The organism is Pseudomonas sp. GW821-FHT05H12, assembly GCF_059419385.1.
The window spans coordinates 19,788-75,342 of sequence record NZ_JBWKRS010000015.1 but is presented as its reverse complement, the minus strand read 5'-3'; the positions used below and the strand labels follow the sequence as shown (position 1 = coordinate 75,342).

Below are 55,555 nucleotides of genomic sequence, written 5' to 3'. Positions count from 1 at the left end.
GGCGGTGAGTCAGCTGCAAATATGCCAACTGACACCCCGCCATCGCAGGCAAGCCAGCTCCCACATTGGATTTGTATCGTTTCCGCAGGCCCCACCCGGCAGCGGGCACTAGGCAAGCGCCCCGTCAGCCGCTACATTGGCCGACTTGCGCCCGCCTTTGCGGCCCACCTGCCACCCCTTATTGAACACACGGAACCTGCAAAACCCCATCATGGACCCTTCCCCTGGTATCACCCTCGCCACACTCTTCGCCGACTTCGGCATGATTCTTTTTGCACTGATCCTGGTACTGCTCAACGGTTTCTTCGTTGCGGCGGAATTTGCCATGGTCAAACTGCGTGCCACCCGGGTCGAGGCCATTGCCCATAAGAACGGTTGGCGCGGGCAGATCCTGCGCACCGTGCACAGCCAGCTCGACGCTTACCTGTCGGCCTGCCAGTTGGGTATCACCCTCGCCTCCCTGGGCCTGGGCTGGGTCGGTGAGCCGGCCTTCGCGCACATCCTCGAGCCGCTGCTGGGCGCCGTGGGCGTGCAATCGCCGGAAGTGATCAAGGGCGTGTCGTTCTTTGCCGCCTTCTTCGTGATTTCCTACCTGCACATCGTGGTCGGCGAGCTGGCGCCCAAATCCTGGGCCATCCGCAAACCCGAGCTGTTGTCGCTGTGGACGGCGGTGCCGCTGTACCTGTTCTACTGGGCCATGTACCCGGCGATCTACCTGCTCAATGCCAGCGCCAACGCGATCCTGCGCATTGCCGGCCAGGGTGAGCCTGGCCCGCACCATGAACACCATTACAGCCGCGAAGAACTCAAGCTGATCCTGCACTCCAGCCGTGGCCAGGACCCGAGCGACCAAGGTATGCGCGTGCTGGCCTCGGCCGTGGAAATGGGCGAGCTGGAAGTGGTGGACTGGGCCAACTCCCGGGAAGACCTGGTGACCCTGGACTTCAATGCCCCGCTCAAGGAAATCCTCGCGCTGTTCCGTCGCCACAAATTCAGCCGCTATCCGGTGTACGACGCCGACCGCAATGAGTTCGTGGGCCTGTTGCACATCAAGGACCTGCTGCTGGAACTGGCCGCCCTGGACCACATCCCGGAATCGTTCAACCTGGCCGAGCTGACCCGCCCGCTGGAGCGCGTATCGCGGCATATGCCGCTGTCCCAGTTGCTGGAGCAGTTCCGCAAAGGCGGCGCTCACTTCGCCCTGGTGGAAGAGGCCGACGGCAAGATCATCGGCTACCTCACCATGGAAGACGTGCTGGAAGTGCTGGTAGGCGATATCCAGGACGAACATCGCAAGGCCGAACGCGGCATCCTGGCGTACCAGCCGGGCAAGTTGCTGGTGCGCGGTGACACGCCGCTGTTCAAGGTGGAGCGCCTGCTGGGCGTGGACCTGGACCACATCGAAGCCGAAACCCTGGCCGGCCTGATCTACGACACGCTCAAGCGCGTGCCGGAAGAGGAAGAAGTGCTGGAAGTGGAAGGCCTGCGCATCATCATCAAGAAGATGAAAGGCCCGAAAATCGTGCTGGCCAAGGTCCTGCTGCTCGACTAAACACCCCCTGTAGGAGCCCGGCTTGCCGGCGATGTGGCCCGTGAGAACATCACAGTTCCCAAGGTCACTATCGCCGGCAAGCCGGGCTCCTACAGGCCTGCTGCAAAGTTGGGCAGCGTGCCCACCGGCTGGTTGAACTCATACGGGATCGATACCAGCCCCGCTTCCGTGGCGCGCTGCACCACAAAATGCAGATGCGGCCCGCTGCTGTTGCCAGTATTGCCCGACAGCGCCAGTGGGCTTCCCACACTCACACGCTGCCCCGTCCTGACACTCACTGAGCCTTGCTTGAGGTGCAGGTACACTGCCTCGCTGCCGTCGTCATGGCGCACCCGCACAAAATTCCCTGACGCATCATTGCCACGCCCGACTTGCTCGTTCTCGGTTTTCACCACCATGCCACTGCGCGCCGCAATGATCGGCGTGCCTTCGGGCATGGCGATGTCCATGGCGTAGCGGCTTTTGGCGTCGGTATGGCTGAAGTTGCCGTTGGGGCCTTGGGTGAGGCGAAACGGTCCACCACGCCAGGGCAGCGGGTAGCGGTAGGCTTGTGGTGAATAAGTCGGCTTGGGCACTCCAGGCATCGGGGGTTTCACGCGTTCAACCCTGCGCTCCTGGATCACAAACGCTTGGGCGCCCGGGGTATGCCGGTCACTGAAGAACACCACGCCATTGGCATCGGTGGATTTGTAGAGGGTCATGGCTTGGGCCGACAAAGCGACCGTCGCCAGCCCACTGCACAGCAATAAGCGCACGAGCATAGCGTGAACCTGCCCAGATGACTGAGCGGCAGGTTAGCGCGGTTTGATGACAACTTTTGTTTAGGCTGGCAGCCCGTTGAAACAGATATCCACGTTCATTTGCGCAGCCGCCGATAGATTGACCAAGGCGTCCAGAGAGAGCTTGTCGATCTTGCCAGTGAGGACGTCGTTAAGTCGGGGCTGGCTGATGCCCAGTCTGTGTGCCGCATCTTTTTGAGAAAGCTCCCAGCTGCGAATGGCCTGGCACAGCTCCAACAACAATTTTGAACGCAGCCGCATATTGGCGGCTTGCTGGGGCGTATCTTCCAGCGCGTCCCAAACACAGCTGAAACGCTCACCGTAAACTTTTTGATTGTTCATGGCTCAACCTAACTCCTGCAACCTGGCGCGAGCCAGCTCGATATCTCGCCCTTCGGTTTTCTGTGTGGTCTTGCGCAGCGCATGCAGCAGATAGATGGCCTCTGGCCAGTTGACCACATAAAACACTCGAAAAGCTCCTGATTCCTCAGTGATCCGAATTTCACTGACGCCCCTCCCGATAGTCTTCATCGGTTTGCAATCAAAAGGCTGTTCACCCTGCTGCAATAGATCCAACTGAAAGCCGGCAGCCCTTCGGGCGTCGAGAGGGAATTCCTTGAGATCCTTGAGCGAGCTGCCTAGAGACACCACATCCTTATGCCTTGGCATTGAATTCTCCTTTCCTGGAAAGAAGAAGCCTAATCAACGATTCAGCCAGAGGCGGTGCGGGTGTGTTTCAAGGCATAGCAAAGGCTCGATAACACTGACGCGTTATCGAGAGGCTATATCGAAACAGATATAAATCAAGCGGCCCAACGGGAATCAGACGGTCGGTCGATTCCCTTGATCCAGGCGATCAAGCACCCGGCACGAAGTGCTTTTGCGCCGTGCCGCGTGCGATCAGGCGGGAGATGTAGTCGAGCTTCTGCGCGTCCTGGTCGATGAAGCGGAAGGTCAGTTGCAGCCAGTCGCTGTCAGGCTTGGGCTCGTAGGCGACGATGGCGTGCAGGTAGCCGTTGAGGCGCGCCACTTCGGCGTTTTCACCTTGCTCAAGGTCGAGCACCGCGCTTTCCAGTACCTGAGGCAGGACTTCACCACGGCGTACCACCAGCAGCGCTTCCTTGATGCTCAGCGCCTTGATCACGCATTGCTGGTTGCCGCTGGACAAGCGCAGTTGGCCTTGGCCACGACCGCCCGCCGGCGCGGCAGCAGGTGCCTGGACCGGTGGGCTGTTGAGCAGGCCTTTGCTCGGTGCGGGTGCCGCTGCGGCCACCGGTGCCGGGCGTACTGCTTCGGGCTTACCGCCGGTCAGGGCGCTCAAGGAGTCGTTACCGAAAGCCGAGCTCATCTTGGTCGGGGCACTGGCGATCAGGGCGTCGAGGCGGCCGATCTTGTGCAGGGCCTGCTTGACCTTGTTCAGCAACTGCTCGTTGGTGAACGGCTTGCTGACGTAACCGGAGACGCCGGCCTGGATCGCCTGGACCACGTTTTCCTTGTCGCCACGGCTGGTCACCATCACGAAAGGCATGGCCTTCAGATGGGCTTGCTCACGGCACCAGGTCAGCAGCTCCAGGCCCGACATTTCCGGCATTTCCCAGTCGCACAGCACCAGGTCGAAGGTCTCGCGCATCAGGATGGCCTGGGCCTTTTTGCCGTTTACCGCATCTTCAATCTTGATCCCGGGGAAGTAGTTGCGCAGGCACTTCTTCACCAGGTCGCGGATAAACGAGGCGTCATCCACCACCAATACACTGACTTTACTCATCGACCCTTCACCCTATAAACGGCACGCAAGACGCCTGACTGATGGCATTTTGCCAAAACTCGGTAGTCACAGTCGGACTTTATTGCCCCGGCTGCGCAAAAAATTCATGTGCCACAAACAAAAACGCCCGGCCTGAGGCCGGGCGTTAATTTCTCGGGCAACCTTACTTATCGTCAGGTTCGCCCGGAACATTAGGGATTTGGTCGGCTGTGCCTTCAACTTCGGCTTTCATGCGTTTGAGGCCCATGTGCCGCACGTCGGTGCCGCGCACCAGGTAGATCACCAGCTCAGAGATGTTGCGCGCGTGGTCGCCGATACGCTCCAGGGAACGCAGCACCCAGATAATGTTCAAGACCCGCGAGATAGAGCGTGGGTCTTCCATCATGTAGGTGGCCAGCTCACGCAACGCCGTCTTGTATTCGCGGTCGATGATCTTGTCGTACTGCGCCACCGACAACGCCAGTTCGGCGTCGAAGCGGGCAAACGCGTCCAGAGCATCGCGCACCATGTTGCGCACCTGGTCGCCGATATGACGCACTTCCACATAACCGCGCGGGGCTTCGCCTTCTTCGCACAGCTGGATGGCACGACGGGCGATCTTGGTGGCTTCGTCGCCGATGCGCTCCAGGTCGATCACCGACTTGGAGATGCTGATGATCAAACGCAGGTCGGAGGCCGCTGGCTGGCGACGGGCCAGAATGCGCAGGCATTCTTCGTCGATGTTGCGCTCCATCTGGTTGATCTGGTCATCGATCTCGCGCACTTGCTGGGCCAGGCCCGAGTCGGCCTCGATCAGCGCGGTGACGGCGTCGTTGACTTGCTTCTCCACCAGCCCGCCCATCGCCAGGAGGTGGCTGCGCACTTCCTCAAGCTCGGCGTTGAACTGCGCGGAGATGTGATGGGTAAGGCCTTCTTTGCTAATCATGTGGGTGTCCTTGGAGCGTCCGGTAAGGTGCGGAGAACCGCAGCATTCAGTGCAATCAGAACCAGCGTGCTCTAGCCGTAGCGACCGGTGATGTAGTCTTCGGTCTGCTTCTTGGCCGGGTTGGTGAACAGGGTATCGGTGTCGCCGAATTCCACCAGCTTGCCCATGTACATGAACGCGGTGTAGTCGGAAACCCGTGCCGCCTGTTGCATGTTGTGGGTCACGATCACGATGGTGAACTTGGACTTGAGCTCGTAGATCAGTTCTTCGACTTTCAGCGTAGAGATCGGGTCGAGTGCCGAGCACGGTTCGTCGAGCAGCAATACTTCCGGCTCCACGGCGATGGTACGGGCGATCACCAGACGTTGCTGCTGGCCACCGGACAGACCGAGTGCCGAGTCGTGCAGACGGTCCTTGACCTCGTCCCACAGCGCCGCACCTTTCAACGCCCACTCAACGGCTTCGTCGAGGATGCGTTTCTTGTTGATGCCCTGGATGCGCAGGCCGTAGACCACGTTTTCGTAGATGGTCTTGGGGAACGGGTTTGGCTTCTGGAACACCATGCCCACGCGGCGACGCAGCTCGGCCACGTCTTCGCCCTTACGGTAGATGTTGCTGCCGTAGAGGTTGATGGCGCCTTCCACACGGCAACCGTCCACCAAGTCGTTCATGCGGTTGAAGGTACGCAGCAGCGTGGACTTGCCGCAGCCCGACGGGCCGATGAAGGCGGTCACGCGCTGCTTGGGGATGTTCATGCTGACGTCGAACAGCGCCTGCTTTTCACCGTAGAACAGGCTCAGGCCCGGGACTTCGATGGCCACGGTTTCCTGGGCCAGGCTCAGGCTCTGCTTGTCGCGACCCAGGGCAGACATGTTGATGCCGTGGGTAGGGGTTTCGTGTTGCATGGGATGCTCCCTGTGCTGTTGTGTGGGAGGGGGCTTGCCCCCGATGGCAGTGTGTCAGTCAGCACATCTGTTTCTGATCCGCCGCTATCGGGGGCAAGCCCCCTCCCACATTTATTCTGCGTTGACTTATAAATCAGCTATCCAGCGCTTTGTATTTCTCGCGCAGGTGGTTACGAATCCACACTGCCGACAGGTTTAGCGTGGCGATCACCAACACCAGCAGCAAGGCGGTGGCGTACACCAGTGGCCGTGCGGCTTCGACGTTCGGGCTCTGGAAGCCGACGTCATAAATATGGAAGCCCAAGTGCATGATCTTCTGGTCCAGGTGCAGGTACGGGTAGTTGCCATCCAGCGGCAGCGACGGCGCCAGCTTCACCACACCGACCAGCATCAGCGGCGCCACTTCACCGGCGGCGCGGGCCACGGCGAGGATCATGCCGGTCATCATTGCCGGGCTGGCCATCGGCAGCACGATTTTCCACAGCGTTTCCGCCTTGGTCGCGCCCAGTGCCAGGGAGCCTTCACGCACAGTGCGAGGAATTCGCGCCAGGCCTTCTTCAGTGGCCACGATCACCACCGGCACCGCCAGCAGCGCCAGGGTCAGCGAAGCCCACAACAGGCCCGGGGTACCGAAGGTCGGTGCCGGCAAGGCTTCGGCGAAGAACAGGCGGTCAACCGAACCACCCAGTACATACACGAAGAAGCCCAGGCCGAACACGCCGTAGACGATGGCCGGTACGCCCGCCAGGTTGTTCACCGCAATGCGGATAACCCGCGTCAGGGTGTTCTGCTTGGCGTATTCACGCAGGTACACCGCCGCCAGTACGCCGAACGGGGTCACGATCATCGCCATGATCAAGGTCATCATCACGGTACCGAAGATGGCCGGGAAGATCCCGCCTTCGGTGTTGGCTTCCCGCGGGTCGTCGCTGAGGAACTCCCAGACCTTGCTGAAGTAGAAGCCGATCTTGGTCATGGTGCCCATGGCGTTCGGCTGGTAAGCGTGCACCACTTTGCCGATGCCGATTTCCACTTCCTTGCCGTTGCCATCGCGGGCCGTCAGCGAGTCGCGGTTGAACTGGGTGTGTAGGTCAGCCAGGCGCGCTTCGATTTCTTTATAGCGGTTGTTCAGCTCGGCACGACCCGTGTCCATGTCGGCCTGGGCGGTGGCGTCGAGCTTGCCTTCCAGCTCCAGCTTGCGACCGTGCAGGCGGATGCGCTCCAGCCCGGCGTTGATCGCGCCGATATCGGTTTTTTCCAGGCTTTTGAGCTGGGCCGCCAGCTTGTTCACACGGTCGACACGCGCCTGCAGCTCAGGCCATGCGGCCTCGCCTTCAGCAATGACCTTGCCGTCCTGCTTGACGTTGACCAGGGTGCCGTAGAAGTTGCCCCACTCGCGACGCTCGATGGCCATCAACTCGACCGGCTTGGTCTGGTCCTTCAACCATTCGCCGACGATCCAGGTGAAGTCGTTGCCGTTCAGGTCCCGGTTACCGACCTTGATCAGCTCGCGGGTCATGAATTCCGGGCCTTGCTCCGGCACAGGCAGGCCAGCGCTTTTCAGGCGCTCGCGCGGCACTTCTTCCTTCTGCACCACTTCGCCGATGACGATATGGTTTTCCAGACCCGGCACGCTGTAGTTGGCCTGGATCAGGTCGGCCGGCCAGAAGTGGCCGAGGCCACGCACGGCAATCACCGCCAGCAAACCAATGGTCATGATGACCGCGATGGACACCGCGCCACCGCTGATCCAGACGCCGGGGGCGCCGCTCTTGAACCATCCATTCAGGGAGTTCTGTTTCACAGACTTCTACCTTTCTTAAAGCGACGAGTATTTCTTGCGCAGACGCTGACGGATCAGCTCGGCGAGGGTGTTCATGATGAAGGTGAACAGCAGCAGTACCAGTGCCGAGAGGAACAGCACACGGTAGTGACTACCGCCCACTTCCGATTCCGGCATCTCGACCGCCACGTTGGCCGCCAGGGTGCGCAGGCCTTCGAACAGGTTCATCTCCATCACCGGGGTGTTACCGGTGGCCATCAGCACGATCATGGTTTCGCCGACCGCACGGCCCATGCCGATCATCAGCGCCGAGAAGATACCCGGGCTGGCGGTCAGGATGACCACGCGGGTCATGGTCTGCCATGGCGTGGCGCCGAGGGCCAGGGAGCCCAGGGTCAGGCCGCGTGGCACGCTGAACACGGCGTCTTCGGCGATGGAGTAGATGTTCGGGATCACCGCAAAACCCATGGCCAAGCCGACCACCAGTGCGTTGCGCTGGTCGTAGGTGATGCCCAGATCGTGGGAGATCCACATGCGCATGTCGCCGCCGAAGAACCAGGTTTCCAGGTACGGGCTCATGTACAGCGAGAGCCAGCCCACAAACAGGATCACCGGGATCAGGATCGCGCTTTCCCAGCCATCAGGAACGCGCAGGCGCAACGACTCGGGCAAACGGCTGAAGATAAAACCAGCCACCAGGATGCCAATCGGCAACAGCATCAGCAGACTGAAGATGCCCGGCAGGTGCCCTTCCACATACGGCGCCAGGAACAGGCCGGCGAAGAAGCCGAGGATCACCGTCGGCATCGCTTCCATCAACTCGATCACCGGCTTGACCTTGCGGCGCAGGCTCGGGGCCATGAAGTAAGCGGTGTAGATCGCAGCGGCAACGGCCAGCGGTGCAGCCAGCAGCATGGCGTAGAACGCAGCCTTCAACGTACCGAACGTCAGCGGAGCCAGGCTCATCTTCGGTTCGAAGTCGGTGTTGGCGGCGGTCGATTGCCAGACGTATTTAGGCTCGTCGTAGTTTTCGTACCAGACCTTGCTCCACAGCGCGCTCCAGGACACTTCCGGGTGCGGGTTGTCCAGCACCAGCGGTTGCAGCTTCCCGCCGGCTTCCACGATCACGCGGTTGGCGCGCGGCGACAGGCCGAACAGGCCTTGGCCATCAACCACCGGATCGACCAGCAGAGTGCGGTGGGCGGTGCTGTGGAACACGCCGAACTTGCCGGACGCATCCAGGGCGGTGAAGCCTTTGCGACGTTCTTCAGCGGTGATTTCCACGATCGGCGCAGTGCCCATCTGGAAGGTGCGGATCTGTTTCAGGCGTTGCTCGCCATCCGGGTCGCGGGCCATGAACCACTGGGCCAGGCCACCCTTGGAGTTACCGACGATCAGCGAGATACCGCCCACCAGTTGAGTGCTGGCAGTGATGTCGGCAGCGCCGTCTTCGAGCAGTTTGTAGCGGCCGTTGAGGCTCTTGTCACGCAGGCTGAACACATCGGCCAGGGCGCGACCGTTGATCACGTACAGCCACTGCTGGCGTGGGTCGATGAAGATCGCCTTCACCGGCTCGGTCATTTGCGGCAGCTCGATACGCTTCTGCTCGCTGGTGACTTCACCGGTCATCATGTTTTCTTCGCGGCTCAGCGACAGCACGTTCAAGTGCGAGCCCGACGAACCGGCGACCACCAGGGAGGAGTCAGTGGCGTTCAGTGCAACGTGTTCCAGCGGGCGACCGCCATCGTCCAGCACGATTGGCGTTTCACCGTAAGGGTATTCGACTGCTGGGTTGATGGTTTTCTTGCCGTCCGGGTACGACACTTTATAGGTGTGGCGGAACACCAGGGATTGGCCATTGGACAAACCGAGGATCACCAACGGGCTGCCCGGCTGATCTTTACCAATGGACACCACTTGGCTGCCAGCCGGCAACGGCAAGTCGACGCGCTTGATCTCAGCGCCGCTGTCCACATCAAAGAACAGCGCCTGGCCCTTGTCGGAAACCCGCATGGCAACCTGGTTCTGCTCTTCCAGAGAGATCATCAGCGGCTTGCCGGCGTCCTGGATCCACGCAGGCGTGAGGGCGTCTTCCTTGGTCAACGAGGCACCCTGGAACAACGGCGCGACGACATAGGCGAGGAAGAAGAAGATCAGGGTGATGGCGCCGAGGACGGCGAGGCCGCCGATCAAGACGTACCAACGGGTCAGGCGATCTTTGAGCGCGCGAATGCGGCGCTTGCGTTGCAGCTCAGGCGTATTGAAATCAATGCGCTTGGGGGGAGAAGTCGTCGTCATGGTGGAATTGGCCAGATCATTCATGCGCACACCCTAGCGATCCTGTATGACAGAAAGATGACAATGCAGTGACGCAAGAAATCCACCGCGGAGCAGGGCTGGCAGCGGACTAAAAAATAGTGGTGTAGGTAGGCTTGTGTGGGAGCGGGCTTGCCCGCGATGGCATCAACACGATTTCAATCTTGAACCGCGTCGCCAGCATCGCGGGCAAGCCCGCTCCCACAGAAAAGCCTGCCCCTACACAGGGTATTGCAGGCTTAGTTGCCTTCTTTCAGACCCAGGTCAGCCAGGGCCTTGGCGGCGACTTTGGCTGGCAGTGGGATGTAGCCGTCTTTCACTACAACTTCCTGGCCCTGTTTGGACAGAACCAGCTTCACGAACTCAGCTTCCAGCGGGGCCAGAGGCTTGTTCGGGGCTTTGTTGACGTACACGTACAGGAAGCGGGACAGCGGGTATTTGCCGTTCAGGGCGTTTTCTTCGCTGTCTTCGATGAAGTCAGTGCTGCCTTTCTTGGCCAGAGCAACGGTCTTCACGCTTGCAGTCTTGTAGCCGATGCCCGAGTAACCGATGCCGTTCAGCGAGGAGCTGATCGACTGCACGACCGAAGCCGAGCCTGGTTGTTCGTTGACGTTTGGCTTGTAGTCGCCTTTGCACAGGGCTTCTTCTTTGAAGTAGCCGTAGGTGCCGGATACCGAGTTACGACCGAACAGTTGCACTGGCTTGTTGGCCAAGTCGCCGGTCACGCCCAGGTCACCCCAGGTTTTCACGTCGGCTTTGGCGCCGCACAGACGAGTCGAGGAGAAGATCGCGTCGACTTGTTCCATGGTCAGGTGCTGGATCGGGTTGTCCTTGTGCACAAACACAGCCAGGGCGTCTACGGCAACCGGGATAGCGGTTGGCTTGTAGCCGTACTTCTGCTCGAAGGCAGCCAGTTCGGTGTCCTTCATCTTGCGGCTCATCGGGCCCAGGTTGGAGGTGCCTTCAGTCAGCGCAGGTGGTGCAGTGGCAGAGCCGGCAGCCTGAATCTGGATGTTGACGTTCGGGTATTCCTTTTTGTAGGACTCAGCCCACAGGGTCATCAGGTTAGCCAGGGTGTCGGAACCAACGCTGGACAGGTTGCCCGATACACCGGTGGTCTTGGCGTAAGCCGGAATTGCCGGGTCAACACCAGCGGCCACCGCGTGGGCGGTCGCAACGCCAGCAGCGACAAAAGTCATTGCCGCCATCAAACGCTTCAGTTTCATGCCTTGCTCCTAGCAGATAGGGATAGTTGGATCGGGGCCAAGTATCGGTAGGCCGTGTGAACACTCTATGTCTGGAATATGACAATTAGATGAAAGGCCAGCATTTGTGAAAATCCTGACAGGAAGGGCAAAGATCAATAAAACCGGGGCTTGCGGGGGAAAAGCGGGGATTTAGGCGATGTTTCAGAAACACTCTGCAAACGTTGGCATAAACGAAACGTGTAGCGAGGCAGCTTGCGCCCTCGCTACACGGTTATCAGCGAGTCAGCGCCCGCGCTTCCACAGGTAGCCACCCACCAGCGTCCCCATCACACACAGCACGGCGACATAGTAGGCAGGGCCCATCGGGCTTTCCTTCATCAGCAGCGACACCGCCAGCGGCGTCAGGCCGCCGAACACGGCGTAGGCAACGTTGTACGAGAACGACAACCCGCTGAAACGCACCACAGGCGGAAAGGCTTTCACCATCACGTAGGGCACCACACCAATCACGCCCACAAACAGGCCGGTCAGGGCGTACAGCGGGAAGAGCCAGTTCGGGTGCTCGATGAGGCTGTGATACAGCGTCCACGAGGTCGCCAGCAGCAGCAGGCAACCGATCACCAGCACACGGCCTGCGCCGAAGCGGTCGGCCAGGGCACCGGAGGCAATACAACCCAGGCTGAGGGTGACGATGGCCAGGCTGTTGGCTTGCAACGAAACCGTCGGGCTGAAGTGGTAGACAGTCTGCAACACGGTCGGGGTCATCAGGATGACCACCACCACACCGGCTGACAGCAGCCAGGTCAGCAGCATCGACAGCACGATGGCGCCACGGTGGTCACGCAACACCGCACGCAACGGCAGCTCGGCCGCCAGGGCTTTGCGTTGCTGCATTTCGGCGAAGATCGGTGTTTCATGCAGCCAGCGGCGCAGGTACACCGAGAGCAAACCGAACACGCCGCCGAGCAGGAACGGGATACGCCATGCGTAGTCCGAAACCTGTTCCGGGCTATAGACGGTATTGATGCCAGTGGCCACCAGCGAGCCCAGCAGGATGCCCGCAGTCAGGCCGCTGGTCAGGGTGCCGCAGGCGTAGCCGATGTGACGGGGTGGCACGTGTTCGGACACGAACACCCAGGCGCCCGGCACTTCGCCGCCGATCGCCGCGCCCTGGATGACGCGCATCAGCAGCAACAGCAGCGGCGCCCACAAACCGATCTGCGCGTAGGTGGGCAACAGGCCCATGATCAGGGTTGGCACGGCCATCATGAAGATGCTCAAGGTGAACATCTTCTTGCGCCCCAGCAGGTCACCGAAGTGCGCCATGATGATACCGCCCAGAGGGCGAGCCAGGTAGCCCGCAGCGAAGATACCGAAGGTCTGCATCATGCGCAGCCACTCGGGCATATCGACGGGGAAGAACAGTTTTCCGACCACGGTGGCGAAAAACACGAAAATGATGAAGTCGTAGAATTCCAGCGCCCCGCCTAAGGCAGACAGCGACAGGGTTTTGTAGTCGTTGCGGGTCAGCGGGCGCGAAGGTTGCGCACTGCTTGCGGGCACGGAGGACATGGCAAGGCTTCTCTTATTGTCAGGACGGCGAACGCGAGACCCCGGCAAGCGCCGGGGTCGGTTCGGCACGATAACAAATCGCCCGCAAAAGCACAGCGTTGCTTAACGCCCGCGCTTGCAGAGGTATCCACCCACCAACATGCCCATGACGCACACCAGCGCCACATAGTAGGCCGGGCCCATCGGGCTCTCCTTGAGCAGCAGCGACACGAATACCGGGCTCAGCCCGCCAAGCACGGCATAGGCCAGGTTGTAGGAAAACGACAGGCCACTGAAACGCACGGCCGCCGGGAAGCCCGTGACCATGACGAAGGGGGCCGCGGTCACGGTGCCGACAAACAGCCCGGTCAGCATGTACAACGGGAAGAGCCATTCAGGATGACCAGCCAGGCTGGCGTACAGCGCCCAGCACGTCACCATCAAGCCGAAACAGCCAAACACCAACACGCGGCCAGCCCCCAGGCGGTCGCACAACTTGCCGGCAATCACCAAGCCCAGCGCCATGCTGATGATCGCCAGGCTATTGGCCTGCAACGCCACTTTAGGGGCGACATGGTAGACACCTTGCAGCAGGGCGGGCGTCATCAGGATCACCACCACCACACCGGCCGACAAGAACCAGGTCATCAACATCGACAACACAATCGATTCACGACTCTCGCGCAGTACCGTGCGCAGCGGCACTTCCCGGGACAACGCCTTGCGCTGCTGCAACTCGGCGAACACCGGCGTTTCATGCAGCCAACGGCGCAGGTACACCGACATCAAGCCGAATACCCCGCCCAGCAGAAACGGAATGCGCCACGCATAATCGGCCACCTGCTCGGGGCTGTACGCACCATTGATACCCGTGGCGACCAGCGAGCCGAGCAGAATCCCCAGGTTCAGGCCCACCGACAACACACCGACGGCATAGCCAATTCGCTTGGCCGGCACGTGTTCGGCCACAAAAATCCACGCGCCCGGTACCTCACCGCCAATCGCCGCGCCCTGGATGATGCGCATCAACAGCAACAGCACCGGCGCCAGCAGGCCGACCTGTGCATACGTCGGCAGCAAGCCGATGGCCAGGGTCGGCAACGCCATCAGGAAGATACTGAGGGTGAACATCTTCTTGCGCCCCAGCAGGTCACCGAAGTGCGCCATGACGATGCCGCCCAAGGGCCGGATCAGGTAGCCGGCCGCAAAAATGCCGAAGGTCTGCACCAGGCGCATCCATTCGGGCATGTCCGGCGGGAAAAACAGCTTGCCCACCAAGGCCGCGAAAAACACAAAGATGATGAAGTCATAGAACTCCAGCGCACTGCCCAGGGCGGAAAGCGACAGGGTTTTGTAGTCGCTGCGGGTCAGCGAGCGCGCAAGGGGCGCAGCAGTCGGCATGGCAAGGCTTCTCTATAAAGACGGGTACTTGCCGGAACAACACTCCACGCCCGGTAAATATTCCGTGCAACGAGCACAGTTTCCGGAAAAAGCCCCATTACAGCTGGGATTTGGCGACCAAATGAACGCTGGGAGGTCGTCGCGACGCCAGCGTCTCGATATACTCGGCCCTTGCAAGCGCCAAACCCGCTGTCTTGAGGGGCTGCTGTGCCAAAACGTCGTTGGGTGCCATCCAGCCGATTTGGCAGAGTTTCCCTTTAGTACGCCTTACGAGAAACGCATCACGCGGTGTATGTTGGTGCTGAAACGTTTTTTTCGAAGACGGCTATCCACTTGAAATACCCATGAAGCGTTACGGGTCAGAGGCACCCTTGGCATGATCGAACTCGAACAAGAAGATCCTATCCCGCAAGGCGATCTCGCCCTGCAAATCACCGCGCTCCCGCGTGAAACCAATGGTTTTGGCGATATCTTCGGCGGCTGGCTGGTCGCGCAGATGGACCTGGCCGGCACCGCCATGGCCAGCAAGGTCGCAGGCGGCCGCGTGGCCACCGTGGCCATTGACCGCATGGCGTTCCTGGTACCGGTCGCTGTGGGCGCGCAGTTGTCCTTCTATACCCAGGCCCTGGAAATCGGCCGCAGCTCGATCCAGATGATGGTCGAAGTGTGGAGCGATGACCCGCTGTCCAGCGAATGGCGCAAGGTCACCGAGGCCGTGTTCGTGTTCGTCGCCATCGATGGCAGCGGTCGCACGCGCTCGGTTCCGTCGCGCGCACGTTAAACCTCATCGGGTTTTGACGGTCAATTGCCCCATTGCCTGCCATAAAGAGTGCTTTGTATGCCTGTGCCCCACGTTGAAACCGTGAAAATCGACGAGCTGGACTGCTGGCGCATTCGCCACAACGGCGCTGAATTGATGATCGCCCAACAAGGCGCGCATATCTTCAGTTACGGCCGCGAGGGCGAACAGCCGCTGATCTGGCCCAACCCTGAGGCAGTGTTCAAGCAGGGCAAAGGCATCCGTACTGGCGTACCGGTGTGCTGGCCGTGGTTCGGCGTGTTCGACCGCAACCCGCCCAGCGTGAAGGCCATGCGCCAAAGCGAACAGCCTGCCGGTGCCCACGGTTTTGTGCGCACGGCGCTCTGGGAATTGGCCGGAACCACACTCGAAGGCGAAGCACTGCGCGTGGACCTGGTGCTTCCAGTACCTGCAGGCGGCTTCCCGGGCTGGCCCCACAAGGTCGACCTGAACCTGAGCCTGCTGCTGGACGACCAACTGCACATCCGCCTGACCAGCCATAACCGTGGCACCGACACCGTGACCCTCAGCCAGGCACTGCACACCTACTTCGCCGTGAGCGACGTGCGCAATGTGCACGTCGAGGGGTTGGACGGTGGAACCTACATCGACACCGCCGACGGCTGGGCCACCAAGCAACAGGCTGGGCCCCTGCACTTCACCGCCGAGACTGATCGCATCTACCTCGACACCCCGGCGCAACTGAACATCGTCGACAAAGACTGGCAGCGCCGCATCCAGCTCACTGCCGAGGGGTCGACGTCCACCGTAATCTGGAACCCATGGACCGAGCGCGCCAAGGCGTTCGACGACATGGCCGATGATGGCTGGACGGGCATGCTGTGTATCGAGACGGCGAATGTGCTGGATGATGTGGTGACCTTGGCACCAGGCCAACACCACACCTTGGGCTTGAGCATCACCAGTATCGCGCTGTAAACCCGATCCAAATGTGGGAGCTGGCTTGCCTGCGATAGCATCGCCTCGGCGACACTGATACACCGAGGTGCCTGCATCGCAGGCAAGCCAGCTCCCACATTGATAGGTGTTGGGTTTTAGAGATCCGACTCCTTCACCACCCTCACCTTCCCCGCATCCAGCGCATACGCCGCGTCCGCCAGGTCGTTATTGACCTTCTCCACCTTCAGTGTGCCCGTGACCCACAAAGGCGTGTAGATATCATCCAGCCTCAACCCTTTGGGGTAGCGCACCAGCACCAGCTGATTAGGCGGCGGTGGCGGCACATGGATGCAGGCGCCTGGGTACGGCACAAGGAAGAACAAAGTGCTGCGGCCCTTGGCGTCGGTTTCCAACGGCACCGGGTAACCGCCGATGCGGATGTTCTTGCCGTTCATGGCAGCCACGGTCTTGGTGGAGTACATCACCGCCGGCAAGCCTTTGCTTTGCTTCAAGCCACCCTTGTCGGTGAACGTGCCTTGGGCTTCAGGGGAGTTGTGGTCGATCTCGGGCATGGCCTCGAGGGCTTTCTGATCCGACAGTGGCATCAGGTCGAGCCAGTCGGTTTCCGGCAGTTCGCCGGCGTGCGCCAGGCCAGAGCCCAGCAGGAGGAGAGTCAACAGAAGACGGCGCATGGAGAGGCTCGACAAATACAGGTGGCGAGCATTCTAGCCCTCTGCGCCTGCGCAGCGCAGAGGGCTTTGTCGCTTAGATCATTTCTTTTTGATCAGGCCGTAGATCACCAGCAGCACGATGGCGCCGATCAGTGCGCCGATGAAGCCTGCACCCTGGCCCGCCTGGTAGATACCCAACGCCTGGCCACCGTAGGTGGCGACCAGGGAACCGGCGATACCCAGCAGGATGGTCATGATCCAGCCCATGCTGTCGTCGCCTGGCTTGAGGAAACGCGCCAGCAGGCCGACGATCAGGCCGATAAAGATGGTTCCGATGATACCCATGGCATTTCCCTCTGAATGAAGTGAGCTACACGAAAGCCTAGTCAGACTTTGGCGTCCTGCAATCAGAGAGACGACGGTCACCAATGGTTCCCGTCGGACTTGGCTTATTGCTCGGCGATCAGCGCTTCAACCTTGAGGATCTGCGCCTGCAACGTCGCACGGTCCTTGCAACGCAGGTTGGCGTGACCCACCTTGCGCCCGGCCTTGAAGGCCTTGCCGTAGTGATGCAGGTGGCAGTCGTCGATGGCGATGACTTTTTCCACCGCAGGCACGGTACCGATGAAGTTGAGCATGGCGCTTTCACCGACCTTGGCCGTGGAACCCAGTGGCAAGCCCGCTACCGCCCGCAGGTGGTTTTCGAACTGGCTGCACTCGGCGCCTTCGGTGGTCCAGTGCCCGGAGTTGTGCACACGCGGGGCGATTTCGTTGGCCTTGAGGCCACCGTCGACTTCAAAGAACTCGAACGCCATCACACCGACATAATCCAGCTGCTTGAGCACACGACTGGAGTAGTCTTCGGCCAGGGCCTGCAGCGGGTGGTCGGTGCTGGCCACGGACAGCTTGAGGATGCCGCTGTCGTGGGTGTTGTGCACCAACGGGTAGAAGCGGGTTTCGCCATCCCGGGCACGCACGGCGATCAGCGAGACTTCACCGGTGAACGGCACGAAGCCTTCCAGCAGGCAGGCAACGCTGCCCAACTCGGCGAAGGTACCGACCACATCAGCCGCGGTGCGCAGGACTTTCTGGCCCTTGCCGTCGTAACCCAGGGTGCGGGTTTTCAGCACGGCCGGCAGGCCGATACTGGCAACGGCCGCGTCCAGGTCTGCCTGGGACTGGATATCGGCGAAGGCCGGGGTCGGAATGCCCAGGTCCTTGAACATGCTTTTCTCGAACCAGCGGTCGCGGGCAATGCGCAAGGCTTCGGCGCTCGGGTACACCGGCACGAACTGCGACAGGAAGGCTACGGTTTCAGCCGGGACGCTTTCGAACTCAAAGGTCACCAGGTCGACTTCGTCGGCCAGCTGGCGCAGGTGGTCCGGGTCGCTGTAGTCAGCCCGCAGGTGTTCACCCAATGCCGCCGCGCACGCGTCCGGCGCCGGGTCCAGGAAAGCGAAGTTCATCCCCAGCGGGGTTCCCGCCAGGGCCAGCATACGACCCAGTTGGCCGCCACCGATTACACCGATTTTCATCGTCAACAACCTCAGGCGATGCGTGGGTCTGGATTGTCCAGCACGCTGTCTGTCTGCTCAGCACGGAATTTTTTCAGCACCGCGTGGAACTGCGGGTGCTTGGCGCCCAGGATGCTGGCGGACAACAACGCGGCATTGATCGCGCCCGCTTTGCCGATTGCCAGGGTGGCCACCGGGATACCGGCCGGCATCTGCACGATGGACAACAGCGAGTCCACGCCCGAGAGCATTGCCGACTGCACCGGCACGCCGAGTACCGGCAGATGGGTCTTGGCCGCACACATGCCCGGCAGGTGCGCCGCACCACCGGCACCGGCGATGATCACCTCGATGCCACGGGATTCTGCTTCATCGGCATACTGGAACAGCAGATCCGGGGTGCGGTGGGCAGAGACCACTTTCACTTCATACGGAATGCCGAGTTTTTCCAGCATATCGGCGGTGTGGCTAAGGGTGGACCAATCGGACTTGGAGCCCATGATCACGCCAACCAATGCACTCATCGTCGTGCCTCTTCTCTCTGGGCGCCCGCAGGCGCGTCAAAAAACAACAAGCCACGCGGGAAATCCGGCGTGGCTTGTTGTACGAAATTTGGCCGGTTGGACCGGCCGAAGGCCGCGCAGTATACCGTAATAATCAAGATAAACAGCCCCTGGCATGACCATCTGTCTAGCGGGGCAAAGTGGCGGTTTTATTGACTCAAGAGTCAGTCAAAACACCCTAAAACCTGTAGGAGCCGGCTTGCCGGCGATAGCGGTGGATCAGTGACACAAATGCTGCCGGACAAACCGCGATCGCCGGCAAGCCGGCTCCTACCGTTAACTGCGTTCGGCGGCCGCCCCACCTTCCAACTTGCGCCACAACAACCGCACATTCGCCTTGCGCACCAGCGCACAGCGATACAGGCGAATCTCCAGCGGCACGTGCCATTGCGGGCCGCCGCACACCACCAATTCACCACGCGCCAATTCAGCCCGCACACTCAACTGCGGCACCCAGGCGATGCCCAGGCCTTCCAGCGCCATGCTCTTGAGGCTGTCGGCCATGGCGGTTTCGTACACGGTGGTGAAGCGCAGGGCGCGCTGGCGCAGCAGCAAGTGCACCGAACGGCCAAGGAACGCGCCTGCGCTGTACGCCAGCAACGGCACACTGCCTTCGCCTTCCAGATCGAACAACGGCTTGCCCTCGGCATCGGCGGCACACACCGGAAGCATTTCAGTATTGCCCAAGTGCAGCGAAGGGAAAATCTCGGCATCCATCTGCATGGCTGCATCAGGGTCGTAGAACGCCAGCATCAGGTCGCAACCGCCTTCACGCAGGGCGTGTACCGCGTCGCCCACGTTAGTCGCCACCAGCCGTGTGGCGATGTTCAAGCCTTCGTTGCGCAGTTGTGCAATCCAGCGCGGGAAGAAGCCCAACGCAAGGGAGTGAGCAGCAGCCACTTGCATGACCTCGCCCTGCCCGCCTTCCAGATGGTGCAAATGGCGCAGCACTTCACCCAGCTGTTCGACCACGGTACGCGCTGTCACCAGGAACAATTGCCCCGCCGCCGTCAGCTCGACCGGTGTGCGCGAGCGGTTGACCAGCGTCAGGCCCAACGCCGCCTCCAGGCTACGGATACGGCGACTGAACGCCGGCTGAGTTACAAAACGCCGTTCCGCCGCCTGGGAAAAACTGCGCGTCGCCGCCAAGGCGCTGAAGTCTTCCAGCCATTTGCTCTCAAGGTTCATCACTTCCTCCCGCAGGTACGCACCATTTTGGCACACACGCCCGCCATGATAACCGGGTCACACGCACATTATGCCGTTTGTGCATAGGTTAGTGCTTAACAGCATTGGCCCAAAAACTTCTACAAGCCTAGCATTCGCAGCGTTCCGGCCAGTTCCGGGTCCATATCGAGATGATTTCCGTCATGTCCTCCGCTGCATCTTTCCGCACAGAAAAAGACCTGCTTGGCGTACTCGAAGTACCGGCTCAAGCGTATTACGGCATCCAGACCCTGCGAGCGGTGAACAACTTCCGCCTCTCGGGCGTTCCGATTTCGCATTACCCGAAATTGGTGGTCGGCCTGGCAATGGTCAAGCAAGCGGCGGCTGACGCCAACCGCGAGCTGGGTCAGCTCAGCGAGGCCAAGCACGCTGCCATCAGCGAAGCCTGTGCCCGTCTGATCCGCGGCGATTTCCACGAAGAGTTCGTGGTGGACATGATTCAAGGCGGCGCTGGCACTTCAACCAACATGAATGCCAACGAAGTCATCGCCAACATCGCGTTGGAGGCCATGGGCCACAACAAGGGCGAATACCAGTACCTGCACCCCAACAACGACGTGAACATGGCGCAGTCGACCAACGACGCCTACCCGACCGCGATCCGCCTGGGTCTGCTGCTGGGCCATGACGCGCTGCTGGCCAGCCTCGACAGCCTGATCCAGGCATTCGCCGCCAAAGGTGTCGAATTCAGCCACGTGCTGAAAATGGGCCGCACCCAATTGCAAGACGCCGTGCCGATGACCCTCGGCCAGGAATTCCGCGCGTTCGCCACCACCTTGGGTGAAGACCTGGCCCGCCTGAAAACCCTGGCGCCAGAGCTGCTGACCGAAGTGAACCTGGGTGGCACCGCCATCGGTACCGGCATCAACGCCGACCCGCGCTACCAGGCCCTGGCCGTACAACGCCTGGCCGTCATCAGCGGCCAGCCGGTTGTTCCAGCCGCCGACCTGATCGAAGCCACCTCCGACATGGGCGCCTTCGTGCTGTTCTCCGGCATGCTCAAGCGTACTGCGGTGAAGCTGTCGAAGATCTGCAACGACCTGCGCCTGCTGTCCAGCGGCCCACGCACTGGCATCAACGAGATCAACCTGCCGGCACGCCAGCCAGGCAGCTCGATCATGCCCGGCAAGGTCAACCCGGTGATCCCGGAAGCCGTAAACCAAGTGGCATTCCAAGTGATCGGCAACGACCTGGCCCTGACCATGGCAGCCGAAGGCGGCCAACTGCAACTGAACGTGATGGAACCGCTGATCGCCTTCAAGATCTTCGACTCGATCCGCCTGCTGCAACGTGCCATGGACATGCTGCGCGAACATTGCATCACTGGCATCACCGCCAACGAAGCCCGCTGCCGCGAGCTGGTGGAGCACTCCATTGGTCTGGTCACCGCGCTGAACCCGTACATCGGCTATGAAAACGCCACCCGCATCGCCCGTATCGCCCTTGAAAGCGGCCGCGGCGTGCTGGAACTGGTGCGCGAAGAAGGCTTGCTCGACGACGCCATGCTCGACGACATCCTGCGCCCCGAAAACATGATTGCCCCACGCTTGGTTCCACTGAAGGCCTAAGCGTTTGTTGCACCGCTCACCAGGTTGAGGGACTAGACACCTCTCACCTTTTGAGGGCCTGAAGGCTCGTTCTTCAGGCCCTTTTTTTTGCCTCAAGGTTGTGAAATGACGCTTATAAAAAATCCAATATCGCCCTGCAAACCCACTCCCCCCGCCACAGCTCGGCTGAAACCTTTAATCGCCCCGTGCAGACGGATCACGCTCGCCTAGGTATAGTGCCGCCCCTCTTCGCGCCTGCGGCCGTCGGTAACGAGGCCCGGACACAACGCGAAAGCGCATGAATAACAACACCCGCAAAAGGATTGGGGTCCAAGCGTCGTGCACTGCCTGGTGCTGAGCGATGCGTCGGACCGTCCTGCGTTTGCCATTAGAAAAATCAGCGAGGAACACTCCATGCTCGAAGTCATCAACGACTTCCTCTCAGGGAAAGTACTGATCGTGCTCATTGTCGGGCTCGGCGGTTATTTCACGATTCGCTCGCGTTTCGTACAGCTGCGTCACTTTTTCCACATGTTCTCGGTGTTTCGCGACAGCCTGAAGAACAGCTCCGACCAACTCAGCTCGTTCCAGGCGCTGATGCTCAGCCTGGCTGGCCGTGTAGGTGCGGGTAACATCGCCGGTGTCGGCATTGCCGTGACCCTGGGTGGCCCGGGTGCCGTGTTCTGGATGTGGGTCACCGCGTTGGTGGGCATGTCGTCGAGCTTTATCGAGTGCTCCCTCGGCCAGCTGTACAAGCGCACCGATGCCGAAGGCACCTTCCGTGGCGGCCCGGCGTATTACATCCAGCACGGCCTGCAAAAACGCTGGTTGGGTATGGTCGTCGCGTTCTTGTTGCTGGTGACCTTCGGTTTCGCCTTCAACGGCCTGCAAGCCCACGCCGTGACCCACTCCCTGAACAGCGCCTTTGGCCTGGACACCACCTACACCGGCCTGGCCCTGGCCGTGTTGCTGGGCATGGTATTCATCGGCGGGATCAAGCGTATCGCCTCGATCGCCGACCTGCTGGTGCCGGTCAAGACCCTGATCTACATCGCGGTGACCCTGTACGTGATCGTGCTGCAGTTCGACCACGTGCCGGCCATGCTCGCGACCATCGTCAAGAGCGCCTTCGGCCTCGACCAGGCCTTCGGTGGCCTGGTCGGCAGCGCGATCATCATGGGTGTGAAGCGCGGCGTGTTCGCCAACGAAGCCGGCCTGGGCAGTGCGCCTAACGTGGCCGCAGTCGCTTCCGTAGAACACCCGATCGCCCAAGGCGTGGTCCAGGCGTTCAGCGTGTTCCTCGACACCTTCGTGATCTGCACCTGCACCGCGCTGCTGATCCTGCTCTCCGGTTTCTACACCCCAGGCTTCGAAGGCGACGGCATTGCCCTGACCCAGAACTCCCTGGCCGCTGTAGTCGGTGACTGGGGCCGCATGTTCATCTCCGTGGCCCTGGCGTTGTTCGTGTTCACCTCGATCATGTACAACTACTACCTGGGCGAGAGCAACCTGCGTTTCCTGGTTGGCAACAACCGCAAGATGCTGATGGCCTACCGTGCAGTGGTGCTGGCGCTGATTTTCTGGGGCTCGATCGAGAACCTGAGCACCGTGTTCGCGTTCGCCGACATCACTATGACGATGCTCGCATTCGTCAACCTGTTCGCCCTGGCGTTCCTGTTCAAGATTGCCATGCGTATCCTGAACGACTACGACAACCAGCGTGCAGCGGGTATCAAGACCCCGGTGTTCGACTCCAGCCAGTTCTCTGACCTGGATCTGGACCTGAAGGCCTGGCCGGCCAACCCGGTGCAACCGCAAGCGGCCCCCTCGGCTGAACTGAACGCTCAAGCGCAACGCTAAGCGTAGATAGATGACACGCCGCCCGGCCTTGGGCATGCTCTGGGCCCGGCGGCGTTTTTCGTTCAGGAGAATCTCAATGTCAGCATCCAATAACGTCATGGTGCTCTACACCGGCGGCACCATCGGCATGCAGGCCAGCGCCAACGGCCTGGCCCCCGCATCCGGTTTCGAAGCGCGCATGCGCGAACAGCTTGCCGGCCAGCCACTGCCCACCTGGCGTTTCCAGGAAATGACCCCGCTGATCGACAGCGCCAACATGACGCCCGCGTATTGGCAGCGCCTGCGCATCGCCGTGATCGACGCGGTGGACCAAGGCTGCGATGGCGTGCTGATCCTACACGGCACCGACACCCTGGCTTACAGCGCGGCGGCCATGAGCTTTCAACTGTTGGGCTTGCCGGCACCGGTGGTGTTCACCGGTTCCATGTTGCCGGCCGGCGTGCCGGACAGCGATGCGTGGGAAAACGTCAGTGGCGCCTTGCAGGCACTGGGCACCGGCCTGACGCCGGGTGTGCACCTGCATTTCCACGGCGCAATGATCGCGCCGACCCGCTGCGCGAAGATCCGCAGTTTCGGCCGCAACCCGTTCGCGGCGCTGAATCGCCAAGGCGGTGCAGCCCGTGCAGACACCCTTCCCCTGACTCTGGACTATCGCCTGCCCAAAGCCCTGGTCACCGTCGGCGTACTGCCGCTGGTGCCGGGTATTGGCGCTGCGCAGTTGGACGCCATGATCGGCAGCGGCATCCAGGGCCTGATTCTTGAATGCTTCGGCAGCGGCACCGGCCCGAGTGACAATGCGGACTTTCTCGCCAGCCTCCAGCACGCCCAGGAGCACGGCATTGTGGTAGTGGCGATCACCCAATGCCATGAGGGCGGTGTGGAGCTGGATGTCTACGAAGCCGGCAGCCGCCTGCGCGGCGTTGGTGTGCTGTCCGGTGGTGGCATGACCCGCGAAGCGGCGTTCGGCAAGCTCAATGCGCTGCTCGGCAGCGGGCTCGACATTCAGACAGTCCGCCGCCTGGTGGAACTGGACCTGTGCGGCGAGTTGCAGTGAATACCCGCCTTACATAAGCACTACCGCACCCGGTCCGACGCTTCCTAGCATGGCAACGCCCAGGTTTTTACTGGGCCTGTTGCCATTCTTTCGTGCAAGGAAGCGTCATGACTGCATCCCCTTCAACCGAACCCCATCAAAGCCTCACTGACGCGCTGATCGCGCAAATGTCCACTGGCCCCGCGTTTCGCGAAGTGGCCGCCACCTTGCTGCGTGAGCAATTGCAGGCGCTGTACCCCACGCTCGATATCGACCCGAATACCGCCGTGGTCGGTACTCCGCTGTGGGACATCGAGGATGACCAGGTCGTACCGGCCGGCCGCCATTACCAGGTGCTCACCGACGTGCTCGCCGTGCAATCCGTGTTGGCAGTACCCACGCTCTACATCGAGGGCCAGCATTTTCTGACCCAACTGCCCGTCATTGAGCCAGCGATCCACCTGCCGGTGCGCATCCTCGATATCGCCAGTATCCTCAATACCCTGGCACCCGTGATGTTGCGCGGCTACCAACAGGCCCAACTGGAGTACTGGAACACCACCGAAAGTGACAGCGGCCCACGCTGGCACGGGCTATCGACCGTGCTGCGCGACCACTGGAACCTGGAACAAGTGCCTGGCTGGACCACGGCTGATTGCCAAATGGCACGCCAGCTGTTTCAAACCCCGGACGCGGCTACTCGCAAGCAACAAAACCCAAATGGCGCTCGAGCCTATGTGGTGGATGTCGACCAGATTGATGACGCGGGCAATACCTCCCACCTTGATGAAAACCTGATCAGCGTGCTTATCGGCAAACCGGAAGGCACCGAGGTGGTCCTCACCCATTCACTGATGGCGGGTTTCAAGAAGTACCGCTCCCTCGACGAACTGGGCAAGGACCTGTCACTGCCGGCGGTGTACAAAAAACTGGAGTGGCGCCTGGTCGAACCTGATGGTGATTTTTTCGACTACCTGGCCATTGCTTTCATCGGCATCCAGACCAAGGCGATCGGAGCTATCGACTTTTCCTACCTGCGCGAGCCGAACGTTTCACAGCACGTGCTGGCGCAACCGCCAACCCCCCGCGCCAAACGAAGCACACCGGCCCTGCTCGATTACATCCAAGCGCTCCCCGACTGGCTCACCAGCGCCACTGCGGCAGACCAGGCGGCGTACTCACGCCACCTCAAGGACCTGGCAGCCCTGCATAACGCCAACGAGGGCCGTACTTATGACGAAGGCATCAGCCCGCTCCCTCAATACACGCTCGAACAGCTCTGCGCGGAAATACTCAAGGACCACCCCGACGCACTCACGCAGTGGCTGAGCGACCTCGACATCGTCGTGCGCAGCCCCGTGGTCTGGGGCACATTCGCGGTGCCGGGGCAAATCGACACCACGGTGTTCAGCCTGGTGGAACTGGCCCTGCAAAACCTGATTGCCTTGCCGTTGGGCATCAAGTCCCTGCGCCTGCGAAACCCACACCCGCTGCCGGACTGGCTGACCGTCGAGTACCTGGAAGGCTTGATCAGCCGCGTGGACATCGGCAGCACCTACCTGGCGCTGATCCGCCGGACGCTGTTGGATAACGCTCAAGAGTCCGCACGCCGACGCTCGCTCTACGCCCAGCACTTGCGCATTCAACTGCCGTTATTGGCTTTGCAGTGCAAGTTGCGCCACGAAGATGGCATCGATGAACAAGGCTATGCGTATGTAAAGGCCGTAACACAGGCCGAGACCGCTGAACGCCAGGTACAGGGCCAGCGCATTGTGATGCGAGCGCTGGCGTTCGTGCCGACCCGTCGGCAGGGCAACATTGCCGACCAGGTCACCAATATGTTCGTGATCGGGCCGGAAGACCCGACCACCGGCCCCTGCCTGCTGTACCGGCCGCTGCTGGACAAACCCCTTTCCCAGTTCCCTTCGCAAAGCAACCTGCTCTATGCCTTGCAGCAGTCCAGAAGCCTGCGCGATTCGGTGCTGGCGTGGCTGCCGGATGACGTGCGCGATGATTATGCCCAATACGTGTTTCCCGGCGACCTGCCGTCGCCCTGGGCCGTGGTCGAATTCCTGGTAGACCCGTTCAAGCTATGGATCATGGGCGGGCCGCTGGCGCTCGGCCAGGAGGCCATCGAAGGCGACCTGCCAGACGTACTGTACGATGCCAATGCCAACGCGCTGATCACTCTCGCCGACCGGCAATCGGTGTCCAACGCCGAAGCGCGCTGGGCCACGTTCAAACGCGCCGGCTGGCTGATCTTCAATAGCGCACTGCCGTTTCTGGGGCGCACCGTCGGTGTGGCGGCCTGGATCTGGCAAATCATGGATCAGCTGCAAACCGTGGTCGACGCCCAGGAGCATCCCGAGCAGCGATCCACCTGGGCCGCACTCGCCGAATTGCTGCTCAACCTCGGCACGGCCCTGACCCTGCACAGTGTCACCCGCACCACACCACGCCGACCAACGCTCGGCAACACTGTGGTGGTGCCAAAACAACCCTCCCCTCCAACACCCGTCAGCATCACTCGACTGACGCCGATTGCCTCAGACGCGCTGATCGCCCATGACCAGCCCTTGCACGTCAGCGGCGCAGTCAACCGGGCACCTACCCGCCTGGCCACCGTGCTGGACAGCTTCATGGTGGCCAAACCCGACGCGCTGGGAGAAGTCCACAACGAACCTGGGGCTTATCATCTTCTGTATGGCGACGGGCAAAGCTGGTACGCCCCGGTGGCACATCGCTGGTTCAAAGTGTTGGTCGACGAAAACGACGATGTACAGATTGTCGACCCCGCGCAACCCAGTCGTACAGGCCCGCTGTTGATTCACAACAGCAGCGGTCAGTGGTTTATCGATACCCGCCTGCGTCTGCGGGGAGGCGGTCCCAAGCTCCTGACCGCCAAGGCCCGCGCGCAAGCCAGGCAAAAGGCGCAGCAATTGCGCGAGCGCCTGGAGGCCTTCGAAAAAGGTAAACGGGCCGCCCAGGACGCGCTGCAACGGGCCCGGCAAGCGTTGGACGCCGCGCCCTCCTCCTCGGCCGATGCGCTCAGGCACACCTATATCCAGACCCTGGAGACCCAGCGTACGGAATACGAGTCGGCCCTGCAGATGCTCAAGGAGATGAATGTCCACGAACCCAGCGCAGAGTACGCGCCCAAGGCCCTCAACTACATCAAGGCCCAGGCCAGGCTGACCCAGGCCGCGCTCAGCGATATCCTCGCCCGCTTCACCCCCAAGTGGCGCACCGTGCACGATCAGATGCAGCGCCAGATCGAAGTGCCGCAAGAGCGTCATATCGAGGACTTTCGCGAACTGCGCGAGCTGGCCGGCAAGCTGCTCGTGCAGTTGGACTACATGCACGGTCGCTTCATCCAACTCAAGGGCCTGGCCAGGGATGGTGCGCTGTTACTCAATACCCTCAAGGGCTCGATGCCGGTCTACACCCCCGACGACCTCAAGGCGATACGCATATCACTGACGCGCAACCTGTGCCTGCCCGAGACAAGCATCAAGAGCACGCCGCAAGCCTGGTTGGCAATTGACCAGATTGTTGACACCGCCGACATCGCGATCCAGTGCCTGCGCGACACCCTGGAGGAGCGCAGTGACCGACGCCTGGACGAACGCATTGATACCTTGAGCAGCCTGATCGAACAGTTTCAATTACTGGACGAGCGCCTGCAGGATTTCCCCGTGGAGTTCTCCGAACAAGCTATCACCGATCAACTGCTTGAATTGCGCGGGGAACTGAGCGAGTTCCAGCACCGGGCCACCAGCAACCTCGGCATGCTGAGCCTGGAAAGAACCGCGCTCAGAAACCGCCCCACCCCGCCGTCTACGCCGCCGCGCCCCAGGAAACAATTTATCCACACTCGCTACAACGGCCTGTTGATCGGTGAGCCGCGCCTGACCGACTTGGGCCTGGAAACCGGCCTCGTGGATATTCGCTCACCCCTGACCCAGCAGGTGCTGGCTACCTATCATGAAAAAACCAAGGGCGTCTGGGTTGTACGCGACCGCACCCCGCCGCCGTCGGCCGGGCCCATTGCCGTGGATCTGCAGCAGAGCATCAGCCAGGGCCAGCGCCTGTTGAGTGAGCTGCCCGCATTTCTCGCACGGGCCCGTACCCACGCCAACCTCGCTGATCGTGCACCGTTTGGCATCGAGCACTTGTACCACCAGCATGCCAATAGGCTGGAGTTGGCGCGTCACTCGATCGAACAGGCCCTGACGCAGCGCAACATCACCGACAGTGAAGCCTTGTCAGCACCGGCCAGCGCCGTGATCAAAGCCCTCGACGACGCCTTGGCCGACCTCTATCAGCAGAGCAATCAGCTGGTGCAACGCACGCTCAAGCTGCGGCCACCCACCGTATCGGGGGTTGAATGGCTCAAGCGGCACAATGTGATATCCATCAAGAAAACCGTGGCCCGCCGTCGCATCAAGTCCATAAACCCGGACTACCTGGATGAATACACCATCAGCGATCGCGTGACGGGGCAGGTGCTGTGGTACGCACATTTTCATTACAGCACTCACTGGACACCGGACAAAGCCTACCTGTCTGCCCGCCTGAAAACCCCGGACGAGTACCGCCTGGGCGCGGCTGCCGATACGGCCAAGGGCCTTGACCGCGCCCGGACCGTGGCGTTCTATCGCAGCGAGATAAGCCTGGAACAGGCCCGCGAACTGTTTTTTCAACGACCGAAGTCCGAGTCCGGGAACTGACACCCGGCATGTAACTTGCTGCCCGTAAGCCATACCCTCTACAGGTTTGCCCATGCTGCACTCACACCTGACCACGCTCAACGCCGTGTCCCTGGTGCTGTCCACCTTCAACGCCCAGGGTCTGGCGAGCGAGGTGTTGCTGGCCGGCAGCGGCATCGGCCTGACGGATCTGCGCCGCGCCGACACACGTATCACCACGTGCCAGGAGATGCGGGTGTGTGCCAACGCCGTGGCGCTGCGCCAGGACATCGGCCTGGAGCTGGGCCAGCGCATGCATGTGTCGAGCTACGGTCTGCTGGGTTACGCGCTGCTCACCAGTGCCACCTTAGGTGACGCTTTGCGCCTGGCACTGCGCTACCCGGCGCTGTTGGGAACACTTTTCGAGCTGCGCCTGATGGAGGACGGCGAACAGGTCTGGCTGACCGCCGGCGACTATCGGGAAGATCCGGCGCTGGCAGCGTTCAACGTGGAGTTTTGCCTGGTGTCGATGAAGGTCATCTGCGATGACTTGCTCGGCTGCGCGCTGCCTTTGCGTGAGGCGCGCTTCGACTACCCGGCGCCGGATTATCACGCCCGCTATGCCGAGCGCTTTGGCTGCCCGCTGCAGTTCGACGCCCCGGTCAACGGGTTTGCCTTTGACCAGGCATTGCTGGAACAACCCCTGCCCCTGGCAGACGCCATCACCCATCGGGCCATGGCCGACCGCTGTCGCAAACAGAACTCCGAGTTCACAGGGCGCCAGGCCTGGCTGAACCGTGTGCGCCAATTGCTGGCCGACCAACTGCATGCCGCTCCCGGCCTTGAGGGCTTGGCCGCGCAGATGAATTGTTCTGCACGCACGCTGCGCCGGCACTTGCAGGCCCTGGGTTGCAGCTACCAGCAACTGCTCGACGAGCTGCGCTTTGAAAAGGCCAAGCTGTGGCTCGCGCAAGACCAGATGCCGATCCACAAGATCGCCGAACAGCTGGGTTTCAGCGAAACCGCCAGCTTTCGCCACGCGTTTGTGCGCTGGAGTGGGGTAGCGCCCAGCCTGATGCGCCATTAAAGGGCGAATTACGGTCACGTTCTTTGGCCACATTTATCCCCTTCTGGCCGCTCCTGCCGTTTTCATGACTCGCGCTGAACGCAACACTGCAAGGCACAACAATGAGCCTGCGGGAGCCACCCATGCTGACGATCTACTCCGACGACCACCACTTGCACCACGGCCGCTGCGAACTGATGGACGGGCAACTGATGCCTTGCTTCGAGATGCCGTCGCGTGCCGACCATGTGTTGCAACGGGTCAAAGCCCGCGAACTGGGCCCAGTGCAGGCTCCCCAGGACTTCGGCCTGGCACCGCTGCAGCGCATCCACAGTCGCGACTACCTCGATTTTTTCAAAGGGGCCTGGGCGCGCTGGACCGAGTTCAACACGGACGGCGACCTGCTGCCATACACTTGGCCCACCCGCACACTGCGCCGGGTATTGCCCACCAGCCTGCATGGTCAGTTGGGCTATTACAGCTTCGATGGCGGCGCACCGATCACGGCCGGCACCTGGCAAGCGGCCTACAGCGCGGCACAAGTGGCGCTCACCGCACAGCAGGCCATCCAACAGGGTGCCCACAGTGCCTTTGCCTTGTGCCGCCCGCCGGGGCATCACGCCGCCAGTGATTTGATGGGAGGTTATTGCTACCTCAACAACGCCGCCATCGCCGCCCAGGCGTTTCTCGATCAGGGTCACCAACGGGTTGCGATCATCGACGTGGACTACCACCACGGCAACGGCACCCAGTCGATTTTCTACGACCGCAGCGACGTGCTCTTCACCTCCATCCACGGCCACCCAGAGGCGGAGTTCCCGTTTTTCCTGGGGTATGCCGACGAGTTGGGAGAAGGCGCGGGCGAAGGCTTCAATTTCAACTACCCGCTACCGGCCGGCTCCGGTTGGGAAGTGTGGAGCGCCGCACTCGACGCGGCGTGTCAGGAGACCGAACGCTATGACGCCGACATCATCGTGGTGTCCCTGGGTGTCGACACGTTCAAGGACGACCCTATCTCCCAGTTCAAACTCGACAGCCCGGATTACCTGGCCATGGGCCGACGCATAGCACGCCTGGGCAAGCCCACTCTGTTCGTGATGGAAGGCGGTTACGCGGTAGAAGAAATCGGCATCAACGCCGTCAACGTGCTCGAAGGTTTCGAACAAGAAGGAGCCACCCGATGAAGATGCTCGCCTCCCTGGCCCTGTGCGCCGCCGTGTTGAGCGGTGCAGTGCAGGCCGAAGAAAAAACCCTCAAGGTCTACAACTGGTTCGACTACATCACCCCCAAGGCGCTGGAAGATTTCAAGGCGCAGAACCCCAGGATCAAGTTGGTGTACGACATCTTCGACACCAACGAAGCGCTGGAAGCCAAGCTGCTGACCGGCAACTCCGGGTATGACGTGGTGGTGCCCTCCAACGTGTTCCTCGCCAAGCAGATCGAAGCCGGCGTGTTCCAGCCCCTGGACCGCAGCCAATTACCCAACTGGAACCACCTCGATCCCAAGCTGATGAAGCTGATCGAAGCCAATGACCCCGGCAACAAATTCGCCGTGCCCTACATGTACGGCACCATCCTCATCGGCTTCAACCCGGACAAGGTCAAGGCGGTGCTGGGGCCGAACGCGCCGGTGGACAGCTGGGACCTGATCTTCAAGGAAGAGAACATCAGCAAGCTCAAGCAATGCGGCGTGGCCTTCCTCGATTCGCCGTCAGAGATTCTACCGCTGGCCCTGCAGCACCTGGGCCTGGACCCCAACAGCAGCAACCCCAAGGACTACGTCAAGGCTGAAGCGCTGTTGATGAAGATCCGCCCCTACATCACCTACTTCCACTCCTCCAAGTACATGGCCGACATCGCCAATGGCGACATCTGCGTGGCCGTGGGCTATTCGGGCAGTTTTTCCCAGGCGGCCAACCGCGCCAAGGAAGCCAAGAACGGTGTGACCGTGGACATGCGCCTGCCTAAGGAAGGCGCACCGATCTGGTTCGACATGCTCGCCATTCCCAAAGGCGCGCAGAACCCGCAGGACGCCTACACCTTCATCAACTACCTGTTGCAACCCCAGGTGATCGCGCCGATCAGTGACTTTGTTGGGTACCCGAACCCGAACAAGGACGCGACCGAACAGGTGGACCCGGCCATTCGCAACAACCCTAACCTGTACCCGACCGAGGCCGCGATGAGCACGCTCTATACCCTCAAACCGTTGGGGCGTGACGCGGAACGGGCCAGGACACGGGCCTGGACCAAGATCAAGTCGGGCACCTAAGCCGGGCTCAAACGGCCAGGAAGACCTGTCGCCCCGCGGCATTGGTGATCGGGCCACGATAGACCTTGCGCCCGGTCTCACGCTCGTACTCGCGGCCCAGTCTGCGCTGGGCCGCTGTTTTCAGGTGAGCAGCCGTGGGTTGGTCGCTGGCGGCCTCAACGCTGGGGTAATGAAAGTGGGCGTACCACAAGGGCTGCCCCTTTTCGGTGAGGTCCAGCACCTCGTATTCCTGCAAGTAGTCCACCACGCCATCGATGGTTTCCGGCACGCGGCCACCGACCCGCTGGATACGGATCACTTTTTGCTCAAGCAAAAATTGCACGTCACCCAGTGTCGGCGTGGGTGTGTGCCGAGCCATTTCAATACGCAGGCAGCGGCCGTGGGCGCGCAGTTGTACGGCCTCGCCTCGCAACTGAGTGATCATTGGCGCAGCGCTGCTGGTGCGTTGAATGGCCTGTGCCGCGTCGTCGAAACGACGCGCGTTGCGTTCCAGGCCTTCCTCCACTTCTACCGCCAAAGTACCCGGCGCCTGGGACCGCCGGGTCGCGTCGCCGAGCAGCGCAGGCAAGGTGGCACTGAGAGCGGTGCCTGCACTGATTGCACGGCGCGCCGCCGGGCTCAATTGATCAATGTCACGCCGCAGCCTGGGCGCGCGTTGCAACTGCCAGCGGCCACGCGCGTCCGGAGCAAGGCCGGGCCCGTAGGCTGTCGGCTGTTCGGGGTTATCGACGATTCGGTGCTCCACGAAGTTGATGTTCACGACGGGTGCAAACCGGTTATTCGATAAAACATTGAAGTGGTTTTCGTCTTTGTTGTAGATGAGCACATTGCCTACGCGATGAAGACCTTTGTGAACCCCTTCACCAATCGGCTGGCCCAGTGGCAACGGTAGCGGGCGTTTCAATTCGGCCAAGCGTTGTTCCTGCTTAACCGACAACGCCTTGCGAGCCCCGGCCCAGGCAGTATCCATCCGCTTGACCCTGGGGTGTGCATTCGCAACCTCGCCGGGATGCGCTGTGCCTGGGCACACCAGCAGCAGCGCCAGGTTACGTAGCAGGCTGACCTCACAGCGCCAGCCCCGCTCAGTGTCGCAGGCCCCCTGAAGGTTGCCGCTCACTTGCTTGAGACGCGCGAGGGTATCCAGGGGATGCTCGAACAGCGGCAACCATCGCGAGACGCTGGCGTGGTACAGCACGCTGAACGGATCCTCCAGCGGCGCCCCGGCCTGCGGCGCGAGCATCACCTGCTCGATGACCTGTTGCGCCTCGGGCCGCAGCACCAGCCAGGGACCTTGCAGGGTCGTCGGCGGGCCCAGCAGATAACCGCTGCCATCGAGCAGCGGCATGATCCCCATGGCGACGCCACGCAGCCGCCGGTGCACGGCAAAGGTATTCACCGCTGCGCGCACCGTTCGATACCCCTCATGGGTGACATTGGCCTCATTGCGCAGGCTGCATTCCAGGGCCAGGCGACGCAGCTGAAGAGCCAACTGCCGGCTAAACAAAGCCTGTGCCTGTTCCGCGTCAGCCTCCAGTGCGCCGGCGCCCCTGGATTTCTCGTTGAACCGCGCCAGCGCTTCCAGCCACTGGCTATAAGCCAAGCGGCCGGAGGACGAGGCGTTTTTCAGCCACGGCGGCAACTGCTGTTCCAGCTCGAAACGCAGGCTGTCTTGCTCCGCCTGCAGCCCGAGAAAATCGGCAAAACCAGATGCCCAGGCCAGTTGCCGATCCAACGCCGCCAACGAGGAAAACGCGTCGGGATCGATCCAGGCGATGCGCTGCAACGCCCCCTCCAATGCACCCAGGGCGTACCCTTCGAAAACGTTATGTTCAAGGCGCTCTGCCGGTTTCGGCGGCACCGAGGCGTGATCTTCAATGTCCAGGCCTCGAGCCACGGTGAACGTCAGTGGCGCGTCGTTGCCACGGGTAATGGTCAGTGCCAGGCAACCGTGCCGGGTGGTGAGATAAACCTGCGGCGAACGCTCGCCAAGCTGCTGCTCGCGCTCGCCACTGTCGGGGTAGTCCAGGATCGCCTTGACCATTTCCCGCGAAGACGCGGTATTCAACGCCCTGCGAGCGGTGCGCAAACGCCGCTCCAGTTGCTGTGCCAGATGTCGCCAGCGGCTGAACCTGCGGGTATCGGCACCCGTGAAAAAAGCGATCAGGTGCTCGCAGTAGTGTTCGAGCACCTCCTGATAGTGCTGGTCGAAACGGGCTTGGGTAATCCCCAGCGATTGAAGCGTGGGGCGCAGGGCAAACAGTTGGCTGAGCTGCAGCATGAAAGGGTCGAACATGATCATTACCTTGGCAAACACAGGAAACGCCGGGCGCAGATTGCCGCCGGCCTTGCGTGCTCAAGGTAGGGACCCGCGTCCTTGCAGTGTCTGTAGTTAGTTGACACACCCCCAGGCCTTGCGCAGACGCGCCAGCGCCAGGGCAATCCCCGCTTCCGGGACGGCAGCAAAACCCAGCACCAGGCCGGCGCGCTGATCGTCGGGCGGGGCCGATTGCGCCAACCAGTAAGTGCTCAAGCCATTGATCTCGACATCCGCCGCGTGAGCTTGCGCGAGCAATTGCTGCTCACGGGCCAGGCTGTCCACGCGCACGGTCATATGCAGCCCCGCCGCTACACCAGGCAATGCACCCACACCCGGCAAATCGCGAGGCCAGCCCGCCAGCAAGGCGTTACGCCGGCTCAAGGCGGCGCGGCGCATGCGGCGAATGTGCCGCTGAAAATGCCCGGCCGCCATGAACTCGGCCATGACGGCCTGGGTGCTGACTTCCGAGTGGCGCATGTCCACCGCACGGCGTCGGGAGAAGGCATCCACCAGCCGCGCCGGCAGCACCAGGTAGCCCAGGCGCAACGCCGGAAAGGCCACTTTGCCGAACGTGCCGACATACAGCACTCGCCCGCTACGGTCCAACGCTGCCAGGGGCGACAGGGGCGCGCCGCTGTAGCGGTACTCTCCGTCGTAGTCGTCCTCGATGATCCAGCCGCCCGTGCGCTCGGCCCAGGCCAGCAGCTCCAGGCGCCGTGCCAGGCTCATCACCACGCCCAACGGGTATTGGTGGGACGGCGTGACATAGGCCAGGCGACAGTCACCAAGGGTGTTCAACACCTGGCAGTCTATGCCCTCACTGTCCACGGGCACACCGTGCAATCGCCCACCCGCCAAGGCAAACGCATGGCCTGCCGCGCGGTAGCCAGGATTTTCTATGGCCACCCCATCACCCGGCTCCACCAGCAACTGTGCACAAAGGCTGATTGCCTGCTGCGCGCCACTGGTGATCACAATTTGTTCAGCTGTGCACTGCATGCCGCGCGAGCTGCGTAAATAAGCGGCGATCAAACCGCGCAAACGCGCATCGCCTGCGGGGTCGCCATAGCAGAGCTGCTCAAGGTTGGGTTTACGCCAGAACGCCCCGTTCAGCTTGGCCCATACCTCGAACGGAAACAGGTCGAACGCCGGGACACCCACTCGAAATGCCCTTGGCGGCCCCAATGGGACCTGCGCCAAATGGTTATTTTTTATCCGAGCCAAACCCGCGCTGTGGATAACTTCACTGTCCAGATCTTCCGGCAATTTTGCCCATTTTGTGGATAAGGCTGGGGATAAGCCTGTCGATAACCCTGTGGACAGTTTTGTGGATAGTTTTTTTGTGCTCGGCAATTGAGCTACATAGGTGCCATCACCGACCCGACTTTCGATAAACCCCTCGGCATACAACTGGTCATAGGCGCGCACCACGCTGTTGCGGGAGATGGACAAGGCTGCCGCCAGATCACGGGTCGCGGGCAAACGTGTGCCGCTGACCAACCGCCCATCCAACACACGCTGGCGCAGGGCTTCATACAATTGGCGAGTCAAACCGTGGCGGCGATCCAGCTCGATCCCGGCGGGGTTGAAGGACAGCGGTGGCGTGATCGGCGACATATTGGACCTATGAAATTGGCCTTAGATGGCTCTTACAACGAACCATTAGCCTGCCTAGGATGCAGGCATTCGCCAAGGAATATTTCCATGTACACACCCCGCGCCTTTGCCCTCGACGACCTGCCCGAACTGCAGCAACTGATCCAGCACACCCGCCTGGCGCAGTTGGTGACCTTTGGTGAGCAAGGTCTGCAAGCCAGTCATTTGCCGCTGCTGCTCAACCCCGATGAGGGCCCGAACGGCACACTCTATGGCCACCTGGCCAAGGCCAATCCGCAGTGGAAAGACCTGCAGAACGGCAGCGATGCACTGGTGATTTTTGCGGGCGCCGAGGCCTACATCAGCCCGTCGTTCTACCCGGCCAAGGCCGAGCACGGCAAAGTGGTGCCCACCTGGAACTACATCGCCGTGCACGCCTACGGCAAAGCTGAGGTGTTTAGCGATGCCGAACGGTTGCTCGCAGTAGTCAGTGCGCTGACCGACCGCCATGAAGGCGGCCGCGCCCAACCCTGGAAAGTCAGTGACGCCCCGGCCGACTACATCGACGGCATGCTCAAGGCCATCGTCGGTTTTGCCTTGCCGGTCGAACGCCTGATCGGCAAACGCAAACTCAGCCAGAACCGCAGCCCGGCCGACGTTGCCGGCGTACGCGAAGGCCTGGCCGCCAGCAGCGATGTGCGTGACCAGACCCTCGCCCGCTTTATTCCCCAAGGAGTTTCAGAATGAGCCAGATCGATATCCGCCAAGTCACCGCTGCCGACCACGCGGCCTGGCTGCCACTGTGGCAGGCATACTTGAAGTTCTACGAGACTGAACTGCCAGAGGCTGTGACCCAAAGCACCTGGCAGCGCCTGATCGACGCCCATGAGCCGACCCATTCGGCGCTGGCCTGGCAGGACGGCAAGGCGGTGGGCATGGTCAACTTCATTTACCACCGCTCCAATTGGAGCATCGAGAATTCCTGCTACCTGCAGGACCTGTTGGTGGACCCGGCTCAGCGCGGCACCGGTGTGGGCCGCAAGCTGATCGAGTTCGTCTACGCCACCGCCAAGGCCGACGGCTGCTGCAAGGTGCATTGGTTGACCCACGAAACCAATGCCACGGCGATCCAGCTGTACGAACGCATCGCCGAACGCCCGGGTTTCATTCAATTTCGCAAAGGCCTTTAAGGAGCGCAGCATGACCATTTCCCCCGCCGACTGGAAAGGCGTCCCGGCCCCTACCGTGCAACGGCTCGAAGGGCGCTTTATCCACCTGGAAAAACTCGACCCTGCACGCCATGGCGACCAACTGTTCCAAGCCCTGCAAGGCCCCGGAGCCGACCCCAAGTTGTGGGATTACCTGCCTTATGGCCCGTTCCCCGAGCGCGCCGCGTTTGATGCCTGGCTCGACAACCATGCCCAGCACGCCGACCCGTATTTCTTCAGCGTGATCGACCGCGCCACGGGCCAGGTGCAGGGCATCCTCAGCCTGATGTCCATCGTGCCGGCCCAGGGCCGCATCGAAATCGGCCACGTGACCTTCGGCGCACCCATGCAGCGCTCGCCAAAAAGCACCGAGGCGGTGTACCTGCTGGCCAAGCATGCGTTCGAACAGGGCTACCGTCGCCTGGAGTGGAAGTGCAACAACGGCAACGCCCGCTCCAAATATGCGGCCGAACGCTTGGGCTTCAGTTTTGAAGGGGTGTTCCGCCAGCACATGGTGGTCAAGGGCCAAAACCGCGATACGGCGTGGTATTCGATTATCGACGCGGAATGGCCAAAGGTGGGGGCGGGCTTTGAGGAATGGTTGTCGGAGGGGAATCAGAGGGGTGATGGCCAGCTGAAAACCTTGGCCGAGTGCCGGGCCTAGCGCCTTGTACGGTTCCCACAGAAGTGGGAACCGTTCTGTCACACCTCCCGTCGCACCTTCACCACCCCCATTTTCAGCCCGAACGGCCTGAACACGGCATTCAGCGATTTCAGTGTCTGATTGCCTTCACCATGCTCAATATGCACCAAGGTGCGCACGGAGATTTTGCACATCCTGGCGAACTGGCTTTGGTGTAGCCCGGTGACTTCAGTGCGAAGACGGCGTACGGCCTCACCCAACTCAAGTGTGCCCTGCGCCAAGCCCAGCTCAACGTCTTCAATGACCTGTGCACGCTGGTCAATGGAAATACTCATATCAAACCCCATTCAGCCAAACGCCGGTCCAGCTCACGCAGCGCGATACGAGGATGGTTCAAGGTGACCTCCGGCAGGCCGCTGGCGACAAGGATGTCGGGCAAGGCTCGCAGACGCTGCGCCTCTTCACGAAGGCGCTCGTAAACCAAGCCTGGGTCAACCACTGGCGAAAGCACGTTGCAAACGCCTCGCCAATCAATGTCCCCCGCAACTTCCAGTGCCCCCGGCCACTTCGTGGTACGGGTGATGCCTTCATCATCCATGACCATTGGGGCCAGGTCGTAGATAGGCGCAAGGCGCAAGCTGCCGGGGCCCCTGATAATGGAGGTATTGCGCCCATGGTTATCGGAGTTACCGAGGATTTTGTTCAGCAAATCACGACGCAGGTAATCGACGATAAGGTCCGTGATTTGCTCGCCCTGACCGGCGGTTTTCCAAAGACTGACCAGCAGTTGCACAACGTTTACATGATCCATGGAACTGCCGGGCGCTGTATTGCCCGCCGCCGAATAAATCGACTCTATCGCAAAACGCTCTACGCCCTTGTCACTGACAGCACGATCAAAGCGGTGCATCCACACACTGGGCTTGCTGGCTTCTTCCAACGCGAGCCCTTCTGCTGCAACCGTTTCAATGCCCAGCGCCTGCAATGCCTTGTAGAAGTGGTATTCGCTCCTGAGGATGTCCTGATCGCGCTGCAAGCCTTGGTTGCGGGCGAACTTGATAAACCAGTGCTGACTAACGTTTTCATCCTCCAGTACCGCATCGGGGTACAGCAGCCCGTCACGGCCTTGAGCAAGCAGCAACTTTGGGGCTTCGCCACCCGCCCCCGTGGCGCCACCAATGGCAGCTCCCTGCTCATAAGCGTACTCAAGAAAGCGGTTATCGCGCTCAACGACCTCTTTGCGCGCAAAGCCGACGACAGGGCGATTCGCCTCTGCACGCACAGACTCCTTGATGCGCATATGGCCGATGGGCGCGGGCGTACTGCGCGCCAGCAGGAACAGGTCCGCGCTGAGGTTGTCGGGTTTTTCTGCGCCAATACGGTTCAGGAGAAAGCGTTTTGCAGCACCTGCCGGGGCAATGTCGTACAGGAACGCGGGCGCCTGATTGAGCGACTCCCGTCCCCAGGTGGGCGGTACTCGTACGCTGACCGCCGCGGAAAACAAAGTCTCAATGTAGTCCAGGTGATTCTCTAGATAGACGCTCTCGTAGGCGTAGCGACAAGGGCCGGCGAAACCGGCTTGTGGCTCGGTAAATTCCAGACTCATCGCGTCCTGCCAGACATCGGCATCGAACACCTGAAGCGTCAATTTGAACGTGGTTTCGGTCTGCAATTTAATGCACCTTAAGTCATCAGGAGAGCAGTTAATCTGCAATATAGTGCATAATTTCGAATGCCGCCGAGCAATTAGCGCAATATAATGCAAACGCATGCCCTTTATGGCAGGGATTTAAGCAATAAACTGCAGATTCACTACTCGTCATCTCCCCGACACATTCCTGTAAACACCCTCCGCTATACAGGTCGACTCGTTTCTTATAACAAGGTCGTCCGTCATGCCCCCGTCGCCCCACCGCCTTGCCTTGGCCATCACTTTATTGGCTGGCAGCGGTTTCGCTGAAGCAGACCCCGCGCCTCCGAAGAACCTGCAAATCACTGCACCCACTACCACCGGGCAAACCCTGGGTGGCAGTGATGCGCTGACCACCTCGGCCACCGGCAGCATCACCACGTCCGGCGTGGCGGTGACCTTGAAGGACGGCACCAGCGGTGCAGGCGTGGTCATCACCAACGCGGGCAAGCTGGTGTCCAGCGGCGGCCGGGGTATCGACAGCTCGGGGACGATTACCGGGGCGCGCAACTACAGCCTCTACAACCTTGCGGGCGGCGTGATCCAGGGCGCCAACGATGCGCTGCGCATCAACAGCAATTTCGCCAGTGGCACGCTGTTGATCGACAACAGTGGCACCATTCGCTCGGCCACCGGCCAAGGGCTGGACCTGGATGCGATCCGCAGCAACAACGTCACCACCACCATTATCAACCGCGCAGGCGGGCTGATTCGCGGCGATGCGAGCGACGGCATGAAGACCGGGGCCAACGCCAGCATCACCAACTATGGCGAGATCTCCACCGGCGACACCTTCTCCCGCGATGATAAATTCGACGGCGTCGATATCGACTCCGCCACCGGCGTGACGGTGACCAACTACGGCCTGATTTCCGGCGGCCGCCACGGCATTACCACCGACCTGGGCGCCACGCTGACCAACTACGGCACGGTGATCGGCCGCAACGGTTCGGGCTTTGGCTCCGACGGCGACGGCACGGTGATCAACCATGGCACCATCACCGGCGCGTTCTCCGGGTTGCAACCGGACGGCGACGGCGATGGCGTGGACATCGACAAGATCGCCCACATCGAAAACTACGGCATCATCCAGGGCGTCGGCGCAGGGGGCGTCGACAAGAACGGCTTTGCCAACGGCAGCGAAGGCATCGCTCTGGGTGGCGGCACGGTGTACAACGCCAAGGGCGCGCTGGTCAGCGGCGCGAACAACGCGATCCTGGTGGATGACGGCAGTGACGGCCCGGGCCTGGCCGCCACCACCCTGGAAAACCATGGCGTCATCCAGGGCTTGAATGGCTTTGGCGTGAAGTTCGTCGGCAACTTTGCCGACACCGTGATCAACAGCGGCACCATCAGTGGCAGCAACGGACTGGCCCTGGACCTGGGCGGCGGCGACGACAAACTGGTGTTGCTGGCGGGCAGCCGGTTTGTCGGCACGGTTGATGGCGGCGCCGGCTATGACCGGGTCACGATGGATGACGCCGCAGGCGGCAGCTTGGGTGACAGCCGCAACTTCGAATGGCTGGACGTCAAGCAAGGCACCTGGACGCTCACCGGCAACGGTGACTTCAGCGACGGCGGCGAGATTTTCAGCGGCGCCACACTGATCAACCAGGGCGGTATCGCGGGCAACGTGACGGTCGACGCTGGTGGTGTGTATGCCGGCAACGGCTCGGTAGGCGGCCTGACCGTCAACGGTACGCTGCAGGCCAATACTACCCAGGGCCCCATCACCATCACCCGCGACCTGGTCCTGGGCAGCAACTCGGTGTTGGCACTCAGTGGCAATTCACCGTGGCAAGGCCATTACACCTTGCTGCAAGCAGGCAACATCAACGGGCAGTTTGCGAAGGTCACCAGCGACTATGCCTTCCTGACCCCAACCCTGGACTACAGCGCCACCCAAGTCGGCCTGACCTATACCCGCAATGACGTCAGCTTCAACACGTTCGCCAGCAGCGCCAACGGCAGCAGCGCCGCCACTGGCCTGGCAGGCCTGGGCAAAGACAACGCGCTGTACAACGCCTTGATCACCACCACGAGCGCTACCGCTGGCGCGGCCATCGAGCAACTGGCCGGCAGCAGCACTGCCAACCTCACCAGCGCCACCCTCGGCGCCAGCGCCCAGGTGGGCGGCAGCATGCTCGCGGCGATGCATCAATTGGGCGGCGGCGCGGGGTTGCTGGTGGGGCTCGACAGCCGCGACACCCCCGTACTGGCGGCCACCGGTGTACCCGCTGCGGCGCGTAACCTCAACGACCCGAACGCCCGCGGCCGCCTGTGGCTGCAAGGCATCGGCAGCTACGGCAAGCTGGACGGCGAGCACGGCAACAGCGGGCTGACCCAACGCACCAAAGGCAGCGTTCTCGGCGCCGACTGGGCACTCGACAGCGACTGGCGCCTGGGTGTGCTGGGCGGCTACTCCAAGACCGACCTGGACACCACCGGCGTCGACGGCAGTGTCGACAGCTGGCACGCCGGCGTCTACGCCCTGCGCCAGAGCGGCCCCTTGGCCTTGCGCCTGGGCGCGGCCTACAGCGGGCACCAGGGTGACAGCAAACGCACAGTCGCCTTCAATGGGTTCAGCGACAAACCCAAAGGCGACTACGACGCCAACAGCCAACAAGCCTTTGCCGAACTGGGTTACGCCATGGGCAGCGGGCGCTTGAGCGCCGAACCGTTCGCCAACCTCGGCTACCAGCGTTACCACCGCAACAGCTACAACGAAAAAGGCGGCGCCGCCGCGCTGCATGTCGACGGCCAGACCCAGGACAACGTCAACAGCACCCTGGGCCTGCGCCTGGCACACCTGAGCCAGTTAGAAAACGGCATCAGCCTCACCCCACGGGTCAGCGCTGGCTGGAAGCACACCTACGGCGATGTCGACAGCAACACACGCCAAGCCTTTCTCGCGGGCGGCACCGCGTTCAATGTCGAAGGCAGCGCCCTGGACCGCGACAGCCTGCTGCTGGAAGCAGGCCTGGACGTCGGCTTGTCGGCCCGCCATACCCTGGGCCTGGGCTACAACGGCGAGATTGGCAGCAACAGCCGCAACCACGCCGTGATCGGACAATGGCAGATGAGTTTTTAATCGCTGCGCACGAGAGACGACTCCTGCAAACCAGGGGTCGATGACCTGACAGTTATCCCCCCGCCACCCCGCTAAATTCCCGACCTCATTCAACAGAGGTCGGGAATTCATGCCCCATATACCCCGTAGATCAGCATTCATCATCAGCCTTGTGGCTGCTGTCGGTTTTCAACTGGCGTATGCCCGTGGTGATATCGAATACCTGCCGTACTCGATCCAACCGTATGACGCGCTTGATGAGTGGTACTCCCCGCCTGAAGAGCCAGCAGCGCCTTTGGACAACTACCTTGCCCGGCAGGCCACCACCCACAATGGTTTGCAGGTGGCCCAGGTGCTCGACCCGGCGCTGATTCGCCTGCTGGAGTCAGGCCAACTGACCTCCGAACAGCTCAAGGCCCTGCAAAAGTTGGACGATGCGCTCAAGAGACAACCGGGTGCCTATGGCGCAGCCCTGGAGCAACTGGCGGGCAGCCAACATGCCAACCTGGCCGCTGCCACCCAAAACACCACACAACAACTGAGCCACCGCTTGCTCACCACCCTGCGCGAATTGCCGACGGACGACGATGGCCACTTCTGGGTAAAAAACCTCGGCAATGAAGGCCGCCTCGACGGACAGCGCGACAGTGCTGGCTTGAAACAGGGCACACAAGGCCTGCTGTTGGGTGCGGATTGGGCATTGGACCATGCCTGGCGGGTCGGCCTGCTGGGCGCAAAGTCCACCCACCGCCTGGACGCCAAACGCTTCGCCGCCGAACTGGACAGCTGGCACCTCGGCGCCTACGCCGTACGCCAGGACGGCCCGCTGGCCGTACGCCTTGGCGCGATCTACAGCAACCATACCGGGCAGAACAAACGTGCTGTCGAGATCCTGGGCTACAAGAACTCGCTCAAAGGCAATTACGACGCGACAAGCCAGACGGCCTTCGCCGAATTCGGCTATCAGCTGGGCCGCGGGGACTTCAGCCTTGAACCGTTTGCCGGCCTGGGCTACCAGCGCTATCAACGCGACGGCTTCCAGGAGCACGGCGGGTTGACGGCGCTGAATGTCCGCGCCCAAACCCAACAGAACTTCAACAGCACCCTCGGCCTGCGCCTGGCGAAGTCGTACCGGTTCGATAACCAGATGATCCTCACGCCGCATTTGAGCACCGGCTGGAAACACCTGTATGGCGACGTGGACAGCCAGGTACGCCAATCCTTCCGATATGGCGGCGGCGCCATTGGCGACTTCACCGTCCAGGGTACGTCCCTGGACCGCAACAGCCTCAACCTGCAGGCGGGGTTGGACCTGGCCCTGACGAACAACCACAGCGTCGGCCTTGCCTACGCCAGCGAGTCCGGCACCCACAGCAGCAGCCAGAGCCTGACCGGGCAGTGGCGCATGCGGTTCTGACCCTCAAATCCCAGGCGAAAAAAAAGGGGGGCACCTGCCCCCCCGAGGATTAAGCGGTAGTGTCGAAGGCTGGATCAGCCTTCGATTTCAATCAGGATTTCACCCGGGTTGACCCGGTCGCCCTTGGCCACATGAACGGCGGTGACCTTGCCGGCGATGGCCGCCTGCACTTCGGTCTCCATCTTCATGGCTTCGGTGATCAGCACGGCCTGGCCGGCCTTGACCACGTCACCTTCCTTGACCAGCACGTCGACGATATTGCCCGGCATCGCCGTGCTGACGTGACCCGGCGCAGTGGCGTGCTTGCGCTTGCTGCCGCCGCTGCTGACGAACTCGTTGAGCGGTTCGAACACCACTTCTTCGGGCATGCCGTCGATGGACAGGTAGAAGTGACGCTTGCCTTCGGCTTTCACGCCAACACCGGTGATGTCCACGCGGTAGCTTTCACCGTGCACGTCGATGACGAACTCGGTCGGTACGCCTTCGCCACCCGGGCGAGCCACGCCGCCGGCTTCAGGGATCGGCAACAGCACTTCTGGCGCCAGGGTGCCGGCATCGCGTTCCTCGAGGAACTTACGGCCGATGTCCGGGAACATGGCGTAGGTCAGCACGTCTTCTTCGGACTTGGCCAACGCGCCGATTTCGCCGCGCAGCTTGGTCATTTCCGGCTTGAGCAGGTCAGCCGGGCGCACGTCGATCACCTCTTCGCTGCCGATGGCCTGGCGACGCAGCTTCTCGTTCACGGTGCCCGGCGCCTTGCCGTAGCCACCTTGCAGGTACAGCTTCACTTCGTTGGTGATGGTCTTGTAGCGCTCGCCGGCCAACACGTTGAAGAACGCCTGGGTGCCGACGATCTGCGAGGTCGGGGTCACCAGCGGCGGGAAGCCGAGGTCTTCACGCACACGCGGGATCTCGGCCAGCACTTCGCTCATGCGGTTCAGTGCGCCCTGCTCTTTGAGCTGGTTGGCCAGGTTGGAAATCATCCCGCCCGGCACCTGATTGACTTGCACGCGGGTGTCGACCGCGGTGAATTCGCTTTCGAACTGGTGGTACTTCTTGCGCACGGCGTAGAAGTACAGGCCGATCTCTTGCAGCAGCTCCAGGTCGAGACCGGTGTCGAATTCGCTGCCTTTGAGGGCGGCGACCATCGACTCGGTGCCCGGGTGGCTGGTGCCCCAGGCGAAGCTGGAGATGGCGGTGTCGATGTGGTCGGCACCGTTTTCAATAGCCTTGAGCTGGCACATCGCGGCCAGGCCAGCGGTGTCATGGGAGTGGATGAAAATCGGCAGGGTCTGCTCGGCTTTCAGCGCCTTGACCAGCTCGCCTGTGGCGTACGGGGTCAGCAGGCCGGCCATGTCCTTGATCGCGATGGAGTCGCAACCCATGGATTCCAGTTGCTTGGCCTGGGCTACGAATGCTTCGACGGTATGCACCGGGCTCGTAGTGTAGGCGATGGTGCCCTGGGCATGTTTGCCGGCAGCCTTCACGGCTTCGATGGCCACGCGCAGGTTACGCACGTCATTCATCGCGTCAAAGATGCGGAACACGTCGATGCCATTCACGGCAGCCTTGGCGACGAAGGCTTTGACCACGTCGTCGCTGTAGTGGCGGTAGCCCAGCAGGTTCTGGCCACGCAGCAGCATTTGCAGGCGGGTGTTGGGCAACGCCGCGCGCAGTTTGCGCAGGCGCTCCCACGGGTCTTCTTTCAGGAAGCGCACGCAGGCGTCGAAGGTCGCGCCGCCCCAGACTTCCAGGGACCAGTAGCCGACTTTGTCGAGCTTGTCGCAGATCGGCAGCATGTCGTCGGTGCGCATGCGGGTCGCGAGCAACGATTGGTGGGCGTCGCGCAGGATGGTGTCGGTTACGAAGATTTTCTTGCTCATTATTCTTTTCCTCACAGGCCTGCGTGGGCGGCGATGGCGGCGGCGATGGCCAGGGCCAGCTCTTCGGGTTTGCGCTTGATCGAGTAGTTGGTCAGCTCAGGATGGCTTTCCACAAAGCTTGTATTGAACTGGCCGCTGCGGAATTCCGGGTTGCGCAGGATTTCCTGGTAGTAGGCGGCAGTGGTCTTCACGCCTTGCAGGCGCATGTCGTCCAGGGCACGCAGGCCGCGGTCCATGGCTTCTTCCCAGGTCAACGCCCACACCACCAGTTTCAGGCACATGGAGTCGTAAAACGGCGGAATGGTGTAGCCGGTATAGATCGCCGTGTCGGTGCGCACGCCGGGGCCGCCGGGCGCGTAGTAGCGGGTGATCTTGCCGAAGCTCGGCAGGAAGTTGTTCTTCGGGTCTTCAGCGTTGATACGGAACTGCAACGCGAAACCCCGGTGCTGGATGTCTTCCTGCTTGACCGACAGCGGCAGCCCCGACGCAATGCGGATCTGCTCACGCACGATGTCGATGCCGGTGATTTCCTCGGTGATGGTGTGTTCCACCTGCACCCGGGTGTTCATTTCCATGAAGTACACCTCGCCCTCGGCGAGCAGGAACTCCACGGTGCCGGCGTTCTCGTAGCCCACGGCCTTGGCCGCGCGCACCGACAGGTCGCCGATGTAGGCGCGCTGTTCCGGCGTCAATTGCGGGCTTGGGGCGATTTCGATGAGCTTCTGGTTACGACGCTGGATCGAGCAATCGCGCTCGAACAGGTGCACCACGTTACCAAAGCTGTCACCGAGGATCTGCGCCTCGATGTGCTTGGGGTTGACGATGCATTTTTCCAGGAACACTTCCGCCGAACCGAACGCCTTGGTGGCTTCGGAAATCACGCGGGGGAAGGCTTGTTCGAGTTCTTCGCGGCTGTTGCAACGACGGATACCGCGCCCGCCGCCACCGGAGGTGGCCTTGAGCATCACCGGGTAACCGATGCGGTCGCCTTCGGTCAGGGCTTCATGGATATCGGCGACGTTGCCTTCCGTGCCGGGGGTGACCGGTACGCCGGCCTTGATCATGCTGCGGCGCGCTTCGGTCTTGTCGCCCATCCGGCGGATGACTTCGGCGGACGGACCAATGAACTTGATCCCACGTTCGGCGCAGATGTCTGCCAGTTCGGCGTTTTCCGAGAGAAAACCGTAGCCAGGGTGCAGCGCGTCACAGCCGGTTTCCACGGCCAGGTTCACCAGCTTGCGCGGGTTCAGGTAGCCAGCCAGGGGCTCGGCACCAATGCTGTGGGCTTCGTCGGCACGTTTGACGTGCAACGCATGGCGGTCGGCGTCGGAAAAGACCGCGACCGAGCGAATGCCCATCTCGGCGCAGGCACGCACGATTCGTACGGCAATTTCACCACGGTTGGCGATCAGGATCTTTTTTATCACTTGGAAATTCCCTTGAGCCGATTGCTGCGTTCTTCAACCCGCTAGACCCGGGTCGGCGCGTGACTAAATGTTTCATGACAGTCGCGAGACACACACTAAGCCGCGCAAGGGATTAACAAAAATCAATAATTATTGGGTCGTGCATAAGTAAAGACTTATAGTTGGCCGGACGGCTCAGGGCGAAAGGACAAAAATAATGCGTAAGTCATTGATGCGTATGACATTGCGTCAATTGCAGATCTTCAACGAAGTGTGCGATTTGCGCTCCTACAGCCGCGCCGCCGAGGAAATGTCGCTCACACAACCGGCCGTTAGCCTACAAATTCGCCAGCTGGAAGAGCTGATCGGCCAGCCGCTGTTCGACTACGTCGGCAAAAAGCTCTACATGACCGAAGCCGCCGAAGCCCTGCAGCGAGCCAGCCGCGATATCTTCGGACGCCTGGAAAACCTCGATATGCAGCTCTCGGACATGCAAGGCTCGCTGCAAGGCCAGTTGAAGCTGGCGATTGAGTCCAGTGCCAAGTACTTCGTGCCGCACTTGTTTGCCGCCTTCAAGCGCCAGCATCCGGAGGTGCAATTGCACCTGACGGTGGTCAACCGCGCCCAGGTGATTCGCCGGCTGTCGGACAACCGTGATGACCTGGTGATCATGTCCATGGTGCCCCAGGACATGGGCCTGGAATTCCTGCCCTTCCTCAACAACCCGATTGTCGCCGTGGCGCCACCGGACCATCCCTTGAGCCTGCAAGGCCCGTTGCGCCTGCAGGACCTGGAACCCTACACGCTGCTGCTGCGCGAGCCGGGCTCCGGTACGCGACTGGCGTGCGAGGAGTACTTCAAGGAGAAGCGCGTGCACTTCACCCAGACGGTGGAAGTGGCCTCGGCCGAGGCGCAGCGCGAATGTGTCTGTGCAGGCCTGGGCGTGGCCCTGCTGACGCGTCATGCGGTCAACATGGAGCTGGCCACCGGCGGGCTCAAGGAGCTGCCGGTGGAAGAACTGCCGCTGTACCGCAGTTGGTGCCTGGTGCAAGCCAAGGCCAAGCGCTTGTCACCGGTGGCCCATGCGTTCCTGGGCTTTATCCGCAGCGAACGGGCGCAGATCAGCGTGCTGGCTGAGCGTTTCGCTGGGCAGCCACGGGTGCCTGCCAATGGAGTTCCGGGTAGTCACTGATGCTCTGGAGCAGTTGACGCTCTTCACAACGGTCTTCGATTGCGCGACGGAACGCCATGCGGCGCTGGTCTTCCTGCTGACGACGGGTCTTTACGGCGCTGTTGCTGTCTTCGTAGGGACGTGCCATTTGGAATCTCCCAATGCGAGTACGGGGAGTTCAGGATGGGCTTGGGGGGTTACGGTTTAGCGGCGCGGGGATGACAGGACGATGAATTCGGTGAATTCTCACCGATAACCTGTAGGAGCCGGCTTGCCGGCGATGGCGCCCTCAAGATCGCAATCGCCGGCAAGCCGGGCTCCTACAAGGGTCGTGTAAAGTCAGCAAGGGGTCGGATCAGTCGTCGAGGGCTTTGACGGACTTGGGCGACAACCGCAGGCTGCGCAAGCTGCGCTTTACGCTTTTGAGGTGGTTGACCAGGCTCGGCCCGCGCGCCATGGCCACGCCCATGGCCAGCACGTCGATCACTACCAGGTGGGCGATGCGCGAAGTCAGCGGCGTGTAGATTTCGGTGTCTTCATGCACGTCGATCGCCAGATTGACCGTGGACAGCTCCGCCAATGGCGTCTGGCTCGGGCACAGGGTGATCAGCGAAGCGCCGCTTTCACGCACCAGGTTGGCGGTGATCAGCAGGTCCTTGGAGCGACCGGACTGCGAAATGCAGATCGCCACATCCGTAGGCTTCAAGGTCACTGCCGACATCGCCTGCATGTGCGGGTCGCTGTAGGCCGCTGCGGTGAGCAGCAGGCGGAAGAACTTGTGCTGGGCGTCGGCTGCCACGGCGCCGGAAGCACCGAAGCCATAGAACTCGACACGCTGGGCCTGGGACATGGCGGTCACGGCCTTTTGCAGCTCCACCGGGTCGAGCTTCTCACGCACTTCCATGAGGGTGTGCAACGTGGTGTCGAAGATCTTCAGGCTGTAGTCGGCGACGGAGTCGTCTTCATGGATCGCAAATTGCCCGAAGCTCGCGCCCGCAGCCAGGCTCTGGGCCAGCTTGAGTTTCAGGTCCTGGAACCCGGAGCAGCCGATGGCGCGGCAAAAGCGCACGATGGTCGGCTCACTGATGCCCACGCTGTGGGCCAGGTCGGCCATGGAACTGTGCATCACGGCCGCAGGGTCAAGCAGCACGTGATCGGCAACCTTGAGTTCCGATTTGCGTAACAGGTGGCGCGACTGGGCGATATGTTGCAACAGGTTCAAAGGGCAGGACTCTTGTTATTGGCAGACGCCAGGGATGTAGCAAGCTTGTAGTTATACTACAAGAATTGCCGTTTTGCCCGCCCAATGCATCACTAAATCGCCCTGCTGCCCTCTGATTCAAAGGGCACAGGCTTTGTAGCCACAGGGGCGCGTCCTGCGTCCCTAAGGAAAATCTGCATTTTTACGTAACAAATCTGCCAGCCCTTGCGCCTGCATCGGCCGGCTGATCAGGTAGCCCTGCACTTCATCGCAGCGTTCCCCGCGCAGGAAATCCAGCTGCTGCTGATCTTCCACACCTTCGGCCACCACTTTGAGCGCCAATCCATGGGCCATGGCGATGATCGCCCGGGTGATCGCGGCGTCTTCGCGGCCCTGGCCAAGCCCACGGATGAAGGTCTGGTCGATCTTCACGTAGTCCACCGGGATGCGCTTGAGGTAACTGAGGGACGAATAGCCCGTGCCGAAGTCGTCAATCGCCAACTTCACCCCCAGGTCACGCAGCTGCTGGAAGGTGGCGATGATGTGCTCAACGCTGTCGAGCAACTGGCTTTCAGTCAGTTCCAGCTCCAGGTATTGCGGATCGAGGCCGGTTTCTTCGAGTACCTGGCGTACCAGGCTCACCAGCTTGCCCTGGCGCAATTGATGCACCGACAGGTTCACCGACACCCGGATCGGCGCCAGCCCCTGGCGCTGCCACTCGCACGCCTGCCAACAGGCCTGGCGCAACACGAACTCGCCCAGCGGCACGATCAGGCCAGTCTCCTCGGCCAGGCCGATGAAATCGCCCGGCGGCACCATGCCCCACTGTGGGTGCTCCCAGCGAATCAGCGCTTCGGCGGCATTCAGCTTGCCAGTGGCCAGGCACAGCTTGGGTTGGTAGAACACCGTGAGCTGGCGCTCGTCGATGGCCTTGCGCAGGTGGTTTTCCAGCTGCAAGCGTTCCAGGGTGCTGGCTTGCAGGCTGTCGGTGTAGAACTGGAAGTTATTGCCGCCCAAGTGCTTGGCGTGTTGCATGGCCATGTTCGATTGGCTGACCAAAGCAGAAATTTCCCGCGCGTTATCCGGCAGCAAGCTGACGCCCATGGATGCACTCACCACCAGCTCATGCCCTTCCACCGTTACCGGCACCCGCAGCTTGGCCAGCAAGCGCGTGGCCACCCGCGCCAGGCTCGACAGGTTGCCATAGGCGTCAAACAACACCGCGAACTCATCCCCGGACAGGCGCGCAATCGTGTCGGCTTCTGGCAGCGCATTGATCAGGCGGCGGGACATCTTCTGCAGCAATTGGTCGGCCACTTCATGGCCCAGGCTGTCGTTGAGCAGCTTGAAGCGGTCCAGGTTGATATGCAGCAATGCCAAACTGCGCCCGCCCTGACGCACCCGCGCATGAGCCTCGCGCAAGCGCTCGCGAAACAGCGAGCGGTTGGCCAGGCCGGTCAGTTCGTCATAGTGGGTGAGGTAGCGCATGCGCTCTTCAGATTCACGACGGGCCGAGAGATCGGCGAAGAAGCCCACTATATGACTGACTTTTCCGCGAACATCGCGCACCACGTTCAGCTGCAGCCATTGTGGGTACAGCTCGCCGTTCTTACGGGTCTCCACCAACTCCCCTTGCCAGGTGCCATGGCTGAGCAATGCCTGGCGGATCACCGGAAAATGGCGGCGCGCATCGCGGCTGCTGGGCAGTTCGACGACGTTGCGACCGATCATGTCGTCGATATCAAAGCCGGTGACACGGCTGAAGGCCTGGTTCACGGCGATCAGCACGTAGTTGGGGTCGAGGATGACGATGCCTTCGCTGGCGGCCTCGAACACCGTCGACGCCAGGCGCTGCTGTTCTTCCAGGGCCTTGTCGGCGCTGATATCGCGACGCGTGCCCAACATGCGCGTCACGCGTCCGCTGGGCGCACGTTCTACGGCGCGGCCACGGTCTTCGATCCATACCCAATGGCCATCACCGTGGCGCACGCGGTATTCGACCTGGTAGTCCTCGCTGCGCCCCTTGAGGTGCTCCACCAGCGCGCGCTTGAGCAATGGCAAGTCTTCGGGGTGCAGGCGCGGCTTGAGGTGGCTGAGCATCGCCGTGACGTATTCGGGCTCCAGGCCAAACAGCTCTTTAAGCTGGGTGTGATGGACTTCGTCGGTCTGCAGGTTCCAGTCCCACAGGCCCAGTTCGCTGGCTTGCAGCGCCATGGCCAGGCGCGCTTCGCTTTTGTTCAGGGCGAGGCTGGCGGCGTCCAGTTCCTGGCTGCGTTGCGCCACGCGGTCTTGCAGGCCGATTTGCGCGTCACGCAGTTCCTGCTCGACCTGACGGCGCTGTTCCACTTCGCGCACCAGCTCCTGGTTCAGTTGCTCGCTGCGTTGCTGCGCCTGCTGCAGGTGTTCGATCAGCGCCTGGTTCTGGAAACGGCGTAGCAACCCACGCTGTATCAGGCGATTGACCTGCCACGCCACCACACTCAATGAGGCCAGCAGGATCAGGCCGAGCACGCCCCAGCCTTGCTGCTGCGGGGCGCCGTTCCAAAACAAGTAAAGGATGGCCGGTACAAGACACGGAACGGCAAAGGACAGGAATGCGGGCAGGCTCACGGCGTAGGCCACGCTGGCCGAGAGCGTCGCGGCGCCAATCAGGCCGAATACCCAGGCCTGTTGCATGAAGCTGTCCACCGGCACCAAGGCGATGGCTGCCGTGGCCAGGGTCAGGCCGCTGACCGCCGAACCGAGCATGAACATGCGCCGCCACACGGGCTGGGCCTGGCGGCTGGGCATGGCCGAATCAAAGGCTGCCACCTGGATCACGCGCATGGCCACCAGGGCGAGCAGCCACACCAGCCAGATGCTGTCGAGCAGGTATTGCTTGGGGTTCCACAACAGCCAGGCGCAGACCAGGCCGTTGACCAGCATCAATAAGGTGGGCAGCAACGAGCCCTGATACAGCAGGCGTGTACGCTCGACCGCCATCTCTGTGGCGTAGTGTTTACGGATGACCTGCGCGGGCGCCGCCGAGGGGCCGAACAGGTCGGTGCTGAGGGTCATAGGCAGTGTTCTTATAATGGTGAGCCCGAAACGTCGACGGAGCATACACAAGCACGCGCTTGGGCCAAACTGCTCCAAGTCATAAAAAACGCACGATAAACCGTCGCAAACCTTGGTGCCAGACAGCTTGAGCGAGACGCTGCGCGGGCTGTGGCCCATGACCGACCGGTCATCACCCCCGACAGAATGTTTCAGCCGCCCCGCTCACCCTTGCAGTTTTCCATCGACCACCCGGCATTGGGATTTGCCCCACTCCCCCCGGGGCCATAGAATGCGCCGATGCGCGATGATCTCTCCCTTTTGCTGAACTCCCTCAACGATGCCCAACGCCAGGCCGTAGCGGCCCCCGTTGGCCGTCAGTTGGTCCTGGCCGGTGCTGGCTCCGGTAAAACCCGAGTGCTGGTGCACCGTATTGCCTGGTTGATCCAGGTCGAAAACGCGTCTCCGCATTCCATCCTGTCGGTGACGTTCACCAACAAGGCCGCTGCCGAGATGCGCCACCGCATCGAGCAGTTAATGGGCATCAGCCCGGCCGGCATGTGGGTGGGCACCTTCCACGGCCTGGCGCATCGCCTATTGCGGGCGCACTGGCAGGAGGCGGGCCTGGCCCAGACCTTCCAGATTCTCGACAGCGACGACCAGCAACGCCTGGTCAAGCGCGTCATCCGTGAGCTGGGCCTGGATGAACAGCGCTGGCCGGCGCGTCAGGCGCAATGGTTTATCAACGGCCAGAAAGACGAAGGCCTGCGCCCGCAGCATATCCAGGCCAGCGGCGATCTGTTTCTGGCCACCATGCGCAGCATTTATGAGGCGTATGAAGCCGCCTGCGTGCGCGCCGGTGTGATCGACTTCTCCGAGCTGCTGCTGCGCGCCCTCGACCTGTGGCGCGACAATCCGGGTTTGCTGGCGCACTACCAGAAACGCTTCCGCCACATCCTGGTGGACGAGTTCCAGGACACCAACGCCGTGCAGTACGCCTGGTTGCGCCTGCTGGCCAAAGGCGGCGACAGCCTGATGGTGGTGGGCGACGACGACCAGTCGATCTACGGCTGGCGTGGCGCGAAAATCGAGAACATCTACCAATATTCCGAAGATTTCCCGGACGCCGAGACCATTCGCCTGGAGCAGAACTACCGCTCCACCGCAGGCATCCTCAAGGCCGCCAACGCCTTGATCGCCAACAACACCGGGCGCCTGGGCAAAGAGCTGTGGACCGACGGCGGCGAAGGCGAAGCGATCAACCTGTACGCGGCCTTCAACGAGCACGATGAAGCGCGCTACGTGGTGGAAACCATCGAGAGCGCCCTGAAAACCGGCCTGGCACGCAGCGATATCGCAATCCTGTACCGCTCCAACGCCCAGTCGCGGGTGCTGGAAGAAGCCTTGCTGCGTGAGCGCATTCCGTACCGCATCTATGGCGGCCAGCGCTTCTTCGAACGCGCTGAAATCAAGAACGCCATGGCCTACCTGCGTTTGCTGGAAGGCCGTGGCAACGATGCGGCGCTGGAACGGGTGATCAACATCCCGGCCCGTGGCATCGGTGAAAAGACCGTTGAAGCGATCCGCGACCACGCACGCCACGCCGACGTGTCGATGTGGGAATCCATGCGTTTGCTCATCGCCAACAAAGGCCTGACCGGCCGTGCGGCGGGTGCGCTGGGTGTGTTTGTCGAGCTGATCGAGAACCTGGCGGCCAAGTGCGCGGAAATGCCCCTGCACCTGATGACCCAGACGGTGATCGAACAGTCCGGCCTGATCGCCTATCACGAAGCGGAAAAAGGCGAGAAAGGCCAGGCCCGGGTAGAAAACCTTGAGGAACTGGTCAGCGCCGCCCGCGCGTTCGAGAACACCGAGGAAGATGAAGAGCTGACCCCGCTCGCCGCGTTCCTCGGCCATGCATCGCTGGAGGCCGGTGATACCCAGGCCGACGAGCATGAAGACAGCATCCAGCTGATGACCTTGCACAGTGCCAAGGGCCTGGAGTTCCCCTACGTGTTCCTGGTGGGCATGGAAGAAGGCCTGTTCCCCCACAAGATGAGCCTGGAAGAGCCCGGCCGCCTAGAGGAAGAACGCCGCCTGGCCTACGTGGGCATCACCCGCGCCATGCAGAACCTGGTGATGACCTACGCCGAGACCCGACGCTTGTATGGCAGCGAGACCTACAACAAGGTGTCGCGCTTCGTACGCGAAGTGCCAAAGGGGCTGATCCAGGAAGTGCGTTTGTCGAACAGCGTCAGCCGCCCGTTCGGCGGTGGCCAGCAACAGAGCGCCAGCACGCTGTTCGCCGGCTCCGAGATTCCGGAGACCCAGTTCAGCCTCGGCCAGCAGGTCAGGCATTCGGTGTTCGGTGAAGGCGTGATCCTCAATTTCGAAGGCGCGGGTGCCCAGGCGCGGGTGCAGGTGAATTTCGCCGAAGGCAGCAAGTGGCTGATGATGGGTTACGCGAAGCTCGAAGCGATCTGAGATCCTCTGTAGGAGCCGGCTTGCCGGCGATGGCGCCCTGTCTCTTATACACATCTGACGCTGCCGACGACTTCGCGTGTGTAGATCGCGGTGGTCGCCGTATCATTA

Annotated in this window: 42 protein-coding genes; 17 read left to right on the top strand and 25 right to left on the bottom strand. The window is 61.6% G+C overall.

Annotation, left to right across the window (positions count from 1 at the left end; all coding sequences use genetic code 11):
- Nucleotides 1–211 precede the first annotated feature (211 nt).
- A complete protein-coding gene (locus AC07SU_RS15305; protein WP_078739814.1) occupies nucleotides 212–1,552 on the top strand; it encodes a hemolysin family protein in 1,341 nt (446 codons plus the stop codon).
- An 89-nt stretch (nucleotides 1,553–1,641) separates the two neighbouring features.
- Here the strand turns inward: AC07SU_RS15305 and AC07SU_RS15300 are convergent, their stop codons facing one another.
- The 11 genes from AC07SU_RS15300 to AC07SU_RS15250 all read right to left on the bottom strand — a co-directional run bounded on the left by AC07SU_RS15300 (nucleotide 1,642) and on the right by AC07SU_RS15250 (nucleotide 14,185).
- Nucleotides 1,642–2,313 (bottom strand): peptidoglycan DD-metalloendopeptidase family protein, encoded by a 672-nt coding sequence (locus tag AC07SU_RS15300; protein WP_494997511.1) that lies wholly within the window; start codon nucleotides 2,311–2,313, stop codon nucleotides 1,642–1,644.
- A 60-nt stretch (nucleotides 2,314–2,373) separates the two neighbouring features.
- Complete coding sequence (locus AC07SU_RS15295) at nucleotides 2,374–2,673, bottom strand: helix-turn-helix domain-containing protein (RefSeq protein WP_494997510.1); 300 nt, start codon at nucleotides 2,671–2,673, stop codon at nucleotides 2,374–2,376.
- Between the two features lie 3 nt (nucleotides 2,674–2,676).
- The gene (locus AC07SU_RS15290) at nucleotides 2,677–3,000 is read right to left on the bottom strand and encodes a type II toxin-antitoxin system RelE/ParE family toxin (RefSeq protein ID WP_494997509.1); all 324 of its coding nucleotides are present in this window, start codon (nucleotides 2,998–3,000) and stop codon (nucleotides 2,677–2,679) included.
- Nucleotides 3,001–3,187: 187 nt separating this feature from the next.
- On the bottom strand, nucleotides 3,188–4,096 hold the full coding sequence (locus AC07SU_RS15285; RefSeq protein WP_494997508.1) for a response regulator: 909 nt from the start codon (nucleotides 4,094–4,096) through the stop codon (nucleotides 3,188–3,190).
- A gap of 163 nt (nucleotides 4,097–4,259) precedes the next feature.
- Nucleotides 4,260–5,021, bottom strand: coding sequence for a phosphate signaling complex protein PhoU (phoU, locus tag AC07SU_RS15280; protein WP_176994499.1), 762 nt, complete (start codon nucleotides 5,019–5,021; stop codon nucleotides 4,260–4,262).
- Nucleotides 5,022–5,092: 71 nt separating this feature from the next.
- On the bottom strand, nucleotides 5,093–5,926 hold the full coding sequence (gene pstB / locus AC07SU_RS15275; protein WP_176994500.1) for a phosphate ABC transporter ATP-binding protein PstB: 834 nt from the start codon (nucleotides 5,924–5,926) through the stop codon (nucleotides 5,093–5,095).
- A gap of 133 nt (nucleotides 5,927–6,059) precedes the next feature.
- The gene (gene pstA / locus AC07SU_RS15270; RefSeq protein WP_176994501.1) at nucleotides 6,060–7,730 is read right to left on the bottom strand and encodes a phosphate ABC transporter permease PstA; all 1,671 of its coding nucleotides are present in this window, start codon (nucleotides 7,728–7,730) and stop codon (nucleotides 6,060–6,062) included.
- 15 nt (nucleotides 7,731–7,745) lie between these two features.
- Complete coding sequence (locus AC07SU_RS15265; protein WP_176994671.1) at nucleotides 7,746–9,779, bottom strand: ABC transporter permease subunit; 2,034 nt, start codon at nucleotides 9,777–9,779, stop codon at nucleotides 7,746–7,748.
- A 485-nt stretch (nucleotides 9,780–10,264) separates the two neighbouring features.
- A complete protein-coding gene (locus tag AC07SU_RS15260) occupies nucleotides 10,265–11,251 on the bottom strand; it encodes a phosphate ABC transporter substrate-binding protein PstS (RefSeq protein ID WP_053258707.1) in 987 nt (328 codons plus the stop codon).
- A gap of 264 nt (nucleotides 11,252–11,515) precedes the next feature.
- A complete protein-coding gene (locus AC07SU_RS15255) occupies nucleotides 11,516–12,805 on the bottom strand; it encodes an MFS transporter (protein WP_494997507.1) in 1,290 nt (429 codons plus the stop codon).
- A gap of 102 nt (nucleotides 12,806–12,907) precedes the next feature.
- Entirely contained in the window at nucleotides 12,908–14,185 is a 1,278-nt protein-coding gene (locus AC07SU_RS15250) for an MFS transporter (RefSeq protein WP_494997506.1), read from the bottom strand.
- 376 nt (nucleotides 14,186–14,561) lie between these two features.
- Between AC07SU_RS15250 and AC07SU_RS15245 the strand changes: the two genes are divergently transcribed.
- Together AC07SU_RS15245 and AC07SU_RS15240 are read left to right on the top strand one after the other, a co-directional pair.
- Complete coding sequence (locus AC07SU_RS15245; protein ID WP_003176975.1) at nucleotides 14,562–14,966, top strand: acyl-CoA thioesterase; 405 nt, start codon at nucleotides 14,562–14,564, stop codon at nucleotides 14,964–14,966.
- A 57-nt stretch (nucleotides 14,967–15,023) separates the two neighbouring features.
- Complete coding sequence (locus tag AC07SU_RS15240) at nucleotides 15,024–15,923, top strand: D-hexose-6-phosphate mutarotase (protein WP_494997505.1); 900 nt, start codon at nucleotides 15,024–15,026, stop codon at nucleotides 15,921–15,923.
- Nucleotides 15,924–16,039: 116 nt separating this feature from the next.
- Here AC07SU_RS15240 and AC07SU_RS15235 read toward each other — a convergent pair whose 3' ends face one another.
- From AC07SU_RS15235 to AC07SU_RS15215, 5 genes are all read right to left on the bottom strand, one after another.
- A complete protein-coding gene (locus tag AC07SU_RS15235) occupies nucleotides 16,040–16,576 on the bottom strand; it encodes a DUF3299 domain-containing protein (RefSeq protein ID WP_494997504.1) in 537 nt (178 codons plus the stop codon).
- Between the two features lie 78 nt (nucleotides 16,577–16,654).
- Nucleotides 16,655–16,900 carry a GlsB/YeaQ/YmgE family stress response membrane protein gene (locus AC07SU_RS15230; protein ID WP_017253508.1) on the bottom strand — a complete coding sequence of 82 codons (246 nt, stop codon included), beginning with the start codon at nucleotides 16,898–16,900 and terminating at the stop codon, nucleotides 16,655–16,657.
- Nucleotides 16,901–17,004: 104 nt separating this feature from the next.
- Nucleotides 17,005–18,090: a 5-(carboxyamino)imidazole ribonucleotide synthase gene (locus AC07SU_RS15225; protein ID WP_176994505.1), complete on the bottom strand. Its 1,086-nt coding sequence runs from the start codon at nucleotides 18,088–18,090 to the stop codon at nucleotides 17,005–17,007.
- Nucleotides 18,091–18,101: 11 nt separating this feature from the next.
- A complete protein-coding gene (gene purE, locus AC07SU_RS15220; RefSeq protein WP_003176980.1) occupies nucleotides 18,102–18,593 on the bottom strand; it encodes a 5-(carboxyamino)imidazole ribonucleotide mutase in 492 nt (163 codons plus the stop codon).
- Nucleotides 18,594–18,908: 315 nt separating this feature from the next.
- The gene (locus tag AC07SU_RS15215; protein WP_176994506.1) at nucleotides 18,909–19,820 is read right to left on the bottom strand and encodes a LysR substrate-binding domain-containing protein; all 912 of its coding nucleotides are present in this window, start codon (nucleotides 19,818–19,820) and stop codon (nucleotides 18,909–18,911) included.
- A 182-nt stretch (nucleotides 19,821–20,002) separates the two neighbouring features.
- Here AC07SU_RS15215 and aspA point away from each other — a divergent pair, with 182 nt between their 5' ends.
- The 7 genes from aspA to AC07SU_RS15180 all read left to right on the top strand — a co-directional run bounded on the left by aspA (nucleotide 20,003) and on the right by AC07SU_RS15180 (nucleotide 32,325).
- Nucleotides 20,003–21,427, top strand: a complete 1,425-nt coding sequence (aspA, locus tag AC07SU_RS15210; RefSeq protein WP_123716599.1) for an aspartate ammonia-lyase — start codon at nucleotides 20,003–20,005, stop codon at nucleotides 21,425–21,427.
- Between the two features lie 393 nt (nucleotides 21,428–21,820).
- A complete protein-coding gene (locus AC07SU_RS15205; RefSeq protein ID WP_494997503.1) occupies nucleotides 21,821–23,266 on the top strand; it encodes an alanine/glycine:cation symporter family protein in 1,446 nt (481 codons plus the stop codon).
- A gap of 76 nt (nucleotides 23,267–23,342) precedes the next feature.
- Entirely contained in the window at nucleotides 23,343–24,320 is a 978-nt protein-coding gene (locus AC07SU_RS15200; protein ID WP_494997502.1) for an asparaginase, read from the top strand.
- 107 nt (nucleotides 24,321–24,427) lie between these two features.
- Nucleotides 24,428–29,029 carry a hypothetical protein gene (locus AC07SU_RS15195; RefSeq protein WP_494997501.1) on the top strand — a complete coding sequence of 1,534 codons (4,602 nt, stop codon included), beginning with the start codon at nucleotides 24,428–24,430 and terminating at the stop codon, nucleotides 29,027–29,029.
- A 52-nt stretch (nucleotides 29,030–29,081) separates the two neighbouring features.
- Entirely contained in the window at nucleotides 29,082–30,074 is a 993-nt protein-coding gene (locus AC07SU_RS15190) for an AraC family transcriptional regulator (protein WP_494997500.1), read from the top strand.
- A gap of 122 nt (nucleotides 30,075–30,196) precedes the next feature.
- Nucleotides 30,197–31,237, top strand: coding sequence for a histone deacetylase family protein (locus AC07SU_RS15185; RefSeq protein ID WP_494997499.1), 1,041 nt, complete (start codon nucleotides 30,197–30,199; stop codon nucleotides 31,235–31,237).
- Nucleotides 31,234–32,325 (top strand): polyamine ABC transporter substrate-binding protein, encoded by a 1,092-nt coding sequence (locus tag AC07SU_RS15180; RefSeq protein WP_176994512.1) that lies wholly within the window; start codon nucleotides 31,234–31,236, stop codon nucleotides 32,323–32,325. Before AC07SU_RS15185 ends, AC07SU_RS15180 begins: the two co-directional genes overlap by 4 nt.
- 7 nt (nucleotides 32,326–32,332) lie before the next feature.
- Here the strand turns inward: AC07SU_RS15180 and AC07SU_RS15175 are convergent, their stop codons facing one another.
- Both AC07SU_RS15175 and pdxR read right to left on the bottom strand, forming a co-directional pair.
- Complete coding sequence (locus AC07SU_RS15175) at nucleotides 32,333–34,618, bottom strand: hypothetical protein (RefSeq protein WP_494997498.1); 2,286 nt, start codon at nucleotides 34,616–34,618, stop codon at nucleotides 32,333–32,335.
- 96 nt (nucleotides 34,619–34,714) lie between these two features.
- On the bottom strand, nucleotides 34,715–36,259 hold the full coding sequence (gene pdxR, locus AC07SU_RS15170; protein WP_494997497.1) for a MocR-like pyridoxine biosynthesis transcription factor PdxR: 1,545 nt from the start codon (nucleotides 36,257–36,259) through the stop codon (nucleotides 34,715–34,717).
- A gap of 87 nt (nucleotides 36,260–36,346) precedes the next feature.
- On the opposite strand from pdxR, the gene AC07SU_RS15165 reads away from it, so the two are divergent.
- From AC07SU_RS15165 to AC07SU_RS15155, 3 genes are read left to right on the top strand one after another with little or no spacing between them, the layout of a single operon-like run.
- Nucleotides 36,347–36,985 (top strand): FMN-binding negative transcriptional regulator, encoded by a 639-nt coding sequence (locus AC07SU_RS15165; protein WP_494997496.1) that lies wholly within the window; start codon nucleotides 36,347–36,349, stop codon nucleotides 36,983–36,985.
- Nucleotides 36,982–37,428: a GNAT family N-acetyltransferase gene (locus tag AC07SU_RS15160; protein WP_494997495.1), complete on the top strand. Its 447-nt coding sequence runs from the start codon at nucleotides 36,982–36,984 to the stop codon at nucleotides 37,426–37,428. Before AC07SU_RS15165 ends, AC07SU_RS15160 begins: the two co-directional genes overlap by 4 nt.
- A 10-nt stretch (nucleotides 37,429–37,438) precedes the next feature.
- Complete coding sequence (locus tag AC07SU_RS15155) at nucleotides 37,439–38,110, top strand: GNAT family N-acetyltransferase (RefSeq protein WP_494997494.1); 672 nt, start codon at nucleotides 37,439–37,441, stop codon at nucleotides 38,108–38,110.
- Between the two features lie 38 nt (nucleotides 38,111–38,148).
- Here the strand turns inward: AC07SU_RS15155 and AC07SU_RS15150 are convergent, their stop codons facing one another.
- Together AC07SU_RS15150 and AC07SU_RS15145 are read right to left on the bottom strand one after the other, a co-directional pair.
- Nucleotides 38,149–38,424 (bottom strand): helix-turn-helix domain-containing protein, encoded by a 276-nt coding sequence (locus AC07SU_RS15150; protein WP_176994518.1) that lies wholly within the window; start codon nucleotides 38,422–38,424, stop codon nucleotides 38,149–38,151.
- The gene (locus AC07SU_RS15145) at nucleotides 38,421–39,695 is read right to left on the bottom strand and encodes a HipA domain-containing protein (RefSeq protein WP_494997541.1); all 1,275 of its coding nucleotides are present in this window, start codon (nucleotides 39,693–39,695) and stop codon (nucleotides 38,421–38,423) included. Before AC07SU_RS15145 ends, AC07SU_RS15150 begins: the two co-directional genes overlap by 4 nt.
- Nucleotides 39,696–39,984: 289 nt before the next feature.
- Between AC07SU_RS15145 and AC07SU_RS15140 the strand changes: the two genes are divergently transcribed.
- Together AC07SU_RS15140 and AC07SU_RS15135 are read left to right on the top strand one after the other, a co-directional pair.
- Nucleotides 39,985–42,870, top strand: coding sequence for an autotransporter outer membrane beta-barrel domain-containing protein (locus tag AC07SU_RS15140; RefSeq protein WP_494997493.1), 2,886 nt, complete (start codon nucleotides 39,985–39,987; stop codon nucleotides 42,868–42,870).
- A 109-nt stretch (nucleotides 42,871–42,979) separates the two neighbouring features.
- Nucleotides 42,980–44,266 carry an autotransporter outer membrane beta-barrel domain-containing protein gene (locus AC07SU_RS15135; RefSeq protein WP_494997492.1) on the top strand — a complete coding sequence of 429 codons (1,287 nt, stop codon included), beginning with the start codon at nucleotides 42,980–42,982 and terminating at the stop codon, nucleotides 44,264–44,266.
- A 74-nt stretch (nucleotides 44,267–44,340) separates the two neighbouring features.
- On the opposite strand, the gene oadA is transcribed toward AC07SU_RS15135, so the two are convergent.
- Both oadA and AC07SU_RS15125 read right to left on the bottom strand, forming a co-directional pair.
- Nucleotides 44,341–46,149, bottom strand: a complete 1,809-nt coding sequence (gene oadA, locus AC07SU_RS15130; protein ID WP_016971699.1) for a sodium-extruding oxaloacetate decarboxylase subunit alpha — start codon at nucleotides 46,147–46,149, stop codon at nucleotides 44,341–44,343.
- An 11-nt stretch (nucleotides 46,150–46,160) separates the two neighbouring features.
- Complete coding sequence (locus AC07SU_RS15125) at nucleotides 46,161–47,576, bottom strand: acetyl-CoA carboxylase biotin carboxylase subunit (protein WP_016971700.1); 1,416 nt, start codon at nucleotides 47,574–47,576, stop codon at nucleotides 46,161–46,163.
- 196 nt (nucleotides 47,577–47,772) lie between these two features.
- Here AC07SU_RS15125 and AC07SU_RS15120 point away from each other — a divergent pair, with 196 nt between their 5' ends.
- Nucleotides 47,773–48,747, top strand: a complete 975-nt coding sequence (locus AC07SU_RS15120) for a LysR family transcriptional regulator (RefSeq protein ID WP_494997491.1) — start codon at nucleotides 47,773–47,775, stop codon at nucleotides 48,745–48,747.
- On the opposite strand, the gene AC07SU_RS15115 is transcribed toward AC07SU_RS15120, so the two are convergent.
- The 3 genes from AC07SU_RS15115 to AC07SU_RS15105 all read right to left on the bottom strand — a co-directional run bounded on the left by AC07SU_RS15115 (nucleotide 48,677) and on the right by AC07SU_RS15105 (nucleotide 52,984).
- Nucleotides 48,677–48,874, bottom strand: coding sequence for a PA3496 family putative envelope integrity protein (locus AC07SU_RS15115; RefSeq protein WP_081609292.1), 198 nt, complete (start codon nucleotides 48,872–48,874; stop codon nucleotides 48,677–48,679). The two genes, AC07SU_RS15120 and AC07SU_RS15115, sit on opposite strands and share 71 nt — an antisense overlap.
- Before the next feature lie 207 nt (nucleotides 48,875–49,081).
- The gene (gene hexR, locus AC07SU_RS15110) at nucleotides 49,082–49,948 is read right to left on the bottom strand and encodes a transcriptional regulator HexR (protein WP_003177007.1); all 867 of its coding nucleotides are present in this window, start codon (nucleotides 49,946–49,948) and stop codon (nucleotides 49,082–49,084) included.
- A 162-nt stretch (nucleotides 49,949–50,110) separates the two neighbouring features.
- On the bottom strand, nucleotides 50,111–52,984 hold the full coding sequence (locus AC07SU_RS15105) for an EAL domain-containing protein (RefSeq protein ID WP_176994522.1): 2,874 nt from the start codon (nucleotides 52,982–52,984) through the stop codon (nucleotides 50,111–50,113).
- Nucleotides 52,985–53,263: 279 nt separating this feature from the next.
- On the opposite strand from AC07SU_RS15105, the gene uvrD reads away from it, so the two are divergent.
- The gene (uvrD, locus tag AC07SU_RS15100; protein WP_494997490.1) at nucleotides 53,264–55,447 is read left to right on the top strand and encodes a DNA helicase II; all 2,184 of its coding nucleotides are present in this window, start codon (nucleotides 53,264–53,266) and stop codon (nucleotides 55,445–55,447) included.
- The last annotated feature ends 108 nt before the right edge of the window (nucleotides 55,448–55,555 follow it).

What these genes read in the sequence shown, in the direction of transcription:
- AC07SU_RS15305 (WP_078739814.1), top strand. Translation starts at nt 212, where the DNA reads ATGGACCCTTCCCCTGGTATCACCCTCGCCACACTCTTCGCCGACTTC.
- AC07SU_RS15300 (WP_494997511.1), bottom strand. Translation starts at nt 2,313, where the DNA reads ATGCTCGTGCGCTTATTGCTGTGCAGTGGGCTGGCGACGGTCGCTTTG.
- AC07SU_RS15295 (WP_494997510.1), bottom strand. Translation starts at nt 2,673, where the DNA reads ATGAACAATCAAAAAGTTTACGGTGAGCGTTTCAGCTGTGTTTGGGAC.
- AC07SU_RS15290 (WP_494997509.1), bottom strand. Translation starts at nt 3,000, where the DNA reads ATGCCAAGGCATAAGGATGTGGTGTCTCTAGGCAGCTCGCTCAAGGAT.
- AC07SU_RS15285 (WP_494997508.1), bottom strand. Translation starts at nt 4,096, where the DNA reads ATGAGTAAAGTCAGTGTATTGGTGGTGGATGACGCCTCGTTTATCCGC.
- phoU (WP_176994499.1), bottom strand. Translation starts at nt 5,021, where the DNA reads ATGATTAGCAAAGAAGGCCTTACCCATCACATCTCCGCGCAGTTCAAC.
- pstB (WP_176994500.1), bottom strand. Translation starts at nt 5,926, where the DNA reads ATGCAACACGAAACCCCTACCCACGGCATCAACATGTCTGCCCTGGGT.
- AC07SU_RS15260 (WP_053258707.1), bottom strand. Translation starts at nt 11,251, where the DNA reads ATGAAACTGAAGCGTTTGATGGCGGCAATGACTTTTGTCGCTGCTGGC.
- AC07SU_RS15255 (WP_494997507.1), bottom strand. Translation starts at nt 12,805, where the DNA reads ATGTCCTCCGTGCCCGCAAGCAGTGCGCAACCTTCGCGCCCGCTGACC.
- AC07SU_RS15250 (WP_494997506.1), bottom strand. Translation starts at nt 14,185, where the DNA reads ATGCCGACTGCTGCGCCCCTTGCGCGCTCGCTGACCCGCAGCGACTAC.
- AC07SU_RS15245 (WP_003176975.1), top strand. Translation starts at nt 14,562, where the DNA reads ATGATCGAACTCGAACAAGAAGATCCTATCCCGCAAGGCGATCTCGCC.
- AC07SU_RS15240 (WP_494997505.1), top strand. Translation starts at nt 15,024, where the DNA reads ATGCCTGTGCCCCACGTTGAAACCGTGAAAATCGACGAGCTGGACTGC.
- AC07SU_RS15235 (WP_494997504.1), bottom strand. Translation starts at nt 16,576, where the DNA reads ATGCGCCGTCTTCTGTTGACTCTCCTCCTGCTGGGCTCTGGCCTGGCG.
- AC07SU_RS15230 (WP_017253508.1), bottom strand. Translation starts at nt 16,900, where the DNA reads ATGGGTATCATCGGAACCATCTTTATCGGCCTGATCGTCGGCCTGCTG.
- AC07SU_RS15225 (WP_176994505.1), bottom strand. Translation starts at nt 18,090, where the DNA reads ATGAAAATCGGTGTAATCGGTGGCGGCCAACTGGGTCGTATGCTGGCC.
- purE (WP_003176980.1), bottom strand. Translation starts at nt 18,593, where the DNA reads ATGAGTGCATTGGTTGGCGTGATCATGGGCTCCAAGTCCGATTGGTCC.
- AC07SU_RS15215 (WP_176994506.1), bottom strand. Translation starts at nt 19,820, where the DNA reads ATGAACCTTGAGAGCAAATGGCTGGAAGACTTCAGCGCCTTGGCGGCG.
- aspA (WP_123716599.1), top strand. Translation starts at nt 20,003, where the DNA reads ATGTCCTCCGCTGCATCTTTCCGCACAGAAAAAGACCTGCTTGGCGTA.
- AC07SU_RS15205 (WP_494997503.1), top strand. Translation starts at nt 21,821, where the DNA reads ATGCTCGAAGTCATCAACGACTTCCTCTCAGGGAAAGTACTGATCGTG.
- AC07SU_RS15200 (WP_494997502.1), top strand. Translation starts at nt 23,343, where the DNA reads ATGTCAGCATCCAATAACGTCATGGTGCTCTACACCGGCGGCACCATC.
- AC07SU_RS15195 (WP_494997501.1), top strand. Translation starts at nt 24,428, where the DNA reads ATGACTGCATCCCCTTCAACCGAACCCCATCAAAGCCTCACTGACGCG.
- AC07SU_RS15190 (WP_494997500.1), top strand. Translation starts at nt 29,082, where the DNA reads ATGCTGCACTCACACCTGACCACGCTCAACGCCGTGTCCCTGGTGCTG.
- AC07SU_RS15185 (WP_494997499.1), top strand. Translation starts at nt 30,197, where the DNA reads ATGCTGACGATCTACTCCGACGACCACCACTTGCACCACGGCCGCTGC.
- AC07SU_RS15180 (WP_176994512.1), top strand. Translation starts at nt 31,234, where the DNA reads ATGAAGATGCTCGCCTCCCTGGCCCTGTGCGCCGCCGTGTTGAGCGGT.
- AC07SU_RS15175 (WP_494997498.1), bottom strand. Translation starts at nt 34,618, where the DNA reads ATGTTCGACCCTTTCATGCTGCAGCTCAGCCAACTGTTTGCCCTGCGC.
- pdxR (WP_494997497.1), bottom strand. Translation starts at nt 36,259, where the DNA reads ATGTCGCCGATCACGCCACCGCTGTCCTTCAACCCCGCCGGGATCGAG.
- AC07SU_RS15165 (WP_494997496.1), top strand. Translation starts at nt 36,347, where the DNA reads ATGTACACACCCCGCGCCTTTGCCCTCGACGACCTGCCCGAACTGCAG.
- AC07SU_RS15160 (WP_494997495.1), top strand. Translation starts at nt 36,982, where the DNA reads ATGAGCCAGATCGATATCCGCCAAGTCACCGCTGCCGACCACGCGGCC.
- AC07SU_RS15155 (WP_494997494.1), top strand. Translation starts at nt 37,439, where the DNA reads ATGACCATTTCCCCCGCCGACTGGAAAGGCGTCCCGGCCCCTACCGTG.
- AC07SU_RS15150 (WP_176994518.1), bottom strand. Translation starts at nt 38,424, where the DNA reads ATGAGTATTTCCATTGACCAGCGTGCACAGGTCATTGAAGACGTTGAG.
- AC07SU_RS15145 (WP_494997541.1), bottom strand. Translation starts at nt 39,695, where the DNA reads ATGAGTCTGGAATTTACCGAGCCACAAGCCGGTTTCGCCGGCCCTTGT.
- AC07SU_RS15140 (WP_494997493.1), top strand. Translation starts at nt 39,985, where the DNA reads ATGCCCCCGTCGCCCCACCGCCTTGCCTTGGCCATCACTTTATTGGCT.
- AC07SU_RS15135 (WP_494997492.1), top strand. Translation starts at nt 42,980, where the DNA reads ATGCCCCATATACCCCGTAGATCAGCATTCATCATCAGCCTTGTGGCT.
- oadA (WP_016971699.1), bottom strand. Translation starts at nt 46,149, where the DNA reads ATGAGCAAGAAAATCTTCGTAACCGACACCATCCTGCGCGACGCCCAC.
- AC07SU_RS15120 (WP_494997491.1), top strand. Translation starts at nt 47,773, where the DNA reads ATGCGTAAGTCATTGATGCGTATGACATTGCGTCAATTGCAGATCTTC.
- AC07SU_RS15115 (WP_081609292.1), bottom strand. Translation starts at nt 48,874, where the DNA reads ATGGCACGTCCCTACGAAGACAGCAACAGCGCCGTAAAGACCCGTCGT.
- AC07SU_RS15105 (WP_176994522.1), bottom strand. Translation starts at nt 52,984, where the DNA reads ATGACCCTCAGCACCGACCTGTTCGGCCCCTCGGCGGCGCCCGCGCAG.
- uvrD (WP_494997490.1), top strand. Translation starts at nt 53,264, where the DNA reads ATGCGCGATGATCTCTCCCTTTTGCTGAACTCCCTCAACGATGCCCAA.